At 60.6% G+C, this 57,671-nt stretch carries 47 protein-coding genes, 4 tRNA genes and 1 pseudogene (1 of these 52 running past the window's edge); 21 read left to right on the top strand and 31 right to left on the bottom strand.

The window, feature by feature from the left end; genetic code table 11:
• Positions 1 to 86, bottom strand: partial view of a hypothetical protein gene (locus tag E4O98_RS10540; RefSeq protein WP_228308598.1) — the start only. It extends 1,201 nt beyond the left edge of the window; only the first 86 of its 1,287 coding nucleotides appear in the window; it begins with the start codon at positions 84 to 86; its stop codon lies off the left edge, out of view.
• Positions 79 to 1,686, bottom strand: coding sequence for an amino acid adenylation domain-containing protein (locus E4O98_RS10535; protein WP_248134929.1), 1,608 nt, complete (start codon positions 1,684 to 1,686; stop codon positions 79 to 81). The genes E4O98_RS10540 and E4O98_RS10535 overlap by 8 nt, the downstream gene beginning before the upstream one ends.
• A 197-nt stretch (positions 1,687 to 1,883) precedes the next feature.
• On the opposite strand from E4O98_RS10535, the gene E4O98_RS10530 reads away from it, so the two are divergent.
• On the top strand, positions 1,884 to 2,390 hold the full coding sequence (locus tag E4O98_RS10530; protein WP_032880556.1) for a sigma-70 family RNA polymerase sigma factor: 507 nt from the start codon (positions 1,884 to 1,886) through the stop codon (positions 2,388 to 2,390).
• Positions 2,387 to 3,124: an anti-sigma factor gene (locus tag E4O98_RS10525; RefSeq protein ID WP_032880555.1), complete on the top strand. Its 738-nt coding sequence runs from the start codon at positions 2,387 to 2,389 to the stop codon at positions 3,122 to 3,124. Before E4O98_RS10530 ends, E4O98_RS10525 begins: the two co-directional genes overlap by 4 nt.
• On the opposite strand, the gene E4O98_RS10520 is transcribed toward E4O98_RS10525, so the two are convergent.
• The 7 genes from E4O98_RS10520 to E4O98_RS10490 form a co-directional block, all read right to left on the bottom strand.
• Positions 3,121 to 4,041, bottom strand: coding sequence for a spore coat U domain-containing protein (locus E4O98_RS10520; protein ID WP_032881298.1), 921 nt, complete (start codon positions 4,039 to 4,041; stop codon positions 3,121 to 3,123). The two genes, E4O98_RS10525 and E4O98_RS10520, sit on opposite strands and share 4 nt — an antisense overlap.
• Positions 4,042 to 4,118: 77 nt before the next feature.
• Positions 4,119 to 6,467: a fimbria/pilus outer membrane usher protein gene (locus E4O98_RS10515; RefSeq protein ID WP_248135023.1), complete on the bottom strand. Its 2,349-nt coding sequence runs from the start codon at positions 6,465 to 6,467 to the stop codon at positions 4,119 to 4,121.
• A gap of 72 nt (positions 6,468 to 6,539) precedes the next feature.
• Positions 6,540 to 7,328: a molecular chaperone gene (locus E4O98_RS10510; protein ID WP_032880553.1), complete on the bottom strand. Its 789-nt coding sequence runs from the start codon at positions 7,326 to 7,328 to the stop codon at positions 6,540 to 6,542.
• A 26-nt stretch (positions 7,329 to 7,354) separates the two neighbouring features.
• Positions 7,355 to 7,843, bottom strand: a complete 489-nt coding sequence (locus E4O98_RS10505; RefSeq protein WP_032880552.1) for a spore coat U domain-containing protein — start codon at positions 7,841 to 7,843, stop codon at positions 7,355 to 7,357.
• Positions 7,844 to 7,845: 2 nt separating this feature from the next.
• Positions 7,846 to 8,388: a spore coat protein U domain-containing protein gene (locus E4O98_RS10500; protein ID WP_032881297.1), complete on the bottom strand. Its 543-nt coding sequence runs from the start codon at positions 8,386 to 8,388 to the stop codon at positions 7,846 to 7,848.
• An 18-nt stretch (positions 8,389 to 8,406) separates the two neighbouring features.
• Positions 8,407 to 8,952 (bottom strand): spore coat protein U domain-containing protein, encoded by a 546-nt coding sequence (locus E4O98_RS10495; RefSeq protein ID WP_228308600.1) that lies wholly within the window; start codon positions 8,950 to 8,952, stop codon positions 8,407 to 8,409.
• On the bottom strand, positions 8,946 to 9,437 hold the full coding sequence (locus tag E4O98_RS10490; protein ID WP_187432786.1) for a spore coat U domain-containing protein: 492 nt from the start codon (positions 9,435 to 9,437) through the stop codon (positions 8,946 to 8,948). The genes E4O98_RS10495 and E4O98_RS10490 overlap by 7 nt, the downstream gene beginning before the upstream one ends.
• Before the next feature lie 190 nt (positions 9,438 to 9,627).
• On the opposite strand from E4O98_RS10490, the gene zapE reads away from it, so the two are divergent.
• Together zapE and E4O98_RS10480 are read left to right on the top strand one after the other, a co-directional pair.
• Positions 9,628 to 10,722 carry a cell division protein ZapE gene (zapE, locus tag E4O98_RS10485; protein ID WP_148853537.1) on the top strand — a complete coding sequence of 365 codons (1,095 nt, stop codon included), beginning with the start codon at positions 9,628 to 9,630 and terminating at the stop codon, positions 10,720 to 10,722.
• Between the two features lie 37 nt (positions 10,723 to 10,759).
• Positions 10,760 to 12,052 (top strand): protein kinase, encoded by a 1,293-nt coding sequence (locus E4O98_RS10480; RefSeq protein ID WP_248134927.1) that lies wholly within the window; start codon positions 10,760 to 10,762, stop codon positions 12,050 to 12,052.
• Between the two features lie 54 nt (positions 12,053 to 12,106).
• Here the strand turns inward: E4O98_RS10480 and E4O98_RS10475 are convergent, their stop codons facing one another.
• The gene (locus tag E4O98_RS10475) at positions 12,107 to 12,814 is read right to left on the bottom strand and encodes a YebC/PmpR family DNA-binding transcriptional regulator (protein ID WP_005789254.1); all 708 of its coding nucleotides are present in this window, start codon (positions 12,812 to 12,814) and stop codon (positions 12,107 to 12,109) included.
• Between the two features lie 109 nt (positions 12,815 to 12,923).
• Complete coding sequence (locus E4O98_RS10470; protein WP_103734460.1) at positions 12,924 to 14,249, bottom strand: MFS transporter; 1,326 nt, start codon at positions 14,247 to 14,249, stop codon at positions 12,924 to 12,926.
• A 258-nt stretch (positions 14,250 to 14,507) separates the two neighbouring features.
• On the opposite strand from E4O98_RS10470, the gene E4O98_RS10465 reads away from it, so the two are divergent.
• Positions 14,508 to 15,398: a LysR substrate-binding domain-containing protein gene (locus E4O98_RS10465; RefSeq protein ID WP_248134925.1), complete on the top strand. Its 891-nt coding sequence runs from the start codon at positions 14,508 to 14,510 to the stop codon at positions 15,396 to 15,398.
• On the opposite strand, the gene E4O98_RS10460 is transcribed toward E4O98_RS10465, so the two are convergent.
• A complete protein-coding gene (locus E4O98_RS10460; protein WP_078821709.1) occupies positions 15,374 to 16,228 on the bottom strand; it encodes a LysR substrate-binding domain-containing protein in 855 nt (284 codons plus the stop codon). The genes E4O98_RS10465 and E4O98_RS10460 overlap by 25 nt on opposite strands.
• 111 nt (positions 16,229 to 16,339) lie before the next feature.
• Between E4O98_RS10460 and E4O98_RS10455 the strand changes: the two genes are divergently transcribed.
• From E4O98_RS10455 to E4O98_RS10445, 3 genes are all read left to right on the top strand, one after another.
• Entirely contained in the window at positions 16,340 to 17,449 is a 1,110-nt protein-coding gene (locus E4O98_RS10455; RefSeq protein WP_078821710.1) for a 2-aminoethylphosphonate--pyruvate transaminase, read from the top strand.
• 29 nt (positions 17,450 to 17,478) lie between these two features.
• The gene (phnX, locus tag E4O98_RS10450; protein WP_248090082.1) at positions 17,479 to 18,306 is read left to right on the top strand and encodes a phosphonoacetaldehyde hydrolase; all 828 of its coding nucleotides are present in this window, start codon (positions 17,479 to 17,481) and stop codon (positions 18,304 to 18,306) included.
• 114 nt (positions 18,307 to 18,420) lie between these two features.
• A complete protein-coding gene (locus tag E4O98_RS10445) occupies positions 18,421 to 18,981 on the top strand; it encodes a cytochrome b (protein WP_248134924.1) in 561 nt (186 codons plus the stop codon).
• A 3-nt stretch (positions 18,982 to 18,984) separates the two neighbouring features.
• Here E4O98_RS10445 and E4O98_RS10440 read toward each other — a convergent pair whose 3' ends face one another.
• On the bottom strand, positions 18,985 to 19,872 hold the full coding sequence (locus E4O98_RS10440) for a pyridoxal-phosphate dependent enzyme (RefSeq protein WP_248134923.1): 888 nt from the start codon (positions 19,870 to 19,872) through the stop codon (positions 18,985 to 18,987).
• Positions 19,873 to 19,929: 57 nt separating this feature from the next.
• Positions 19,930 to 21,969, bottom strand: a complete 2,040-nt coding sequence (locus E4O98_RS10435) for an NADPH-dependent 2,4-dienoyl-CoA reductase (protein WP_032880539.1) — start codon at positions 21,967 to 21,969, stop codon at positions 19,930 to 19,932.
• 211 nt (positions 21,970 to 22,180) lie between these two features.
• Between E4O98_RS10435 and E4O98_RS10430 the strand changes: the two genes are divergently transcribed.
• A complete protein-coding gene (locus E4O98_RS10430) occupies positions 22,181 to 23,311 on the top strand; it encodes a carbon-nitrogen hydrolase family protein (RefSeq protein ID WP_032880538.1) in 1,131 nt (376 codons plus the stop codon).
• A 3-nt stretch (positions 23,312 to 23,314) separates the two neighbouring features.
• Positions 23,315 to 24,349 carry an AraC family transcriptional regulator gene (locus E4O98_RS10425; RefSeq protein ID WP_032880536.1) on the top strand — a complete coding sequence of 345 codons (1,035 nt, stop codon included), beginning with the start codon at positions 23,315 to 23,317 and terminating at the stop codon, positions 24,347 to 24,349.
• Positions 24,350 to 24,697: 348 nt separating this feature from the next.
• On the opposite strand, the gene E4O98_RS10420 is transcribed toward E4O98_RS10425, so the two are convergent.
• Complete coding sequence (locus E4O98_RS10420; RefSeq protein ID WP_248134921.1) at positions 24,698 to 25,165, bottom strand: MarR family transcriptional regulator; 468 nt, start codon at positions 25,163 to 25,165, stop codon at positions 24,698 to 24,700.
• 145 nt (positions 25,166 to 25,310) lie between these two features.
• On the opposite strand from E4O98_RS10420, the gene aceE reads away from it, so the two are divergent.
• Positions 25,311 to 27,971, top strand: a complete 2,661-nt coding sequence (gene aceE / locus E4O98_RS10415) for a pyruvate dehydrogenase (acetyl-transferring), homodimeric type (protein WP_032880532.1) — start codon at positions 25,311 to 25,313, stop codon at positions 27,969 to 27,971.
• 1 nt (position 27,972) lies between these two features.
• Here aceE and E4O98_RS10410 read toward each other — a convergent pair whose 3' ends face one another.
• Together E4O98_RS10410 and E4O98_RS10405 are read right to left on the bottom strand one after the other, a co-directional pair.
• Positions 27,973 to 28,797 (bottom strand): DUF2242 domain-containing protein, encoded by an 825-nt coding sequence (locus tag E4O98_RS10410; RefSeq protein WP_248134919.1) that lies wholly within the window; start codon positions 28,795 to 28,797, stop codon positions 27,973 to 27,975.
• Positions 28,798 to 28,880: 83 nt separating this feature from the next.
• Entirely contained in the window at positions 28,881 to 29,786 is a 906-nt protein-coding gene (locus E4O98_RS10405) for a LysR family transcriptional regulator (protein ID WP_032880528.1), read from the bottom strand.
• Positions 29,787 to 29,901: 115 nt separating this feature from the next.
• Here E4O98_RS10405 and E4O98_RS10400 point away from each other — a divergent pair, with 115 nt between their 5' ends.
• Positions 29,902 to 31,080 (top strand): MFS transporter, encoded by a 1,179-nt coding sequence (locus E4O98_RS10400; protein WP_248134917.1) that lies wholly within the window; start codon positions 29,902 to 29,904, stop codon positions 31,078 to 31,080.
• Positions 31,081 to 31,198: 118 nt separating this feature from the next.
• Positions 31,199 to 32,542 carry a Na+/H+ antiporter NhaA gene (nhaA, locus tag E4O98_RS10395; protein WP_032880524.1) on the top strand — a complete coding sequence of 448 codons (1,344 nt, stop codon included), beginning with the start codon at positions 31,199 to 31,201 and terminating at the stop codon, positions 32,540 to 32,542.
• Between the two features lie 82 nt (positions 32,543 to 32,624).
• On the opposite strand, the gene E4O98_RS10390 is transcribed toward nhaA, so the two are convergent.
• The 10 genes from E4O98_RS10390 to E4O98_RS10345 all read right to left on the bottom strand — a co-directional run bounded on the left by E4O98_RS10390 (position 32,625) and on the right by E4O98_RS10345 (position 42,043).
• Positions 32,625 to 34,499, bottom strand: coding sequence for a SurA N-terminal domain-containing protein (locus E4O98_RS10390; protein WP_248134915.1), 1,875 nt, complete (start codon positions 34,497 to 34,499; stop codon positions 32,625 to 32,627).
• Positions 34,500 to 34,729: 230 nt separating this feature from the next.
• The gene (locus E4O98_RS10385; RefSeq protein WP_003174819.1) at positions 34,730 to 35,002 is read right to left on the bottom strand and encodes an HU family DNA-binding protein; all 273 of its coding nucleotides are present in this window, start codon (positions 35,000 to 35,002) and stop codon (positions 34,730 to 34,732) included.
• A 148-nt stretch (positions 35,003 to 35,150) separates the two neighbouring features.
• The gene (gene lon, locus E4O98_RS10380) at positions 35,151 to 37,547 is read right to left on the bottom strand and encodes an endopeptidase La (RefSeq protein WP_032880520.1); all 2,397 of its coding nucleotides are present in this window, start codon (positions 37,545 to 37,547) and stop codon (positions 35,151 to 35,153) included.
• Positions 37,548 to 37,735: 188 nt separating this feature from the next.
• Positions 37,736 to 39,019, bottom strand: coding sequence for an ATP-dependent Clp protease ATP-binding subunit ClpX (clpX, locus tag E4O98_RS10375; protein WP_003238279.1), 1,284 nt, complete (start codon positions 39,017 to 39,019; stop codon positions 37,736 to 37,738).
• Between the two features lie 112 nt (positions 39,020 to 39,131).
• The gene (gene clpP / locus E4O98_RS10370) at positions 39,132 to 39,767 is read right to left on the bottom strand and encodes an ATP-dependent Clp endopeptidase proteolytic subunit ClpP (protein WP_005789297.1); all 636 of its coding nucleotides are present in this window, start codon (positions 39,765 to 39,767) and stop codon (positions 39,132 to 39,134) included.
• Positions 39,768 to 39,858: 91 nt separating this feature from the next.
• Positions 39,859 to 41,169, bottom strand: coding sequence for a trigger factor (gene tig / locus E4O98_RS10365; protein WP_248134913.1), 1,311 nt, complete (start codon positions 41,167 to 41,169; stop codon positions 39,859 to 39,861).
• 395 nt (positions 41,170 to 41,564) lie between these two features.
• A tRNA-His gene (locus E4O98_RS10360) sits at positions 41,565 to 41,640 on the bottom strand.
• A 77-nt stretch (positions 41,641 to 41,717) separates the two neighbouring features.
• A tRNA-Leu gene (locus E4O98_RS10355) sits at positions 41,718 to 41,802 on the bottom strand.
• A gap of 56 nt (positions 41,803 to 41,858) precedes the next feature.
• A tRNA-His gene (locus tag E4O98_RS10350) sits at positions 41,859 to 41,934 on the bottom strand.
• 32 nt (positions 41,935 to 41,966) lie between these two features.
• Positions 41,967 to 42,043: transfer RNA gene (locus E4O98_RS10345), tRNA-Arg, on the bottom strand.
• Between the two features lie 274 nt (positions 42,044 to 42,317).
• Here E4O98_RS10345 and folD point away from each other — a divergent pair.
• Both folD and pbpG read left to right on the top strand, forming a co-directional pair.
• The gene (gene folD / locus E4O98_RS10340) at positions 42,318 to 43,172 is read left to right on the top strand and encodes a bifunctional methylenetetrahydrofolate dehydrogenase/methenyltetrahydrofolate cyclohydrolase FolD (protein WP_005789300.1); all 855 of its coding nucleotides are present in this window, start codon (positions 42,318 to 42,320) and stop codon (positions 43,170 to 43,172) included.
• 207 nt (positions 43,173 to 43,379) lie between these two features.
• Positions 43,380 to 44,303 (top strand): D-alanyl-D-alanine endopeptidase, encoded by a 924-nt coding sequence (gene pbpG / locus E4O98_RS10335; RefSeq protein WP_005789301.1) that lies wholly within the window; start codon positions 43,380 to 43,382, stop codon positions 44,301 to 44,303.
• Between the two features lie 126 nt (positions 44,304 to 44,429).
• Here pbpG and E4O98_RS10330 read toward each other — a convergent pair whose 3' ends face one another.
• Complete coding sequence (locus E4O98_RS10330) at positions 44,430 to 45,092, bottom strand: peptidase C39 family protein (RefSeq protein ID WP_032880515.1); 663 nt, start codon at positions 45,090 to 45,092, stop codon at positions 44,430 to 44,432.
• Positions 45,093 to 45,302: 210 nt separating this feature from the next.
• On the opposite strand from E4O98_RS10330, the gene E4O98_RS10325 reads away from it, so the two are divergent.
• On the top strand, positions 45,303 to 45,464 hold the full coding sequence (locus E4O98_RS10325) for a hypothetical protein (RefSeq protein WP_005789305.1): 162 nt from the start codon (positions 45,303 to 45,305) through the stop codon (positions 45,462 to 45,464).
• Here the strand turns inward: E4O98_RS10325 and E4O98_RS10320 are convergent.
• Positions 45,461 to 45,871: a hypothetical protein gene (locus E4O98_RS10320; RefSeq protein ID WP_005789306.1), complete on the bottom strand. Its 411-nt coding sequence runs from the start codon at positions 45,869 to 45,871 to the stop codon at positions 45,461 to 45,463. The genes E4O98_RS10325 and E4O98_RS10320 overlap by 4 nt on opposite strands.
• 203 nt (positions 45,872 to 46,074) lie before the next feature.
• On the opposite strand from E4O98_RS10320, the gene E4O98_RS10315 reads away from it, so the two are divergent.
• From E4O98_RS10315 to E4O98_RS10305, 3 genes are read left to right on the top strand one after another with little or no spacing between them, the layout of a single operon-like run.
• A complete protein-coding gene (locus E4O98_RS10315) occupies positions 46,075 to 49,296 on the top strand; it encodes an efflux RND transporter permease subunit (protein ID WP_148853548.1) in 3,222 nt (1,073 codons plus the stop codon).
• On the top strand, positions 49,286 to 50,455 hold the full coding sequence (locus tag E4O98_RS10310; RefSeq protein WP_248134911.1) for an efflux RND transporter periplasmic adaptor subunit: 1,170 nt from the start codon (positions 49,286 to 49,288) through the stop codon (positions 50,453 to 50,455). Before E4O98_RS10315 ends, E4O98_RS10310 begins: the two co-directional genes overlap by 11 nt.
• On the top strand, positions 50,439 to 51,857 hold the full coding sequence (locus tag E4O98_RS10305) for an efflux transporter outer membrane subunit (protein WP_248134909.1): 1,419 nt from the start codon (positions 50,439 to 50,441) through the stop codon (positions 51,855 to 51,857). Before E4O98_RS10310 ends, E4O98_RS10305 begins: the two co-directional genes overlap by 17 nt.
• A 243-nt stretch (positions 51,858 to 52,100) precedes the next feature.
• Here the strand turns inward: E4O98_RS10305 and E4O98_RS10300 are convergent, their stop codons facing one another.
• On the bottom strand, positions 52,101 to 53,372 hold the full coding sequence (locus tag E4O98_RS10300) for a Zn-dependent hydrolase (RefSeq protein ID WP_248134907.1): 1,272 nt from the start codon (positions 53,370 to 53,372) through the stop codon (positions 52,101 to 52,103).
• A 154-nt stretch (positions 53,373 to 53,526) separates the two neighbouring features.
• Positions 53,527 to 55,014: an NCS1 family nucleobase:cation symporter-1 gene (locus tag E4O98_RS10295; protein ID WP_216091753.1), complete on the bottom strand. Its 1,488-nt coding sequence runs from the start codon at positions 55,012 to 55,014 to the stop codon at positions 53,527 to 53,529.
• 594 nt (positions 55,015 to 55,608) lie between these two features.
• Here E4O98_RS10295 and hydA point away from each other — a divergent pair.
• Both hydA and E4O98_RS10285 read left to right on the top strand, forming a co-directional pair.
• The gene (gene hydA, locus E4O98_RS10290; RefSeq protein ID WP_005789316.1) at positions 55,609 to 57,048 is read left to right on the top strand and encodes a dihydropyrimidinase; all 1,440 of its coding nucleotides are present in this window, start codon (positions 55,609 to 55,611) and stop codon (positions 57,046 to 57,048) included.
• 158 nt (positions 57,049 to 57,206) lie between these two features.
• Positions 57,207 to 57,671 (top strand): annotated as a pseudogene (locus E4O98_RS10285) (dihydropyrimidine dehydrogenase); the annotation flags it as partial.

The following is a 57,671-nucleotide window of genomic DNA, read 5'->3' as shown; positions in this document are numbered from 1 at the left end:
TAACAGGAAAACATCGGCAGTGACGTCCAGCGACGCCAAAGCGCCGGCTTGGGCGGTACAACGGTACGGATCAGCGTATCAATCATGGCCGGGCTCCCCGGTCGCGAACGCCAGCACCGCCAACTGATTCTCCCGGGCCGTTTGCAGTAACAATGCCTTATCGATCTTGCCCCTCGCTGTCAGTGGAAAATGCTCCACTGCGTAGATCGACTGAGGCACGCAGTAATAGGCCAGGCGTTGTTGGCACGCGGTTTGGCAAGCCTCGATGTCAGTGCTGGCAGGCGAAACAAAGGCCACCAACGTGCGGCTGTCCAGCTTCAAAGTGACGGCGCGCATGCATCCAGCGCCGGCCTCCAGAGCCGCCGACACCGCATCCAGTTCCACGCGAAAGCCGCGGACTTTCACTTGGTCATCCACGCGCCCTAAGTGTTCGAGCTGGCCGTCTCCCACCCAGCGCCCCAAATCTCGTGTGCGGAACATCATGGCGTCGCCACCGAGAAAGGGATCCGGACGGTATCGCTGCTGGGTCAATGCCGTATTGTTCAGGTAGCCTGCTGTCACACCCGCACCACCGGCCCACATCTCTCCCGTTTCACCCAAGGCACAGGCACGCCCCTGCTCATCGAGCACATAGACAGTGTTATTGGGTGTTGGCCGGCCAATAGTCAGTGGCGTGCCTGGTACATGCCGGTGCAGCGTGTTGACGATGGTCGTCTCGGTAGGACCGCAGCCGTTGTAGAACGTACAGTGCTCGGCCCACCGATCCGCCAGGGCCTGGGAGCAGGCTTCTCCAGCCACCGCAACGACGTTGAGGTGGGGACACTGTCGAGGCTCAAGGGTGGCCAGTATCGAAGGCGTTGCGATCAACACATTGCACTGTGCGGCCGTCTGCGCGATGTCTTTGCCGCGAATCAGCAAGGTCGCACCATGAGCCAGGCAACCGAGTATTTCCCAAGCCGCCATGTCAAAGCCGATATTGAGAATCTGCCCTACGGTACGACCCGGTGCCATACCCATCCGCCCAGGTTCAGTGAGCAGAATATTGCATACGTTACGGTGGCTGACACACACGCCGTTAGGGCGCCCTGTGGTTCCAGATGTAAACAGTACAAAGCACAGATCATCCGGGCCAGCACCGACACGCACGCAATCATTGTCTTCAGCCAGCCATGGCGTTTGAGCAATGAACGTATCCAAATTGAGGCAGCGGTGGGACGCGTCTGCCGGAATGCGCTCCACCAGGCTCGATAAGGTCAGAATCACCGGGCTGGTCAATGATTCGAGGACCATGCCCAATTGCAGGGTGGGTACGATTCTGGCGTCCTGAGGGACATACGCGGCGCCAATCTTTAACACCGCCAGGAGCCCGACCAGCATGGGAATCGAGCGTTCGACGAACAATCCCACCGTGTCCCCACGCTTAACACCCTGCCCAAGCAGATGCTCAGCCAATCGATTGGCTTGTCGGTTGAGTTGTTCATAGCTGATACGTTGGCCCGCGCATACCGCAGCGGTCGCCTGGGGTGCCAGCCTCGCTTGCGCTTCGAAGGCTTGGTGCACGTTGGCGTAGGTGGCTCGGGTTGAAAGGCCACAACCCCATCGCTCAAATAAAACCCGCTGCGCGGCAGGCAAATGAGCCAGCGAGATGCAGGAAAAAAACTGTTTATCACTCGGCAAACACGTCATAAGCACCCTCTCACTATTCAACTGCCGGCTGAATGCCGACAGATGCAAGGGTGGATAGAGGGCTGCGCACGAGATTACAGACTCTCAAGGTATACAGACGCTTCCCACGTATTAGCCGGGAAGTTTCTTTGCGCAAAGCGTGGAATAACCTACAGGGACCAACGTCTACTTCAACACACGTGAGTAGACTCATCCCCATGCATGAACTCGACGAACAGTTACACGAACTCATCCCCAGGTTGCGGCGTTTTGCCGTGTCGCTGACGCGCAACAGCAGCAGTGCCGATGACCTGGTGCAGGCGACCCTGGAGCGGGCGATCATCGCCTGGGCTGATAAGCGTGTCGAAGGCGACCTGCGCGCCTGGCTGTTCGCGATCCTCTATCGGCAGTTCCTCGACGCCCATCGCCGCAGCCGACGCTATGCACGTATGCTCGAATTCTTCACCGGGCGCGATGATGCGCAACCGTCGGTGGAGCGCACAGTGATGGCCCAATCCACCCTGCAAGCCTTCGACCAACTCAGCACCGAACAACGCGCGCTTTTGCTGTGGGTGTCCGTGGAGGGTTTGAGCTACAAGGAAGTCGCCGAGATCCTTCAGGTACCCATCGGCACCGTGATGTCGCGCCTGTCCCGTGCGCGCCAAGCGTTGCGTCAGCTCAGCGATGGCGAAATTACCGGCCCTGCCCTGCGGAGACTCAAATGATCAGCCTGCCCCCCAGCGAACGCGATTTGCATGCCTACGTCGATCACCAACTGCCGGACAGTGACCGCCGCGTGCTTGAAACCTGGCTGGCCAACCACCCCGAAGCGGCCGCCCAGGTCCACGCCTGGCAACAGGACGCGCAATTATTGCGGGCATCCTTGAGCGGTACCCTGCAGCAGCCGAGTAATCCGGCACTGGACCCGGCGTTGATCCGTCAGCGTATCAAGCGTCAGTCCCGCCGCCACTTCGCCAGCGCGGCGGTGTTGCTGATTGCCGTGAGCCTTGGCGGGCTTGGCGGCTGGCACGCCCGCGAAGCCACCCAACCCCAGCCGCTGCCGATGACCGATGCCATGCAGGCTTACCGTCTGTTTGCCCAGGACGGCGTCATGCCCGCCGACTACAACGACGACGGCAGCGGCACTATGCAAGCCTGGCTCGACCGCTATTTCGATCAAGCCCATCGCCTGCCCGACCTGAGCCAGGCAGGCTTCAAGCCGGTCAGCGGGCGCCTGCTCACTACCGATCAGGGTGCAGCCGCCATGGTGCTGTACCAAGACCCCCAAGGCCGACGCATCAGCTTTTATATCCGCCCGCCGGGACCGAACAACGGCTTCCTGCCTCGTGGCAGCCGCAGCGCCGATGGTTTGCAGGCCGAGTACTGGTCGGGCGGCGGCTATAACTACGCAATGGTCAGCCCGGCAGACCAGCCCACCCCGGCGCTGATGAAGTTCTAGAAACCCACGTCCAGCACCACGTTGTCCAGGTAGGTGCCGCCGGGGGGTGTGGGCTGGTCGGTGTAGATGCGAGCGTTGTAGTTAAATACCTGGCTGCCTGTGCCCAACCCATTGCCGGGGTTGACCTCCGCTGTGGAACTGGCCCGCCGCGCCGCGCCGACGCTGCCCCAACGCGTGGTGCCGGCGCTTTTGAAGAGGTCATAGGCCAGGTAGTTGCTGCCGGAAACCATGCGTCGGCGCCCGCCGACACTGATCGGGTTCTGGCCGTCGCTCAAGCCCACGGTGTAGGCACTGCCCTTGGTGCAGGCGATATTGATGGTCTGGCCGGTCACTGCGGTAAACCCACTGACCACCGGCGCGCTGCCAAAGCTGATATCCGGCGCGGTGATCTGGCAGTCATTGGTTACGGTCATGCTGACGGTCAGGCTTGCCGTGCCGCTGCCCGTGTCACGCCCCAGGCAAATGCCGCCAACGCCGATTCCCGAGCAATAATTCCACACCCAGGCGATGTTCAATGTCTCGGTGTACAGCCCCGCTGCGATATTGCTGCCGGTAATGCTGCTCAGGTACAACGGCACGGTTTTCGCCCCGGGCCCGGCGATCAGGCCAATGCTCTGGGCAATGCCGCCCGCGCCCCCAAAATCGAATTGAGTGCCGCGGGTGATGGGATAACTGGTGCTGTTGTTGCCATAAATCGTGTAGCCAATCACATCACCGGTCGGCCCGACCATGCCGGCGGTGGACGAGGTGATCGTGGCGTAGAAGTGGTCGGTGGACACCAGCAGCGAAATCAACGCCTGGGTGCAACTCAATCCGGAGTTGGTGGTAGAGCTGGTTTGCGCGGCAGTGCGCACCGTCATCGAGCTGATCGAACCGAAACTGGCCGGCACCGTGGAAACCACCGAACACACCGCCATAACCTGCCCGGAAAACAACAGCCCTGCCCCATACACCCATGCCTTGCCCCTCACCCGCAGTCTCCTTGCTCAACCACTCACTGGCACACCAACGGCCCGATCAGGGGCACGTCCTGTTGTTGCTCATCGATGTCGAATGTCGCCTGACAGGTGCGCCCCTCACCGAGGGAGACCTGCAAGGTATTGTGGGCGCTGAGGTTTTCCAGATAGACCAGCCCATCCCACCCCACCACCGCCTGGGTGTTGCTTTGCTCGTGCACCACCAGGCTGCCCAGCGGTAGCTCCTGATGCTGGCGATCCACCAGGGTGATACTGGCGGCGAGCACCCGGCGCAGCGGGAACTCCAACAGATAGCCGCTGCCCCGGCGTACCGACACGCGCTGCTCCACATTGGGGCTCTGCACGTTCGCCGGCAGGTTCAACGGGTCAATTTCATATTTGCCGCGGTAATACGCGCTGCTCCATGGCACCAGCAAATGACCGTTGCGGTCGGTCTGGCCCACCAGCTGGTTTTCGTAGCGCACTGGAATCCCGGCGAACCCCTGGGTACTCACCACCACAAACGCGTCATTGATACGGTTGGCAGCAAAGGTTTCGCCGCCCATCCACACCAGCGAGCCGCTGGCATCCGCCCAGCGCGTTTGGGCGTCACTGCTGCCGTACACGCCGGCCTGCAACTGCACTGACTGCAAGCGCCAGGTCAGGTCGGCCTGCCGATAGCTTGGCGCATCGCCCTGGGCATAGCCGAGGTTGTAGCCCACGCCGCCTTCGCTGGGCACCGCGCGGCTGTAGTTGATGCGCTGGCGACTGGTGCCGTCCTTGCTGCGCTCGGTGCTCAAGGCCAGGCTGCCGTTGAGGTCGAACGGGATCACCAGTTGCGCCTGCATGGCCCAGTTGCTGTCGCCGATTTCGCGGTTGGCCGACAGGTAGAAGCTGGTGTTGCGCCACAGCGGTTTGCTCCAGCTGAGGTTGAGCAGGCGCGTGCGCGAATCGTCTGCCGCCTGCACGTCGAAATACCCCAGGCCCAGGCTGCCGAAACGTTGAAGGTTGAGGCTCAGCGTCACCTGCTCGCTGCGCTTGCTGAGGCTGGCGTAAGGGGTGTCGACCAGGGTCAGGTCGGCGTAGTCGTCGCGCCGTTCAACGCGCTGGTACATCAGGCTGTAGCGCGTGCTGTTGTACTGGTAGCCAAGGCTGAGTTGCTGGCCGCTGCGGCTGTCGAACTGGCTCTGGCTGAGGGCGGTATTGAGCACGCCGAAGTTGCCCAGGCGCAGGTTGGCGCCAAGCCCGCCGAGGGTCAGGTCGCTGGATGCTTCGGCATGGCTTTCCAGGGTCAGGCTGTCGGAATAGCCATAGCGAAAGGTGCCACTGGTTATGCCCGGCCCGTAACCGAAATCGCGCAGGGTGTAGTCACGGCGCAAGGTACCGGCAGCCACGGAAAAATCCGTCAGGCCTTGTTGCAGCAAGGTGCTGGTGACGTAGAACGGCACCGTAGTCGACACCTGGCGCCCGAGGGCGTCGGTGGTCACCACGACAGCCTCCCCGGCGCCGTTGATAAATGGCACGTTGGTCAGGGTATAAGGCCCGGGTTGCAGCTGCGCGGTGTCGGATTTATAGCCGTTGATAAACAGGTCCACCGACGAGGGCACCGCCGCCTCACCGGCGAACTGCGGCAAAGGGTAAGTGACCAGGTCCGGGCGCACGGCAAAGTCCCGGGACACTTGCACCCCGCCCAGACGCACCGAGCTGCTCCAGGGCAGCGAGCCGCTGATCACGTCGCCCGCCTCGTAGGTGAGCAGGCGCTCATCATCGGAAAATCGCCAGGTGGTGTCGTAGCGCCGGTAACCGTTGCCGAGGGTACTGTCGGTGATGCCATCAGCCAGGGTCTGGCGCACCTGCCCGGTGTTGGACAAGGTGCCCCAGGTGTCGAACAGCCGCACTTCGTTCCAGGCGGCGAGGTAGCTGCCGCCGTCATCGGTGTCGTTGAAATACACGTCATAGTTGAGCAAGGCGCCGAAGCTGCTCATGGCCTGGGTGCGCGGATAGGTATTGCGATTGCCGATAAACTGCGCCTGCAACCAGGATGGCGGTACATCCAGCAACAGGCGCTGGCCGTTGCTGTCGTAGTCGCTGTGCAGCCCAGGCACCTGGTCCAGGGCCACGCTGCCGACAGGCTCGCCGGGCAATTTCATACCCACGTCCTGCAGCGCGCTGGCGGGCACAAACAGCTGGCCGGCGCGCTGGTCGACCGCAATGACGCGGCCGGTGTCCATCTGGTTGACCACCAGTTCCAGAAACAGCTGTGCATCGGCGACTGCCTCCATGCTGCCCGGCGGCGGCGGCAAGTCGCCTGCCATCGCAGCGCCCCACAACCCGCTTGCCACTGCCACCGATGGCCATAAACCCCGAGCCCAACCACGACTCACCATGGCGTTGTGTCCTTCAATGGACATCTCCATCCTGTTAAAACCCGGGCGTATGCCCGTAGCGCTACCTGACGGTTATCGCTTGGGCGCCAGGCTTTCCAATTGCGGCGCACCGTTGACCCTGACCTGCAACGGCTGGTCGGCCGATACGGCATCCGGCACCGGCCAGCGCATACTCGCGCCCGGCAGCACATAGCCGAGCAAACCTTCTACCAGCGGCCGGGCCTGCCCGCCTTGTTTGAACGACGCATCGGTGAGCCGCGCATGCACGGCGCCCTGGTTGCGCACCTCGATGTAACTGCGCCCGCCTACGTTGACCTTTTGCCAGCTCAAGTCCGGCTTGCCGGCACCCTTGGGGTCGCGTTGACGTGTGGCGTCGTCCTTGCTCCACAACCCGGCGCCGTAGGCAAACAAGGGCACCGAATAGCGCATCTGGAAGCGAATCGCTGCCGCTGTGTTCTTACCTTCCGGCGGCGCCGGCACCTGCAGCGCCGAGGGGATTTCATCGATGATGATGCGATAGGCCAGCTCCTGTCCCGGCGGTACTTCGCGGGTTCGGGTCAGGCGCACCAGTTGCTTCTGGCCGGGCTCGATTTTGGCCACCGGCGGGCTGCCGATCACGTCGCGCTGGTTTTGGTACTGCTCGTCGAAACCGTTCTGGCTCCAGGCAAATACGCGGATCTGCAGGTTGGCCGTTTCCGTGCCACGGTTCTCCAACCACAGCGCGCTGGCCTGTTGATCGGCCTCCAGCACCGGGTCGATGGGCCAGATCAGCACCGAACTGGCCGCCTGCACCAGCCCTGCGCCACACAAAAGCCCCAAGGCAATACCCGCGGCCCACCACCGCCGGGAAGTTGAATGCATAAATCCACTCCTCAATACCGTTAGCCCTACCACGACAGCTGCACCTGCAGCGTGTCGCTGTACGTCCCCCCAGGCTGATTGCCGGGTAATACCACCCGCCCGTAAATCGGCAGGCTGATGTTGTTGGCATCGCTGTAAGTCACGCTGACGCTCTGGCTGACGCCCAGGCTCTGGCTGAACGCCGCATCGCGAAACAGTTGATAGGCCACCCGCGCGCTGCCGCTGTTGAGCTGCAAATTGCGCCCAGCGCTGTTGTAAAGGCCGCCATCCACACTCATGGTCAGCGCCACCCCCGGAGTGCATTGCAAGGTGACACCGCCAGTAAGGGCTGCCGTGACCGTACCGGTGGCCAATGCCGAATAGCTGCCATAGGCCAACGCGCCGTAGTTGGAGCCGCCGCCCACGATCAGGCAACCGGGAGTAATGGTCGCGCTGACCTGGAAGCTCTGGCTGGTCGCTGCCGACAACGGCAACGGCAGCGCCAATCCACAGGCCACCCCCAGCCTGAGCCACAAGGTCAGAACGTCAGCTCCACGGCCACGGTATCGGTGTAAGTACCTGCCGGCAGGCCCGCCTTGCCCACCGCGCGACCGTAGAGGTTGACGGTTTGTGCCACGCCGGTACTGGTGGCGAGCGTCACCACGCCATCGATCGCCAACAGCGCGGAACGCCCGCTGTCAGTGTAGAAATCGTAAGGCACGAAGTTACCCGCCCCATCGGCCAGCGCACGGGTGCCCCCCGGCGAGGCGCCATCATGGGCGCCGGCACGCACCGTCACCGTTGGCGTGGTACCGGCTGAACACAGAATCGACAGCGCCCCGCCGGTGCCGGTGCCGCCCAGCAACTGGGCGTCGGCATTGGTAAACAGGCTGTTGGTGGTGCCGAAGTTCAAGCTACCGAAATTCAGCCCGGTAGCCGCCCCGGAGCCGTTGACCTGGCAACTGGCGATCAAGGTCAGGCTCGAACTGATCTGCCCGGTAACCGTGGTCGCCGCATTCAGGCTGGAGGCCAGCGCCAGGCCCAGGGCACACACGCCCATTCGCGATACGAGTACATGCATGATATCCATCCTCATGGTTTACCAATCCAGAGTCACCGTCAGGGTGTCTGTGTAGATGCCGGCCGGTAGGGCCCTGGTATTCGCCACCACGGAGCCGAATACCGGAATGGGTACCTGCGCGCCCTGGGTCACGACGAAATTGCGTTGCTGGCCGATGCGGTAGGCACTCTGGCCCAACGCATCGGCCGATAGCCGATAGGGAATGGTCTGGCGCCCGTTGCTCAAGCGGCGCGTGGTGCCGTCGCCATGGGCGCCACCGTCGATGGTCACGGTAAAACTGCTGACCAACGACGGGTTGCAGGACACCGACAGCGGCGCTTTATCGCCATCGGAAATGGTCGCGCCCAAGGTGTCGTTCCAGGTCGGTCCCTGGCTGCCGAAATCCAACAGCGCAGTGCCACCGTCCGGCGTCACTGGCGCGCGTTCCACGCCTTTGCTGACTTCGCAACTGGCGGTAATCACCAACCGCGCGTGAATCTGCCCGTTGACCACAGCCGCCTGCGCGTCCTCGGCCAGCAACAGCAGGCTGCCCAAGGCCGCGATGGCCAGATAGCGGCTTACCATGTGACCGTGACCTTGAGCAGGTCGGAATAACGCCCCACCGCAGGGATGTCTTTGAGCGGTTCAATGCGGCCATACAACGGCAGATCAACCGAGCCGGTGTCCGGTACGCGGCCGCTGACCGGCACGTCCACGGGCAAGGGGATCAACCGGGCTGCGTCGGCATAAATGCGATAAGGAATGGGCTTGCTTGAGGGCATCGCATTACTGAGGTAACGCACTTCGCCCACGCCACCGTGCAGGCCGCCGTCAACGCGCATTTGGTAAGGCGTGTCGGGGTTGCACTCCAGGCGCGGCTGGCGCTGGCTGATCAGGGCCGCACTCAGGGGGCCGGCCGGGTCATCCAGACGCGGGCCGCTGCCGAAATCCAATACGCCAAGTTGCTCAATGCCCGCATTGCGAGTGGTGCCCACCAACTGGCAACCCCGCTGCACGTCGATACGCACCTCCACCTGGAGTTGCGCAGCAGAAGCCGTGTTGCAGAGCATCGCGCCCATGAAAGCCAATACCGCCGGTCCCTTCACTGCCCCAATTCCTTATACAGGGGTAACAACCTTGTATGAGGTTAGCCAGTTAACGCGAAAGTGCCAGTTTGCAAGGCTCGGCGCCCTTCACTGTTGGTCAAATGGCATCAAGCGTCCTACAGTAAGCGACCACCGCAATACAGAGTGATTATTCTTGGCCGTGCTTGCCCTGTTCCAGCGCCTGCTGGGTAAAAAAACCGACGTCTGGGGTGCCTCGCCCATTCCTGCCTACTTTCAGAAAAAGGCCGAACAACAGGGCTACACCCTCAGTGACGGCCAAATCCGGGCGATTACCGCCCTGAATCGGGAGGCACAGCACCTGCTTAATGGCCAGGCCACGCGCAGCCTGTACCTGCACGGCCCGGTAGGTCGCGGCAAGAGCTGGCTGCTGGACGGGTTTTTCCAGGCGCTGCCCATCGCCGAGAAGCAACGCGTGCATTTCCACGACTTCTTTGCCCGGCTGCACCAGGGCATGTTTGTGCACCGCGAGCATGAGGATGCCTTGGGCGTCACTCTGGATCAGTTGCTCGCTGATTGCCGCGTGCTGTGTTTTGACGAGTTCCATGTGCACGATATCGGCGATGCAATGCTCATCAGCCGCTTGTTCAAGGCCCTGTTCCAACGCGGCGTGCTGGTATTGGTAACGTCCAACTACCCGCCCGAAGGGTTGCTGCCCAACCCGCTGTATCACGAACGATTCAAACCGGTGATCGACCTGATCGCCGCACGCATGGACGTGCTGGAAGTCAGCGCGCCCCAGGACTTTCGCAGCCTGCCCCAGGCCCACGCTCAACAACGTTTCACCCGCGGCCACTATGTGTGGCCGGGTACACCGGCACAGCGGGAAAGCCTGGGTGTGCCTGCCACCAATGGCCCGGCGCAAACCCTGACGGTTGGCAATCGGCAGTTGCTGTGCCGAGACCATCAGGCGCGGACCATCCTGTTCACCTTCAACGACCTGTGTGAACAGCTCACCGCCGTGATGGATTACCTGCTGCTGTGCCAGGATTTCGACCACTGGATCATCGACGGCCTGCCGCAGTTGGCCGAATGCCCTATCGCCGTGCAACAGCGTTTTATCAACCTGGTGGACGTGCTCTACGATCAGGACAAACACCTGACCCTCATGGGTCACCAGCCGCTGGATAAAGCCCTGGAAGGCCAGGCCATCGACCTCGCCCGCACCGCCAGCCGCTTGCAGCAGTTGCACATGCTCTGCCCGCAAACCGCACCCGAGCCGCTATCATGAGCGCCTTTTACGCCCCCTTCCGAGTGCCGCGCTGTTCATGAATACCCTCGCCCAACTCAAGGCCGGCCAATTGGCCGGCGCCAAGCGCCTGGACCTGGCCTGCGGGCTGACCGAGTTCCCCCGGGAAATCTTCGACCTGGCCGACTCCCTGGAAATCCTCAATCTCACCGGCAATGCCTTGAGTAGCCTGCCCGAGGACCTGCACCGCCTGACGCACCTGCGTGTGCTGTTTTGTTCGGACAACGCGTTTACCGAGCTGCCGACGTGCCTGGGGCAGTGCGCGAAGTTGAGCATGATCGGCTTCAAGGCCAACCAGATCGGCCATGTGCCCGCCGCCGCCCTGCCGCCGAAGTTGCGCTGGCTGATCCTCACCGACAACTGCATCAGCCAATTGCCCGATGAACTGGGTCAGCGCCCGTTGCTGCAAAAGTTGATGCTGGCCGGTAACCAACTGACGCAATTGCCGCAAAGCCTGGCCCACTGCCAAAACCTGGAACTGATCCGCATCGCCTCCAACCGCTTGACCCACCTGCCGCAGTGGCTGCTGACCTTGCCAAGCCTGACCTGGCTGGCCTACGCCGGCAATCCGGTGGAAATGGCCATGACAGTGACGGGCGAAGATGGAACACCGAACATTCCCTGGTCTGAACTGGAACTGGGAGAAGTATTGGGCGAAGGCGCTTCCGGGATCATTCACAAAGCAATCTGGAAACCCCAGGCGCTGCCGGTCGCGGTCAAGCTATACAAAGGCACCATCACCAGCGACGGGTCACCGCTGCATGAAATGCAAGCCTGCATTGCCGCCGGGCTGCATCCCAACCTGATCAAGGTGCAAGGCCGTGTCATCGGGCACCCGCAACATCAGGCAGCATTGGTCATGAGCCTGATCGACCCGAGCTACCGCAACCTCGCGGCGCTGCCTAGCCTGGCGTCCTGCACCCGGGACATCTACGAAGCCGATACCCGTTTCAGCCTCGACGTGGCGCTGCGCATGGCACGAGGCATCGCTTCGGTGGCGGCGCACTTGCACCGTCAGGGGATTACCCACGGTGACCTGTATGGCCACAACATCCTGTGGAATGTGACGGGTGATTGTTTGCTCGGAGACTTCGGCGCGGCGTCATTCCATGCCACGGCCGACACCTTGGAAACCAGGGCGTTGCAGCGTATTGAAGTGCGCGCGTTCGGGGTGTTGCTGGGGGAGTTGTTGGATCGGGGTGAAGGGGCAGTAAATGAGGATCTGGTTGAACTGCAAAAAAGCTGTTGCCAGCCCGATGTGTTGGCGCGGCCAAGCTTTGAAGAAATCGACGGCGTACTGAGCGCTATCTAACACCGCTGGAACAATGTGGGAGGGGGCAAGCCCCCTCCCACTATGCAGTGATGACTAGCCAGCCAGGCCGACAAACATATCCTGCACATCATCATGGTTATCCAGGCCTTCCAGGAACGCCTCGACTTCGGCCATCTGCTCATCGGTCAAACCACTGACCGGGTTCTTCGACAGGTAACCCAGCTTGGCCGACAGCACGGTGAAACCCTGCTCTGGCAAAGCTTTCTGCACGGCATCCAGGTCGGTGGTTTCGGTGATGAACAGGGTGGTGCCCTCTTCTTCACCGTCTTCAAAATCCTGGGCGCCAGCTTCGATGGCGGCCATTTCCGGATCAGCATCAGGGGTGTCCGGCGATGCTTCAATCAGGCCGACGTGGTTGAAATCCCACGCCACCGAACCGGAAGCGCCCAATTGGCCCTTGCGGAACGCCACGCGGATTTCCGCCACGGTGCGGTTGATGTTGTCGGTTACGCATTCGACGATCAGGGGCACCTGGTGCGGGGCAAACCCTTCGTAGGTCACGCGGTGGTATTGCACGGTTTCACCGAGCAGACCGGCGCCCTTCTTGATCGCACGATCCAGGGTTTCCTTGGGCATCGAGGCTTTCTTGGCCTGCTCGACCACCAGGCGCAGGTGCGCGTTGGTCGCGGTATCGGCGCCGTTGCGGGCGGCGATGGTGATCTCTTTCACCAGCTTGCCGAAAATCTTGCCCTTGGCATTGGCTGCCGCTTCTTTATGTTTGACTTTCCACTGTGCGCCCATGACTCACTCTCTACTTTCCATGGCGCCGAAACGTCTACTGGCCGGCGCTTTGGGGGCAGAGTTTATAGCGCAAGAACACGCTAATCCACCAAAAAACCGGCCAGGTGCCTCAGGTGCGCAGGGGTTTGATGGTGGCACTGCGATCCGGTATGAAGTCCCCCACCTGCGCCAGAACAGCCGGCCTGGCGTTCCAGTAGGGCATCAATACCAGTGAAGAAAACAGCGCCGCGCCGGCAAACACGATAAACACCGTGACGGTATCGAAGTAGCCCGGCAGCAAGCCGCCGAGGATCGCGCCCACCGAACCGCAACCATTCACAAACCCTGCCGCCGTGGCGCCGGCTTTGGCAGTGCCGAAGTCAATGGCAGCGGTGCTGCTGATCATCGAGTCCGGACCGTACAGAGTCAGGCCCATGACAAACAGCAAGGCCATCACCAGCACCACACTGCCGGTGTGCAGCGCGCCCATGAACAACGCCAGGGCCACGGTCAACGCCAGCAGGCTCAGCACACAGGCCGGCATACGCCGGGCGCCGAACAGTTTGTCGGAAGCCAGGCCGATCAGTACCGGCCCGAGCAAACCGGCCAGCTCAAACGCGGTGGGCACGATGGCCGCGCCGACCTTGCCCACCGACGGCATCTGTTCGTAGACGATTACCGGGCCCCACAGCAAAATCGCGTAGCGCGCCGGCTTGAGCAGGAAGTACGCCAGCCCCAGCGTCAACACCGTGCGGTTGCGCAAGATAGCGCGCAACGGTTCAAGCACACTGATGCGCTGTTCGGCGGCCCTGTTCTCGGCACTCATGAGCGGCTCGGGCTCCACCGCTGGCAAACCCACATCCTGGGGGGTATTGCGCTGGAAAATAAAGAACAGCACGGCCACCACCGCCACCACCGCAGCACTGGAGATAAACGCCGCGTGCCAACTACCGATCAGGGTGTAGGCCCACCAGCCGGCGAACGGTGAAGCCACCAAGCCGCCAAAGGCATAGCACGAACTCCACAGCCCCAACACCCGCCCACGCTGCTGGGCCGGGAAGAAACTACCGAGGTTCTTGCACAACCCCGACCAGCCGGTGGACTGCGCCAACCCCTGGATCAACATGCAGGTGACAAAGATCGGCAAGGTCGCAAACGTGCCCATCACCAGCGCGGCGGCGGCGGAAACCAGCAAGCCGCCAAGCACCACCACCCGTGGCCCGAAGCGGTCGGCGAGCATGCCCCAGGTGAACTGGCCCACGGCGTACGCGGCGAGATACAAGCCATCGAGGTTGGCCATCATCATTTTATCGAGGGGGAAGCTGGGGTCGTCGCCGATCCCCAGTTTTGCCACCGAGAAGGCTTTGCGGGTGAAATAGAACGCGGCGTACGCCAGCCAGGTGATGGCGAAAATCTGCACGCGCCAACGCTTGATGCTACCCATAGGGATATTCATGGTGGTTCTGACCTCAGGTGTGAGTGTGCCGGCAGAATCGAAAGAAAACGCCTGTTTTTTTTATGGTTGAGCACTGCAATGCCGGGCCTTGGAGCGCGCGGTATTGGTCAGATGAACGCGGTGTGCCTGCGCCCATGGCCGTCGAGGTTGTAGGACTCAACCTACGGCGGCTGAGGTGCATCAAAGCAATGGCTGACTAATAGGTAAAATCGATTTATCGTATTTCAAATATAAGCTCAGCTTGTAAGAGGACGTGCCATGTCGGTTTCCCATGCCCAACTCAAATCCTTCCATGCGGTGGCCGTGCACGGCAGTTTTACCGGCGCCGCCGAGCGCCTGTTCCTGACCCAGCCCGCGATTTCCGACCAGGTGCGCAAACTCGAAGAGCGCTTCGGCGTGTTGCTGTTTCACCGCAACAAACGTTCGGTACGCCTGACCGACCTGGGCGAACGCCTGCTGGGCATTACTCAGCGCCTGTTTGTGATCGAGGCGCAAGCCGAAGAATTGCTGCAAGACTCCCGCGCCCTGCTCACTGGCACCCTCACCCTGGCGGTGGATGCGCCCGTACATGTACTGCCACAGATTGCGCACTTCTGCCGGCTGTACCCGGGAATCAGCGTGAAGATCGAAACCGGCAACACCGATGAGTCGTTGTTGCGCCTGTACAACTACCAGGCCGACCTGGCGCTGTTGGGTCGCGATGTCGACGATGCGCGCCTGCTGTCGCTGCCATTGCCCGACGATCAACTGCTGGCGTTTGTCGCCTGCAACCATCCCTGGGCCGGGCGCGAATCCATCTGCCTGGCCGACCTGGATGACACGCCCTTGGTGCTGCGGGAAATCGGCTCAGTGACCCGTCAGACCCTGGAGCAGGAAATGCGCCAGGCCGGCCTGCGCATTCGCCCGGCGATTCAAGTTGAAGGCCGCGAAGCCGCGCGTGAAGCAGTGGTGGTGGGCATTGGCGTGGGCGTGGTATCGGCGGCAGAGTTCGGCGCCGACGCTCGGGTGTACGCCATGCCGATCCGCGACTGCACTCAGCGCATGAAGGAAACCCTCGTCTGCCTGAAAGAACAGAGCTCACGTCGCGTGGTGGCGAGCTTTTTGGAGATCGTGCGTGACAGCCTTCACGCCAACTCGAAAAAAGCCTGAATCAAGCGCAGCGAACGGCGCCGCTCCATGCAGCCGAGCGTATGTCGGTTCAGCAGGCCATCGCCCAGGATCGGCACAGCGTGTACCCGCGGGTCCGGGCTGACCTCCATCGACGACACCACCCCTACCCCCAGTTCGGCCGCGACGGCTTCGGTCACGGCTTCACGGCTGTCCAGTTCCAGCAGCACCTTGGGCTGCACATTCGCCGCCATGCACGCGTCGTCGAACGTGCGCCGGGTAATGGAACTGGGTTCACGCAGCACCATGATCACCTCATGCAGCTGCGCCAGTTCAATCCCGTCGGGCTGCTTTGCCCACGGATGCGCTTTCGGCACCAGGGCGCAAATCCGTGACTCGTCCAGAGGTTGCAGGTGCAAGCCATTGCGCGGCTCCACCTCGGTGAGCACTGCCACATCGGCATGTTCGGACAGCAGCGCCGCCAGGGTTTCCTGGGCATTGCCCAGGCGCAGGTTCACGGTAATGCCCGGGTAGCGCGAGCGCAGGCTGGCGATCATCGGCATCACCAGGTGCGGACCATCCGCCGCCACCTCCAGACGCCCAGTGAGCAACTGACGGTTGGCCTCCAGCATGGTCTGCGCCTCATCCACCAAACCGAAGATTGCCCGGGTGATGGCCGCCAGGCGTGCGCCCTCTTCGGTCAACTCCACCCGGCGGGCGGTACGGCGCAACAGCGCAATCTGGTAATGCTCTTCAAGCGCCTTGATATGCCCGGTTACCGCCGGCTGGCTGATGAACAGCCGCGCCGCAGCCCGGGTAAAACTGCCCTCGCGGGCCACGGCATCGAATGCACGCAGTTGGAACAGGTTCATAGCTATCGGCCTCACTGATAGCTCGCATAACAACAAACAATTTGATTGATAACAAGCCAAACTGCAATTTAGGCGCCGTAGCTTCAACCCCGACCCTTGCGAGGATTTGAGATGACCACTGCCGCGCCGATCCTGTTGACCCCTGGCCCCCTGACCACTTCGACCCGCACCCGTCAGGCGATGATGGTGGATTGGGGGTCGTGGGACGATCGCTTCAACCAGCTCACCGCCAGCGTCTGCACGCAGCTGCTGGCGATCCTCAATGCTGCCGACAGCCACCATTGCGTGCCGTTGCAGGGCAGCGGCACCTTCGCCGTCGAAGCCGCCATCGGCACGCTGGTCCCGCGCAATGGCAAGGTATTGGTGCTGATCAACGGCGCCTACGGCAAGCGCCTGGCGAAGATTTGCGAAGTGCTCGGTCGCTCGTTCAGCACCTTTGAAACCGCTGAGGACGAGCCCACCACCGCTGCCGATGTAGATCGCCTACTGCAGGCTGACGCGGCCATCACCCACGTCGCGTTGATCCATTGCGAAACCAGTACCGGCATTCTCAACCCGCTGGCGGAGATCGCCCAGGTCGTCAAACGCCACGACAAGCGCCTGATCATCGATGCCATGAGTTCTTTCGGCGCGCTGCCGATCGATGCTCGCGAAGTGCCGTTCGAGGCGCTGATCGCCGCCTCGGGCAAATGCCTGGAAGGCGTACCGGGCATGGGCTTTGTCTTTGCCGAAAAAGCTGCGCTGGCCGCCTCCCAGGGCAACTGCCATTCCCTGGCAATGGACCTGTTCGACCAGCACACCTATATGGCCAAGACCGGACAATGGCGTTTCACCCCACCGACCCACGTCGTCGCGGCCCTGCATGAAGCGTTGCTGCAATACGCCGAAGAAGGCGGCCTGCCCGCCCGTCATCAACGCTACGCCGACAACTGTCAGGCACTGCTGGACGGCATGGCTGCGCTGGGCCTGCGCAGTTTCCTGCCGGCGGCGATCCAGGCGCCGATCATCGTCACCTTCCACGCACCAAAAGACCCGCGCTACCAGTTCAAGGACTTCTACGAACGGGTCAAGGCCAAGGGTTTCATCCTTTACCCCGGCAAGCTGACCCAGGTGGAAACCTTTCGCGTGGGCTGCATCGGCCATGTCGATGCGGCCGGTATGCAGGCGGCGGTCAAGGCTATCGCCGACGTGCTGCAAGAAATGGAAGTGCTGGACATTTGACTGCCCCCATTACCCACAGGACCTGAACCATGAACTATCAAAACCCCAACACCCTCCAGGCCGTTATCCTCGACTGGGCCGGCACCGTGGTCGACTTCGGCTCCTTTGCCCCCACGCAGATCTTTGTCGAGGCGTTTGCCGAGTTCGACGTGCAAGTCTCTATCGAAGAAGCCCGTGGCCCGATGGGCATGGGCAAGTGGGACCATATCCGCACTCTCTGCGACCAGCCGCAAGTTGCCGAGCGCTACCGCAAGGCCTTCGGCCGCACACCGACCGATGATGACGTGACCGCCATCTACCAGCGTTTCATGCCGCTGCAAATCGAGAAGATCGCCGAACACTCAGCCCTGATCCCCGGCGCCCTCGACACCCTGGCCGGCGTGCGCGCCCAAGGGATCAAGATCGGCTCCTGCTCCGGCTATCCCAAGCAGGTGATGGACAAGGTCGTCGCCCTGGCCGCCACCAACGGCTATGTCGCCGACCACGTGGTCGCGACCGATGAAGTCCCCAACGGCCGCCCTTGGCCGGCCCAGGCCCTGGCCAACGTGATCGCCCTGGGCATTGATGATGTGGCCGCGTGCGTGAAGGTCGACGACACCGTGCCGGGTATTCTCGAAGGCCGTCGTGCCGGGATGTGGACCGTAGCGCTGACCTGTTCGGGCAATGCCCTGGGCCTGACCTACGAGCAATTTCGCGCCCTGGACAGCGCCACACTGGCCAGCGAGCGTCAGCGTATCGAAGCGATGTTCCAAGCCTCGCGCCCGCACTACCTGATCGACACTATCAACGACTTGCCGAATGTCATCGCCGACATCAACGCACGCCTGGCACGCGGGGAAATGCCGCAAAGTTACTGACCAGGATCAAGGCAACGGCATTGGCAACGAGCGAAGCGCTCAAAACGGGCATACAGTTAACGTACTCCGTCGCTAAAGAACGGAGGTATGCCCTGATGAGTGAGGAAAAAAGCAATGCCGTGGAAAAACTCCGATACGCGCTACAGCACCATGTCGATTGCGTTGCACTGGTTGATGGTAGTGCTGCTGGCGGTGGTCTACGCCTGCATTGAGTTACGCGGGCAATTCCCCAAAGGCAGCGGTGCGCGCACGCTGATTGTCGAAATGCACTTTATGTTCGGACTCACCGTGTTTGTGCTGGTGTGGCTGCGCCTGTTCGCACGCAGCCTGGGGGTGGCGCCGAAGATCGTGCCGGCACCGCCGCAATGGCAGAACCTGCTGGCGAAGCTGATGCATGGTGCGCTGTATGCGTTGATGATCGGGTTGCCGATTGCCGGCTGGTTGATCGTCAGTGCCAAGGGGCATTCGGTGATGTTCTATGGGATGGAGTTACCGCCGCTGATTGCAGAAAACAAGGCGTTGGCCGAGGAGATTGAAGGCTGGCACGTGCTGTTCGCCCAGATCGGTTACTGGCTGATCGGGCTGCATGCGCTGGCGGGGATCTTTCACCATTATGTGATGCGCGATAACACTGCCTTGCGAATGATGCCGGGCGGGCACAATCCCACCCGTTGACACCTACAGGAAACCTCGGCGGCCTTGCAGGCCGCCAGTGTGGATGAAGATCAGCCGCGCGCCGGGGGCAAAGCGTCCGGCCTTGATCTGTTGCTTCAATGCCAGCAGCGCCTTGCCGGTGTAGAGCGGCTCCAGTGGCACACCGCAGGCCCGTTCGGTGCGCTCGATAAAGTCGAGCAGCAGCGGATCGACCTTGGCAAAGCCGCCACGGCAGGCGTCCAGCAACTCATAACCGGTCTGCACAATCGCACTCACATTCTGCGCCACGCCATGATCATCCGGCACAGCCATTGCGCCGTACACCGGATGCGCGCCGGCCTCCGCCAGCACCAACCCGGCCAGAGTAGTACCGGTGCCCGCCGCCAGCCACCATGCGTCGTAATCCGTCCAACCGAGGTGGCTCAACTGCACCCGCGCCTGCTCCACCAACACCCCACAGCCCAGCGCGCCGTCCAGACCACCACCGCCTTCGGGTATCGGATAAAGGTCGGGATACTGCTCGCGCCAGGGCAGCCAGAAACCCGGCTCATGCCGCGCCCGATAACCGCCGTAGCCCAGCCAATGCAGTTGCATCCCGAAGGTCTTGAGGTCGAGCACCGTGGGAGTGTCTTGGGGATGGCCGCGCAACAGGCCGACCGTGGGAAAATCAAAGCGCTTGCCCGCCGCTGCCAGTGCGTGCAGATGGTTGGAGTGAGCCCCGCCAAGGCTGATAACCCCTTTGGCGCCGGTAGCGCGGGCCTGAGCCAAGTGTTCGGTAAGTTTGAACCACTTGTTGCCGCTGATCAGCGGGTCGATGCGGTCCAGGCGCAGCACGGCCAACTCGATGCCGTTCAGCCAATCAAGCTGCACAGGTTCAAGGGGCGCATAAGGCAGCCAATCGAAAGGGCCCATCGGCAGGTATCTGAATGAGAAAGGGGCGGCAAGTCTAACACCGCCCCTGTTGTCGCCTTACAACTCGGCCGCCAGGCGCGAGCCCTGATTGATGGCGCGCTTGGCGTCCAGCTCGGCCGCCACATCGGCGCCACCGATCAGGTGCACGTTCTGGCCGGCAGCGACCAGGCCGTCATGCAGTTCGCGCAGCGGGTCCTGGCCGGCGCAGATGACAATGTTGTCCACCGCCAGCACCTGCGGTTCACCCTCGGCGCCGATGCGGATATGCAAGCCTGCGTCATCGATCTTCAAGTACTCGACGCTGTTGAGCATCTGCACCTGTTTGTTCTTCAAGCCGGTACGGTGGATCCAGCCGGTGGTCTTGCCCAGGCCGTCGCCAACCTTGGAAGCCTTGCGTTGCAGCAGGAACACCTCGCGGGCCGGCGCATGGCGCTCGGGCTTGATCCCGGCCACCCCGCCACGTGCTTCCAGTTGGGTATCGATGCCCCATTCTTTCCAGAACGCCTCGCGATCCAGGCTGGTAGACACGCCTTGGTGTACGAGGAATTCCGATACATCGAAACCGATGCCGCCGGCGCCGATCACCGCCACACGCTTGCCCACCGGCTTGCGCTCCAGGATCACATCCAGGTAACTCAACACCTTGGCGTTCTCGACTCCCGGGATCGCCGGGGTGCGCGGCGCGATACCGGTGGCCAGGATCACCTCGTCATAACCACCTGCCACCAGCTGCTCGACGCCCACACGAGTGTTGAGGCACAGCTCTACGTGAGTGGTCTGCAATTTGCGTTTGAAGTAACGCAGGGTTTCGAAAAACTCTTCCTTACCCGGCACACGCTTGGCGATATTGAACTGGCCGCCAATCTCGCTGGCGGAATCGAACAAGGTCACCTGATGCCCACGCTCAGCGGCAACAGTGGCAGCGGCCAGACCGGCAGGGCCGGCGCCGACCACCGCGATTTTCTTGATCTGCTTGACGGGCAGGTAATTGAGTTCGGTTTCATAGCAGGCGCGCGGGTTGACCAAACAGGTGGTCAGCTTGCCGCCGAAGGTGTGGTCCAGGCACGCCTGGTTGCAGCCGATGCAGGTGTTGATTTCATCGGCGCGCCCAGCGGCGGCCTTGTTGACGAACTCCGGGTCGGCCAGAAACGGGCGCGCCATCGAGACCATGTCGGCATCGCCCTCGGCCAGGATCTGCTCGGCGATTTCCGGGGTGTTGATGCGGTTGGTGGTGATCAGCGGAATCTGCACCGCACCGCGCAATTTGGCGGTGACTTTGCTGAAGGCGCCACGCGGGACCTTGGTGGCAATGGTAGGGATACGCGCTTCGTGCCAGCCGATACCGGTGTTGATGATCGTCGCGCCAGCCTGCTCGATAGCCTTGGCCAACTGCACGATTTCCTTCCAGACGCTGCCGCCTTCCACCAGATCAAGCATCGACAGGCGGAAGATAATGATGAAGTTCGGGCCGACGGCCTCGCGCACGCGACGCACGATCTCCACCGCCAGGCGCATACGGTTTTCAAAGCTGCCGCCCCAACGGTCGGTGCGATGGTTGGTCTGGGCGGCGAGGAACTGGTTAATGAAGTAGCCCTCCGAACCCATGATTTCCACACCGTCGTATTCGGCGGCCTGGGCCAGCAAAGAGCAGGTGACGAAATCCTGAATCTGCTTCTCGATGCCCTCCTCATCCAATTCCTTGGGCTTGAACGGGTTGATCGGCGCCTGGATCGCACTCGGCGCCACCTGCTTGGGGCTGTAGGCATAACGCCCGGCGTGAAGGATCTGCATGCAGATCTTGCCGCCCGCCTCGTGCACCGCCTGGGTGACGATCTTGTGCTTGCGCGCCTCTTCTTCAGTGGTCAGCTTGGCTGCCCCGGCGTATACACCGCCTTCATCATTCGGACCAATGCCGCCGGTGACCATCAGGCCCACGCCACCACGGGCGCGCTCGGCAAAGTAGGCTGCCATGCGCTCGAAACCGCCGGGCTTTTCTTCCAGGCCGGTGTGCATCGAGCCCATCAGGGTACGGTTGCGCAAGGTGGTAAAACCCAGGTCCAACGGGGCCAGCAGGTGCGGGTAGGCAGCAGCGGTCATGGTACAGCTCCACAACGGATCATCACGGGACGTGGCGCACTCGAACGGTGTGCCATCGGTTTATGTCCCACAGACTAAGAGGCGGTGGACCACGGCTCAATGACTGAAACTGACAAGTTATTGATCCAAATGCACAGCGCCCCTTGGCAAGCCGCGCCATGGGCCCTACCCTAGTCGCGAACCCTGCACCTGGTCTGTTGTCTGTTGCCCCATGCGTAAACTTCTAGCGTTCACCGTCACCATGGCCCTGGTTGCCGCCCTCGCCGCGTATCTGGTCTGGACCCAGGAGCGCCCCGTGGCGCATTACCTGTCGGACCTGCGTATCACCCTCGCCGTCAATGAGGGCGAACCAGCCGACCGTGGCAACCTGCTCGGCATTCAGCCAGAGCTGTTCCCTGCCGACTATCAAAGCCTGGAACGCCTGCATCTGAAGCTGTCGAGCTACCTGCAAAAAGCGCGCGACCAAGGCCTGATCAACGCCAAGACCATCGTGGTGCTGCCCGAACATATCGGCACCTGGCTGATGCTCAAGGGCGAAAAAAACGAGCTGTACCAGGCCACGCATTTGAAGGATGCGATGAACTGGCTGTCGATCAGCAACCCACTGCAGTTTGCGAAAGCCTGGATCAGCGCCACCGGCGACAACCGCATGGATGACGCCTACCTGCGCATGAAGGCCCCTGCCATGGCGCGCGACTATCAAGTGGTGTTCGGCGGGCTGGCAAAAGAATTTGGCGTAACCCTGGTGGCAGGCTCCATCGCCCTGCCCAACCCGAGCGTGATCCAGGGGCAGTTGGAAGTCGGCCATGGCGCGCTGTACAACGCCAGCGTGGTGTTTGCCGCCGACGGTTTGCCACTGGGCCAACCGCAGCGTCAGCTCTACCCGATCTACGATGAGCGTGGCTTTATCGAGCCAGGCGATGAGAATGTCGTCAGCGTGGTGGATACGCCTGCCGGGCGCCTGGGCACCCTGGTCGGCAGCGACAGCTGGTACCCGGACAACTATCGCAAGCTCAACGAGCAAGGTGCGCAACTGATCGCAGTACCGGCCTTCGTCACTGGCCGCGACACCTGGGACCGTCCATGGCGCGGCTTCAAGAGCGTGTCGACGCCTTCCGAGGTCAGCCTCAAACCCGAAGAAACCAGCGAAGGCGCCGCCTGGCGCCGCCTCACGCTGATCAGCCAGCAGCCTGTCAGCCAGGCCATGGCGGGCATGAGCGTGTTTTTACGTGGGCAGTTCTGGGACCTGGGCAGCGCCGGCCAGAGTTTTCTGAGCAGCAACGGGCAAGTGTTCGCCGACGGCGAGGCCCGTGGCGCGCGCCTGCTGAATATCTGGCTGTAGCCCTTGAAGCCGGTGCGCCTGGGGGATCTGTCGGTGGGCTTCGTGCACACCCTGGCCGATGCCATCCAGAGCCACGGCCTGGACCCGCAACCGCTGTTGCTGCAATACGGCCTGGACCCTGCACGCCTGGCTGAAGCCGGCGCACGCCTGTCGATCCCGCGCTATATGCGCCTGGGCCACGCGGCCATCCAACTGACCGGCGACCCGGGCCTGGGCCTGCGCATGGGCCAACTCAGCCGCTTGAGCCAGGCCGGCCTGGCCGGTGTCACCGCCGCCCAGGCCCCCAATGTGCGCGAAGCGGCGCGCACGCTCACACGCTTTGAAGCGCTGTACGGCTCCAACTATCGCGGGCAATCGAGCTTTCATGAAGATGCCGAAGGCGCCTGGCTGCGGTTCTACTCCATCAGCCCCTACAACGCCTATAACCGCTTTGTGGTGGACTCGATCATCGCCGGTTGGCTGCAACAATTATCCAGCCTGGCGCAACAGCCGGTGCAGGCACAACGGATAGAAATCGAATTCGACGCGCCGGACTATCACGAACACTACAACAGGCTGGGAAGCGGCCTGGTGCACTTCGGCGCCGATGCCAATCAACTGCGTCTGAGCCAACCCACCTTGGCGCTGCGCAACCCACAGCACTGCCCAAGTACCTGGCACCTGTTGCTGCAGCTGTGTGAAAGGGAGTTGGAGCAGCTGACTCGCACCCGCAGCCTGCGCGAGCGCATCACGCGGTTGCTCGGGCCTATGCTCAATGGCGGCCGGGAACCCGACCTGGAAGAGGTGGCGGCACGCTTGAAACTGCCGACCTGGACTTTACGGCGCAAACTGACCGAGGAAGGCACACAGTTTCGCGCAATTCTCAACGACACCCGCCGCGACCTGGCCATGACCTATATTCGCGATACCGAGCTGGCATTTGGCGAAATCGCCTACTTGCTTGGTTTTGCTTCAGCCCAAGCCTTCCAGCGGGCCTTCAGACGCTGGAATAACCAGACCCCAGGGGAATTTCGCCGCAGTCAGCGGCATTCCGCCTGAAGTCAGCGTTACAGCTCGGTGGCATCGTCGACCGGATCCAGCGGGTCCAACTCGAATGCCTGATACTCCAGCAGTTCTTCCTGGTAATCGTCCATGGTGGACTCCTTCTTCAAATGAAAGCGGTGGCAGGTAAATGACCTGCGAACCCAGCCTAAAGTGCCGTCATGACGAAAAAATGTCGACGTTGTGACATTCCTGCGCTTGAAAAGTTAAACGCGACAGGCGCCGGATAATTTAATCCCATGACTTGAAGTGCGATTGCAATCATTGCAAATGCAATCATATTTCCAGTAGGGTACGAGTATCCGTTGGAAGGAGCTTGGACCCATGCCTGCCTCTATCGCGCATTCATTTACGTCGGCTGCGCACTTGCACACCCGCATCCATCGCCAAGCCCGCCGTGCGCTCCAGGGCATCGGCAAATGCCTGGCGCTGCTCGGGTTCGATTTGTGAAATGAACAGCTCGTCCACGGTGCTTTCGTAGATTTTCCACATGCTCTTGCGCAGCGCTCGACCCGTGTCCGTGATCGAGGCAAACGCCGCACGACCGTCGCCATCGGAGCGGGAACGCACTACCAGGCCGTCCTTTTCCAGGCGGTCCACCAGGCGCGTGAGGTTATAGCGCTCAATGGCCAGCACATCGGCCAGTTCGTGCATACGCCGGGTGCCGCCGGGCCCGCTTTCCAGGCCCCACAACGCATCGTACCAGGCGTACGGCGGCAGGCCCGCCGCAGCCAGGCGCCGCTCGATTTCACGGATGACCGTCCTGTGAGCCCTGACAAAACGGAACCATACATCCGGCTCTTTCGACGACATGCAACACCATCCGGGGAATTTCAAGAAGGTTGCAATAGTAGCTCATCCCGCGCTAGATTCTGGCATGTCGTTGCAATTGCAACTACATTTTGCATCACTCCCGCGAGGAGCTCGCTGCTTGAATCCGCCTACCCTGGAGCCTCACATGACCCCGAATGACCCAGTAAGACTCGACGATGATCCGCAGGAAACCCGCGAATGGCTGGACTCCATCGAATCGGTGCTGTCCACCGAGGGCCGTCCCCGCGCTCATTACCTGATCGATCAGTTGCTGGATTTCGACGTTGCACGGCATGGCGACTTCTACGGGCGGGTGACCACCCCCTACGTCAATACCATCCCGGTTGAGCGCCAGTTGCCCTACCCCGGTAACCAGGCCATCGAGCGGCGCACCAATGCGTTCATCCGCTGGAATGCCATGGCGATGGTATTGCGCGCAGGCAAACACTCAGGCGTGGGTGGGCATATCGCCACCTATGCGTCAGCCGCCGTGCTGTATGACGTAGGCTTCGATCATTTTTTCCGTGGCCGAACCGACACATTCGACGGCGACCTGGTGTACATCCAGGGCCATTCCTCACCAGGCATTTATGGCCGTGCCTACCTGGAGGGCCGTATCAGCGAAGCGCAGCTGGATAACTTTCGGCGCGAGGCCGGTGGCGAGGGTTTGTCTTCCTACCCTCACCCACGCTTGATGCCGGACTTCTGGCAATTCCCTACGGTCTCCATGGGCCTGGGGCCGATCACCGCCGCGTACCAGGCGCGTTTTATGCGGTACCTGGAGTTTCGAGACCTCAAGCAGCATCAGGGCCGCAAGGTTTGGGCATTCCTCGGCGATGGCGAAATGGACCAGCCCGAATCCCTGGCGGCCATCTCCCTGGCGGGCCGCGAAAAACTCGACAACCTGATCTTCGTGGTCAACTGCAACCTGCAACGCCTGGATGGTCCGGTGCGCGGCAATGCCAAGGTGATCCAGGAGTTCGAGAGCCTGTACCGTGCCGCCGGCTGGAATGTGATCAAGGTGATCTGGGGCGGCGGCTGGGACGCGCTGCTGGAAAAGGACCAGAGCGGCCTGCTGCGCCAACGCATGATGGAATGCGTGGATGGCGACTACCAGAATTACAAATCCCAGAATGGCGCTTATGTGCGTGAACACTTCTTTGGCAAATACCCGCAGTTGCTGGCGCTGGTTGCGGACATGTCCGACGACGACATCTGGAAACTCTCACGGGGCGGGCATGACCCGGACAAGGTCTACAACGCCTACGCCGCCGCCGTGCGCCACAAGGGCCAGCCCACGGTGATACTGGCCAAGACGGTCAAGGGCTTCGGCATGGGTGAAGCTGGCGAAGGCCAAAACATCAACCATCAGCTGAAGAAGATGGGGGCCGAAGCGGTAAAAGCTTTCCGCGACCGCTTCGGCCTGGAGGTCGACGATGACCGGCTCGAAGAAATCCCCTACCTCAAACCCGCCGTCGACAGCGAAGAGGCCCACTACTTTGCCGCACGACGGCAGGCGCTGGGAGGCTATGTGCCAGCGCGCCACACTAGCGCTGCGCCGCTGCAAATCCCCGAGCTGAGCGCCTTCGCCACCCAACTCAAAGACACCGGTGAGCGCGCCATCTCCACCACCATGGCCTTTGTGCGCATCCTCGGCACGCTGCTCAAGGACACGCATTTGGGCAAGCTGATCGTGCCTATTGTGCCGGATGAGTCGCGCACCTTTGGCATGGAAAGCCTGTTCCGCCAGATCGGTATCCACTCAGCCGTCGGCCAGCTCTATACCCCACAGGACGCCGGGCAATTGAGCTACTACAAAGAGAGCAAAGACGGACAGATCATGCAGGAAGGGCTGAATGAATCCGGCGCCATTTCTTCCTGGATCGCGGCAAGTACCTCCTATAGCAACCATGGCCTGATGACCGTGCCGTTCTATATTTTCTACTCGATGTTCGGCTTCCAGCGCGTCGGCGACCTGGCCTGGGCGGCGGGCGATGCGCGAGCACGGGGCTTCCTGCTGGGCGCCACGGCCGGGCGCACCACGCTGATGGGTGAAGGCTTGCAGCACGACGACGGGCACAGCCATATCCTGGCGTCGGTGATTCCCTGCTGCGTGGCCTATGACCCGACTTTTGCCTACGAACTGGCAGTGATTATTCGCGAGGGTATGCGGCGCATGTATGTCGAACAGGAGGACATCTATTACTACATCACCCTGCTCAACGAAAACTATCCGCACCCGGCGATGCCGGAAGGCGTTGAAGAAGGCATTCTCAAGGGCATGTATCCGCTGAGCAGCCACCCGCAGGCAAAGGTGCAGCTCATGGGCAGCGGTTCAATCTTGCGCGAAGTGATCGCCGCAGCCGAGTTGCTCGCCAAGGATTTCGCCGTGCATAGCGATGTCTGGAGCGTCACCAGCCTGACCGAATTGCGCCGTGATGGGCACGCCGCCGAACGCTGGAACCTCCTGCACCCGCAAAGCGAGCCGCGCCAAAGCTACGTCGAAACCTGCCTTGCCGGGAGAACCGGCGCTGTGGTGGTGGCCACGGACTACATGAAGTTGTTCGCCGACCAGATTCGCCCCTTCGTGCATAACCGCCGTTTTGTCGCACTGGGTACCGACGGTTTCGGGCAATCGGACACCCGCGAGACATTGCGCGAGTTCTTCGAGGTAGACCGGCACTTTATCGCTTTAGCAGCCTTGAAGGCGTTGGCTGATGACGGTGTGATTGGTCGTGACAACGTCGCCCTGGCCATCAGCCGCTACGGGATCAACGTCGACAAGGCCGATCCCGTAGCCATCTGAGTTACTGCGCAGGCGCTGGCAAGGGCGGTATTGCCTCTGTCGGCGCAGGCAGGCTGGGATTGGTCGGCGCCGGCGCGGGCTCGGTTGCTGGCGCCGAGGCAGGCGCAGGTTCCGGGGTCGGTGCGATCGGCGCAGCCTCAGGTGGCGGTGCCAGGGGTTGCGAAGCGGCAGGCGCTACAGGTGCCTCCTTCGGCGCCTCGACCTTCTCGGCTACTGGAGCGGCTACCGGAGCGGCCTTGGGTTCAGGCACACCCAGGTCAGCCTTGGGCTGCTCGGGTATATGCTCGGCCTGCTTGACCTCCTGCGGCAGGAACACATCCACCAGCGCAAAGTAACGCTCGTAGAACTTCGGCGCCGAGACGGTCTCGCTCGCGACTTTCACCATCGAGTCGTCAGTGGAGCCGATCGGCATCGACACCGAACCCAGCACACCCACGCCGAGGCTGGCGGAGTTGTTGACCTTCTTCAGCGCATAGCGATCCTGCAAGGCGTTGGCAAACATCGTCGAGTGATTGATGCCTTTGCCATCAGCAGCGCACACCACGTTGAAACTGATCTGCAGATGGGTCTCGCCGGTCTGCTGAAAACTCTTGTTGCCCGCCACCAGCTTTGGATCGCTGCTGGTAATGATGTAACCCTGGCTCAGCAGGGCACGACGCGCCGCTTCACACGCCGCTACATCGCTGACCGGGTAATCGCGGGAAAACGTACCGGAATCGTCGAAATTCTCATGTTCATAGATAGCGGTCTTGGGTGAGGAGCAGCCCGCGGCGCCCGCCAGCACCAGCGCCAACCCGAGGCTACGCAAGTGAAATGATGTCGACATCGAAAATCCTGTGGAAAACGGTCCGGACGGTATTGTGCAACAGAACGCGGCCTTGAAGCGCGCATTCCTGTCGGTTAAACATCTCAGCCTTGTGAAGCCGCGTCAGTAGGAAAAAGCCCGGCACACATATGGTCGATAAACACGCGCAATTTGGCCGAGGCATGGCGACTGGCCGGCCACAGCAACCAGAAACTGCCACGGTGTTCGAGGTGTTCATCCAGCACGCGCTGCAAAGCCCCTTGCGCAACCGCCTCGTTGACCATGTAGTCCGGCAGACACGCAATACCGAGACCTTCCTGAGCCACATGCTTGAGAGACTCAATGGTGCTGCTGACCAGCGGCGCACGCAAGCTCGGCTCCGCCGCGCCCGGCACCAGTCGCAGCGGCCAGGGCTCGAGTTTGCCGGAGGCGCAGAATTTATGCCGAAGGCAGGCGTGATGACTCAAGTCCAGGGGCAGGAGTGGCGTGCCGTATTGGTCGAAATAGCCGGGCGTACCGACAAGTACCAATTGGTAATGCCCCAGATGGCGCGCCATCAAGCGCGAGTCTTCCGGCTTGCCGGTGCGGATCACCGCGTCGAAGCCTTCATCGATGACATCCACCATACGGTCGGAAAAATCCACGTCCAACTCGATATCCGGATAGGCACGCATAAAGCCACTGATCACCGGCATCAACAACCCGCGCACTTGGGGCACGCTGATACGCAGTTTGCCCCGCGGGGTGGCACTGGCCTCGCTCAACTCCAGCTCAGCCGCTTCCACTTCCGCCAGGATACGCCGCGAGCGTTCCAGCAACAGCGCGCCCTCACTGGTCAGGGTGATACTGCGGGTACTTCGATGAAACAGCCTGACGCCCAGGCGCTCCTCCATGCGTGCGATGCTTTTGCCTACCGCTGAGGATGACACGCCCAATACCCGCCCGGCGGTGGTGAAGCTACGGGTTTGCGCGACCTGTACGAATACCGAGAGCCCGCTCAGACTGTCCATGCTGATGCCTTGGTCGATTGCGGACAAAAATGTCCGATAAGTTCGGCACCTTAGCCTGTTTTTCCGCGCATCGCAGCCCCCTACCCTGCCTCCTTGCCCCTTCAAGGAGACTCCCATGAACAACACTTCAGTGACCGCTACGGCGCCCGTGCATGAACCCTTGCCATTGGCAGGGTTGCTGGCCCTGGCCTCGGCCGGCTTTATCACCATCCTCACCGAGGCCATGCCCGCCGGGCTGCTGCCGCAAATGAGCGCCGGGCTGGAAGTGTCACAGGCGCTGGTGGGGCAGTTGGTGACGCTCTACGCCCTGGGCTCATTGCTCGCGGCCATCCCGCTGACCTTGCTGACCCGTGGCTGGCGTCGCAGGCCTCTGCTGTTGATCGCCATAGGCGGCTTTGCCTTGGTCAACAGTGTCACCGCGTTTTCCAACCACTACGGCGTGACCTTGATCGCTCGCTTCTTTGCGGGTGTATTCGCCGGGCTGCTGTGGGCGCTGTTGGCAGGCTACGCCAGCCGCATGGTTGCCCCTCATCTGCAGGGCCGGGCGATCGCCGTGGCCATGCTCGGTGCGCCGCTGGCCTTGTCCCTCGGCGTACCTGCTGGCACCCTGCTTGGCACGCTGGTCGGTTGGCGCAGCAGCTTTGCCATCATGACCGGCCTGACCCTGTTACTGCTGGTGTGGGCGCGCTGGCAATTGCCGGATTTTGCCGGCGAAGCAGCCAGCAAACGTCTGGGCCTGAATCGCGTGCTGGCCCTGCCGGGAATCCGCCCAGTGCTGTGGGTGACCTTCACCTATGTGTTGGCTCATAACATCCTCTACACCTACATCGCTCCCTTGCTGGTGCCCGCCGGCATCGGCAGCGAGATCGACCAGGTATTACTGGTGTTCGGCTTGATGGCGTTGGTAAGCATCTGGTTGGTGGGCATATGGATTGATCAACACCTGCGGTTGCTGACCCTCATCAGTTGCGCGACGTTCGCCGCAGCTGCCCTGCTCCTGGGTTTCTGGACCAGCTCTGCGATCTGCATCTACATCAGCGTGGCGGCCTGGGGCCTGGCTTTCGGAGGCCTGCCGGCCCTGCTGCAAACCGCACTCGCGAAGTCGGCCGGCAACTCGGCCGATGCCGCGCAATCCATGCTGGTCACCGCATGGAACCTTGGCATTGCCGGGGGTGGGCTGGCTGGCGGCTTGATGCTCCAACACTGGGGCGTCATCGCATTTCCATGGGCCGTGCTGGGGTTGATAGCGCTGGCGCTGGGTGCAATGACGGGCAAGGCCTGGCACGGCCGATGACAAGTTTGTTTACAACTTATTCCTCAACTTCCTATCATCGCCTCTGGGTGCGTTGCTGCATAAGGCACGGCGCAGGTTAAAAGCCAAGCATTGGTCGGGCCGCCAATGGAGATTTGTCGTGCCTGATAAACACCCTGCCATCCCCCGCCCTCAGCGCCTGACTGAGGGCGCGCTGTCTGCCCTTGAGCGTTTTTCCCATATCGAAGCCGTGAGCGGTATCGTCCTGCTGTTGGCAGCGATCGTGGCGCTGATCTGGGCCAACAGCCCCGCCGCAGCGACCTACGAACACTTCTGGAATACGCCTGTTACCCTGGGACTTGGCGATTACAGCGTGTCGCGCTCCCTGCACTTTCTGGTCAATGACGGGCTGATGACCATCTTCTTTCTGGTAGTCGGCGCCGAGATCCGTCAGGAAATCAAAGATGGCGCCCTGGCCAACCTGAAACTGGCCACGCTGCCCTTGGGCGCTGCGCTGGGCGGTGTGCTGATGCCTGCACTCATCTACACCCTGCTCAACCACGGCACCGTCGCCGCCAGTGGCTGGGCGGTACCCACCGCGACCGACATCGCGTTTGCTGTGGGCGTGCTGGCGCTGCTGGGCAAGTCGATTCCCAGTGGCGTGCGTATCCTGTTGCTGGCCCTGGCGATCATCGATGACATCGTGGCGATCCTGATCATCGCGATCTTCTTCACTGCCAGTCTCGATTACATGGGCTTGGTGATTGCCGCAGGCGGGCTGGCGCTGGTGCTGGTGTTCCAACGCATGGGCATCGGCAAGGCCGCGATCTATCTGTTACCTGGCGCGATTGTATGGTTCGGGCTGCTCAAGACCGGCGTGCACCCGACCCTCGCCGGGGTGATCCTGGGCTTGATGACGCCGGTCAACTCCAAGCCCACCACGGAGCGCCCGCTGGAGACCATTGAACGCACGTTCAACGAGCTGATGGAGCGCTTCTCGCATTCGGCAGAAGGCCCCCAACAGGTCGCCCAGCCCCTCAAGCAACTGCGCCAAGCCCAGCGGGAGATATTGCCGCCGGTGCAACGGGTGCAATCGGCACTGCATCCGTGGGTGGCATTCGGCGTGATGCCGCTTTTCGCCCTGGCCAATGCTGGCGTGAGCCTGCACGGCTTCAACCTGGATGATCCGATGGCTCACGGGGTGTTCATGGGGGTCATCTTTGCGCTGGTACTTGGCAAACCCCTGGGCGTGATGCTGGCGAGCCTGATGCTGGTCAAGCTCAACATCTGCAAGCTGCCGGACGGTGTGACCTGGACAGGCGTCGGCCTGGTTGGCCTGCTGGCCGGGATCGGGTTCACCATGTCGATCTTTATCTCCTCTCTGGCCTTCTCGGACCCTGCCTTGCTCTCGGCCGCCAAGCTCAGTGTATTGGCCGCTTCGACCCTGGCAGCGGTGATCGGCCTGACCTGGGGCAAGCTCAAGTTTTCAGGCAAGCACCCATAAGGCGAGTTAAGCACCCACTTTATCAAGGGCAAAAAAAGACCCCGGCCTTTTCAGGACGGGGTCTTTTTTATTCAAGCCGGCATCAGTACTTCTTGATGTCTGCCTGGGTTTCCAGCTGCTTGCGGAACGCCGCGAAGTCCTGCTGGCCGATACGGGAAGCGAGGAAGCGGCGGTATTGCGCCTTTTCTTCGTCCGTAGGGGCTGCCGCTTCGTTGACGCCGTTCAAGCGCACAATCACCAGGCTGCCATCACGCAGCGTCACCGTGGTGAAAGTAGGCTTGTCCTTGGCCGCAGGCTTGGGCATGCGGAACAGGGCTTGAAGCACCGCTGGATCGATGGATTCCTGACCGCGGGTCGCCGCTTCAGTCACCTTCCAGGCCTGACCGTCAATCGGCTGGTCCAGCGCGGTTTTGCCGTCACGCAGGCTGGCGATCAACTCGTCGGCATGGGCTTTGGCGGCAGCGCTCGCACGCTCCTTGGTCATCTGGGTGCGAATCGCCGCAGCAACGCTCTCAAGCGGCAGTTGAGCCGGCTTGAGATGCTCTTTGGCACGCAACACGATGATGGTTTCCGGGTCCAGCTCGATGGCGCTGCTGTTGGCACCTTCATCCAGCACTTCCGGGCTGAATGCCGCAGTCACCACAGCACGGTTGGCTGCAATGCCCTCGCCACCTTCACGGCCAAACGGCGCCGAGGTGTGGACGGTCAGTTTCAGGTCAGATGCCGGCTGAGCCAAGTCGGACGCTTCGAATGCCGCATCTTCCAATTGCTTGGTCGCTTCGACAAACCGCTGTTCAACCTGTTGGGTCTTGAGCTCGCGGGTCAGCTTGTCTTTCAGGCTGGCAAACGATGGCACCTCAGGTGCTTCAACGCCCAGCAACTTGATCAAGTGCCAACCGAAGGCACTGCGCACCGGCGCCGATACCTGGTCTTGCTTCAAGCCGTACAGGGCCGTTTCGAAGTCCGGATCGTAGACGCCAGGGCCGGCAAAGCCCAGGTCACCGCCATTGTTGGCCGAACCTGGATCCTGGGAGAACTCCTTGGCCAGGGCTTCAAACTTCTCGCCTTTGGCCAGGCGTGCCTGGACTTCTTCGATCTTGGCCTTGGCTTGCGCCTCGGTGACCTTATCGTTGACTTCGATCAGGATGTGCGCGGCACGACGCTGTTCAGCGAGGTTGGCGGTTTCCTTCTCGTAGGCAGCCTGCAGTTCATCGTCCTTGACGGTGACCTGGTCGAAGAAGGAGGACTTCTTCAATTCCAGATAGTCGATGACCACCTGGTCCGGGGTCATGAACTCTTTGGCGTGCTGATCGTAGTAAGCCTTGACCTCATCATCGGTGAGCTTCACCGCTGCCGGGTCTGCCTTGATGTTGACGGTGGCGAAATCGCGGGTCTGTTTTTCCAGACGGGCGAATGCCAGCACCTCGGCATCGGTGACGAAACCGCTGCCGGCGATACCTGCGCGAACCTGGCCGATCAGCATTTCCTGGGTCAGCATCTGACGGAATTGCATACGGCTATAGCCCAGTTGACGGATCACCTGGTCAAAACGTTCGGCATTGAACTTGCCATCCACCTGGAATTCCGGCGTCTGCAGGATCACCTGGTCCAAAGCGGCTTCCGAGAAACCGAACTTGGCATCAGCAGCGCCTTGCAGCAGCAGCTTGCGGTCGATCAGGCCCTTGAGGGCCGCGTCGCGCAACAGTTTTTCGTCCAGCAGCGAAGCATCGAAATCCTTGCCCAGCTGTTGCATCAGCTGGCGACGTTGCATGTCGACAGCCTGGCTCAGTTCGGTCTGGGTGATCTGTTCACCGTTGACCTTGGCCACGTCCTGCGCGTTATTACCCGAAGCCTGGAAAATGGCTTCGATACCGGTGAACGCCATCAATGCGACGATGATCCCGATAATGGTCTTGGCAATCCAGCCTTGTGAATTGTCCCTGATATTTTGCAGCATGCGTCCCCCAGAAACGGTTGAACTTCAAAAATAGGCAACCGTGGAGCGTGGGTAGAGTCCGGATAGAAGAAAGGCGCATCCGAGGATGCGCCTTCTCGTAACTGGCGGAGCGGACGGGGGTTTGAACTCTCACCCCCGGCGTGGCGACCCGATGGATACGTGGGTCGCTACCGCTCCGCTGCCAGGTCGGACGTGCGTCCGACCCGGGTAAGCAAAGGCTTGATCGAAGCTTAGTTAACGGCTTCTTTCAGGGCTTTACCGGCTTTGAAACCTGGTTTCTTGGCAGCAGCGATTTGCAGTGCTTTGCCAGTCTGTGGGTTACGGCCAGTGCGAGCTGGGCGGTCAGTCACAGAGAAAGTACCGAAGCCTACCAGTACCACGGAGTCGCCGGCCTTCAGAGCGCCAGTGACGGATTCGATTACTGCGTCCAGCGCACGGCCAGCAGCAGCTTTCGGGATATCAGCGGATGCGGCGATAGCATCAATCAGTTCCGACTTGTTCACTCTAAGTCCCCTTATATATCTATTGAGTATGATTCTAAGTTTTTTGGTAAAAGCAAAAACCAGTGCTGGGTGGCCTACAGACACTTAAGAGCCGCTTTATAACAAGGGCTCTAAAAAGCTGTCAAGGAAGCCCCCAGGCTTTAACACATTAATGCGTGCTAATTCTTTCCTTGGAATCTGACTCGCGTTTTTCGTCCTTCGCGACTATCTCCGGAGCTACATCCGGCAAGGGTTCCGGCGCGTATTGCAGCGCAATTTGCAGGACCTCGTCAATCCATTTAACCGGTTTAATCTGAAGATCCTGCTTGATGTTGTCAGGAATTTCCTTCAAGTCGCGAACATTCTCTTCCGGAATGATCACCGTCTTGATTCCGCCCCGGTGAGCCGCCAGCAATTTCTCTTTCAGACCACCGATGGCCAATACCTGACCACGCAGGGTAATTTCCCCGGTCATTGCGACGTCAGCGCGCACAGGGATGCCAGTCAATGCCGACACCAGGGCCGTGCACATGCCTACGCCCGCGCTAGGGCCGTCTTTCGGGGTCGCCCCTTCCGGCATATGGATATGGGTGTCGTGCTTCTCATGGAAGTCCAGCGGGATGCCCAGGCTGCGGGCGCGACTGCGCACCACGGTCTGCGCGGCCGTGATGGATTCGACCATCACGTCACCCAGGGAGCCGGTCTTGATCAACTGGCCTTTGCCGGGAATCACCGCAGCTTCAATGGTGAGTAATTCGCCACCCACCTGAGTCCACGCCAGGCCAGTCACCTGCCCGACCTGGTCCTGCTGCTCGGCCAGGCCGTAGCGGAATTTCTTCACGCCCAGGAAGTGTTCCAGGGAGTCGGCAACTACCTTCACAGAGAAACGTTTTTCCAGTGCGTGTTCTTTCACCGCCTTGCGGCAGATCTTCGCGATCTGGCGCTCAAGGCCCCGTACACCGGCCTCGCGGGTGTAGTAACGCACGATGTCGCGGATCGCCTCGACCTCAAACTCGATCTCGCCCTTCTTCAGGCCGTTGGCCGAAATCTGCTTGGGTGCGAGGTATTTGACGGCGATATTGATCTTCTCGTCTTCGGTGTAACCCGGCAGACGAATCACCTCCATCCGGTCCAGCAAGGCTGGCGGAATGTTCATGGAGTTGGAGGTGCACAGGAACATTACGTCAGACAAGTCGTAGTCGACTTCCAGGTAATGGTCGTTGAAGTTGTGATTCTGCTCCGGATCGAGCACCTCAAGCAGCGCGGAGGCAGGATCGCCACGCATATCGCTGCCCATTTTGTCGATTTCATCGAGCAGGAACAGCGGGTTGCGCACGCCCACTTTTGTCATCTTTTGAATCAATCTTCCTGGCATCGAACCGATGTAGGTACGGCGATGACCACGGATTTCCGCCTCGTCACGCACACCGCCCAGGGCCATGCGCACAAACTTGCGGTTGGTGGCACTGGCAATCGACTCGGCCAGGGAGGTTTTACCCACACCCGGAGGGCCGACCAGGCACAACACCGGACCACGAATCTTTTTCACGCGCTTTTGCACGGCAAGGTATTCGAGGATGCGCTCTTTGACTTCCTCAAGACCATAATGGTCGGCATCGAGGATTTCTTCGGCGCGAGCCAGATCCAGGCGCACCTTGGTCTGGGCCTTCCACGGCACCTGCACCAGCCAATCGATGTAGGAACGCACCACGGTGGCTTCGGCCGACATTGGCGACATCTGCTTGAGCTTGTTCAGCTCGGCGGTAGCCTTGGTCAAGGCATCTTTGGGCAGGCCAGCGGCATCAATGCGCTTTTTCAGCTCTTCGATTTCGTTGTGGCCTTCCTCGCCGTCGCCGAGTTCCTTCTGAATGGCCTTCATCTGCTCATTCAGATAGTACTCGCGCTGGCTGCGCTCCATTTGCTTCTTCACCCGACCGCGGATGCGTTTTTCTACCTGCAACAGGTCGATTTCGCCGTCCAGCAGCGCCAACACGTGCTCGACACGGGCCGACAGGTCGATGATTTCGAGGATGTCCTGCTTCTGCTCGATTTTCAGCGCCATGTGCGCGGCCATGGTATCAACCAGGCGGCTTGGTTCATCAATGCTGCTGAGGGAAGACAGCACTTCAGCGGGGACTTTCTTGCCCAACTGCACATACTGCTCGAACTGCGAGAGCAGGCTGCGCACAAACACTTCGGATTCGCGCTCTGCAGCTTCGACTTCTTCGATCAGTGCCACTTCGGCGCGCAGGTGCCCGTCCACTTCCATGAAACGCTCTACGGCACCGCGCTGCTCGCCTTCCACCAGCACCTTGACGGTGCCATCAGGCAGCTTGAGCAATTGCAGCACAGTGGCAATGGTGCCGACGCGATACAGGGCATCTTCACCCGGATCATCATCAGCAGGATTCTTCTGGGCCAACAGCAGGATCTGCTTGTCGCCCGTCATCGCAGCCTCGAGGGCTTCGATAGACTTCTCGCGCCCCACGAACAGCGGGATAACCATGTGCGGATAGACGACGACATCACGCAACGGCAGGAGAGGCAATTCGATGGTTGTCTTCATGATTTCGCCTCTATGACAGTTGATAAGTAAGCATGAAACCAAGATGGGGGTTACATGCAAAAAAAACAAGCTCAATGCCAGTAGTTAAACGCATGAATACACGCGAATTTAACCACCGCACCAAGAAAACGCCCCAAAAAACAAGGGGCCCCTAGAGGCCCCTTGCTTGTACCGCAACTGCTGAACGCTTACGCGTCTGGCGCAGCCTTGGCCGTCGGCTCACTGTTTTCGTAGATATACAGTGGCTTGGACTTGCCTTCGATAACGCTTTCGTCGATCACCACTTTGCTCACCTCAGACTGCGAGGGGATTTCGTACATGGTGTCGAGCAACACGCCTTCGAGGATCGAACGCAGGCCACGTGCACCGGTCTTGCGCTCCAGTGCCCGCTTGGCCACCGATTTGAGCGCGTCGGTACGGAACTCGAGGTCCACGCCTTCCATCTCGAACAACTTGGCGTATTGCTTGGTCAGGGCGTTCTTAGGCTCGGTGAGGATCTGAATCAAAGCCGCCTCATCCAATTCGTCCAATGTCGCCAGGACCGGCAAGCGGCCAACGAATTCCGGGATCAGACCAAACTTGACCAGATCGTCAGGCTCGACTTCACGCAGGGACTCGCCCACCTTCTTGCCTTCTTCCTTGCTGCGCACTTCCGCACTGAAACCAATGCCGCCACGGGTGGAGCGCTGCTGGATAACCTTCTCCAGGCCGGAGAATGCGCCACCACAAATGAACAGGATGTTGCGCGTATCAACCTGAAGGAATTCCTGCTGCGGGTGCTTGCGGCCGCCTTGTGGCGGTACGGAAGCAACCGTGCCTTCGATCAGTTTCAACAGTGCCTGCTGCACGCCTTCACCGGAAACGTCCCGAGTGATCGACGGGTTGTCGGACTTGCGCGAAATCTTGTCGATTTCATCGATGTAGACAATACCCATCTGGGCCTTCTCTACGTCGTAGTCGCACTTCTGCAGCAGTTTCTGAATGATGTTCTCGACATCTTCGCCCACATAGCCAGCCTCGGTGAGGGTGGTGGCGTCGGCAATGGTGAACGGAACGTTCAGCAGGCGAGCGAGGGTTTCCGCAAGCAAGGTTTTACCCGAGCCTGTAGGACCGATCAGCAGGATGTTGCTCTTGCCGAGTTCGACCTCGTCGCCTTTCTTGTCACGCTGGTTCAGGCGCTTGTAGTGGTTGTACACCGCTACGGCCAGAACCTTCTTTGCACGCTCCTGGCCAATAACGTATTGGTCAAGGATGCCGCTGATTTCTTTAGGCGATGGGAGTTTGTGCGCACTGCTCTCGGCCTGGGCTTCCTGCACCTCCTCGCGGATGATGTCATTGCACAGGTCGACGCATTCGTCGCAGATAAACACCGAGGGGCCGGCAATCAATTTGCGTACTTCATGCTGGCTTTTGCCACAGAAGGAGCAATAGAGCAGCTTGCCGTTGTCCTCGCCGTTGCGGGTGTCAGTCATTCGTTCGATCCAAATCCGATAGGCTTGCAACACAAGATGAAGGCTTATGCGGGCTTTTTCAAGCCCGCCAGTGGTCGGACATGCCGACCAGCCCTATTTTGAGCGGCTTATATTAAGCGGGGCGCTTTTCGATCACTGCGTCGATCAACCCGTATTCACGGGCGGCTTCTGCGCTCATGAAATTGTCACGGTTGGTATCGCGCTCGATTTCTTCAAGTGTGTGCCCGCTGTGCTTGGCCATCAGCGTGTTCAGACGCTCACGAATGAAAAGGATTTCCTTGGCATGGATTTCAATGTCCGATGCCTGGCCCTGGAAACCGCCCAGTGGCTGGTGAATCATCACACGTGAGTTCGGCAGGCAGAAACGCTTGCCTTCGGCACCCGCCGTCAGCAGGAACGCGCCCATGCTGCAAGCCTGGCCGATGCAGGTAGTCGACACGTTTGGCTTGATGAATTGCATGGTGTCGTAGATCGACATCCCTGCGGTCACCGAACCACCTGGCGAGTTGATGTAGAGATGGATGTCCTTGTCCGGGTTTTCCGCTTCAAGGAACAGCAATTGCGCACAGATCAGGTTAGCCATGTAGTCCTCTACCGGGCCAACCAGAAAGATCACTCGCTCCTTGAGCAGGCGCGAGTAGATGTCGTAGGCGCGTTCGCCACGAGCGGACTGCTCGACAACCATCGGGACCAGGCCGCCGGCGGCCTGGATATCAGAGTTCTGCTGAATATAGGAATTACGGAACATGCTCTGCAGTTACTCCCAAATAGTCATGTCTTGAAAACGCATAAGCCAGCGCGAGGCTGGCTTATGGTTGAATTTCCAACGAGTTGGACAATCAGTCGGCTTGTGCTGCTTCCGCCGGTTTGACTGCTTCTTCGTAAGAGACCGCTTTATCGGTCACCTTAGCCTTCTGCAGAACAGTATCCACAACTTGTTCTTCAAGCACAACCGAACGTACTTCGTTCAGCTGCTGGTCATTCTTGTAGTACCAAGCCACGACCTGCTCAGGCTCCTGGTAGGCCGAAGCCATTTCCTGGATCATTTCGCGAACGCGGTCTTCGTCAGGCTTGAGGTCGAACTGCTTGACCACTTCAGCCACGATCAGGCCCAGCACAACGCGGCGCTTGGCTTGCTCTTCGAACAGCTCGGCTGGCAGTTGGTCAGGCTTGATGTTGCCACCAAACTGCTGAACAGCTTGTACGCGCAGGCGATCCACTTCGTTGGACAGCAGGGCCTTTGGCACTTCGATCGGGTTGGCGGCCAGCAGACCGTCCATGACCTGGTTCTTGACCTTGGACTTGATGGCCTGGCGCAGTTCACGCTCCATGTTCTTGCGAACTTCGGTGCGGAAACCTTCGATGCCGGTTTCCTTGATACCGAATTGAGCGAAGAACTCTTCGTTCAGCTCTGGCAGCTTAGGCTCGGAAACGCTGTTGACGGTAACGGTGAACTCGGCAGCTTTGCCGGCCAGGTCCAGGTTCTGGTAGTCCGCTGGAAATTCCAGGTTCAGAACGCGCTCTTCGCCGGCTTTGGCGCCAACCAGACCGTCTTCGAAGCCAGGGATCATGCGGTTGGAACCCAGCACCAGCTGAGTGCCCTTGGCGGAGCCGCCAGCGAACACTTCGCCGTCAACCTTGCCAACGAAATCGATGTTCAACTGGTCTTCGTTCTGGGCAGCACGCTCGGCCACTTCAAAACGGGTGTTCTGCTTGCGCAGGATTTCCAGCATGTTGTCCAGGTCCGAATGAGCCACTTCGGCGCTCAGACGCTCGATTTCGATACCTTCGAAACCAGCCACTTCGAATTCCGGGAACACTTCGAATACGGCAACGTATTCCAGGTCCTTGCCAGCTTCCAGGGACTTGGGTTCGATCGAAGGCGAGCCAGCCGGGTTCAGCTTTTGCTCGACAACGGCTTCGTAGAAGGAAGCCTGGATCACGTCACCTACAGCTTCCTGGCGCGCATCGGCACCAAAACGACGCTTGATTTCGCTCATCGGCACTTTGCCTGGACGGAAACCAGCGATCTTGGCCTTCTGGGCAGTCTGCTGCAGACGCTTGTTGACCGCAGTCTCGATACGCTCTGCCGGCACGGTGATGCTCAGGCGGCGCTCGAGAGCAGTAGTATTTTCAACAGAAACTTGCATGGATATTCCTCGTTGCACAGACGTTAGCCGGCCATTTCCGACCCCAATCAAGGGCATGCATTCTAGTGGGTCAAACTCAAGAAGTCACCCTACTGAAAATACAGCGGAAAACAGCCGGCAATTTATCGGTACGAAGGCACGGATGCACCTCGCCCCGGTGACAAATACAGCCAACTGCGCCAAGGCTCTGCGCCGCCTCTTCTATATAGAAGAAACCAGTCATTTCCCTGACGCCCGACCCCGCGCACAGGGCCTGCGGGCAGCGCGGCATCATCGAGACACACAAATACGATGAAACACCCCACCCTTTCGACCTTGCACCTGCAGCTGCCGGATATACGAACCGCTAAAACCAAAAAAGGCGCCAGACTGTTAAATCTGGCGCCTTTCGAATATGGGGTGGACGAAGGGGATCGAACCCTCGACAACGGGAGTCACAATCCCGTGCTCTACCAACTGAGCTACGCCCACCATATTGCGTTAACAAAGAAACCAAACTACTTCTTTGTTGAGCCCTGCCCCGCCTGACGGCACAGCAAAGCTTTAATTGGTGCGGATGAAGAGACTCGAACTCTTACGCCTCGCGGCGCTGGAACCTAAATCCAGTGTGTCTACCAATTCCACCACATCCGCGCTTGAAGCTCTTAAAGCAAAGGCGCCAGACGATTAATCTGGCGCCTTTCAAAATATGGGGTGGACGAAGGGGATCGAACCCTCGACAACGGGAGTCACAATCCCGTGCTCTACCAACTGAGCTACGCCCACCATATAGCGCTACTTGTGCCAAAGCTGCCTAATGGCGCACCCGGCAGGACTCGAACCTGCGACCATCCGCTTAGAAGGCGGATGCTCTATCCAGCTGAGCTACGGGCGCCTGATTAATCTGTACTCTTGGAGGATTACAAACTAAGTGTTTCCAGCCTTGCAGGACAACAATTCTGCTCGACCTTCTAACCAGTGCTAGGCTGTGCCCGACAAGTGCGACGAATAGTATAGAGCGTCCTGATACCCGTCAAATCTTTTTTGAAAAAAACTGATTTTATTTAAGGGCTTAGGGCAATTTGCAGACCAAGCGCCTTTGCCCTCGCGCCCTGGCGTGCGAGAATGCGCGCACTTTTCTTCCCCCTCTCGATGGTTAATCACGCGTAATGACTGCACAACTTATCGACGGCAAATCAATCGCCGCCAGCCTGCGCCAGCAGATCGCCAAACGCGTCACCGAGCGTCGCCAGCAAGGCCTGCGCACGCCTGGCCTCGCGGTGATCCTGGTCGGCAGCGATCCTGCCTCTCAGGTTTATGTCTCGCACAAGCGTAAAGACTGTGAAGAGGTCGGCTTTATTTCCAAAGCCTACGACTTGCCTTCTGACACCACTCAACAGGCCCTGACCGACCTGATTGACCGCCTCAACGATGATCCGGAAATGGACGGCATCCTGCTGCAGCTGCCGCTGCCCGAGCACCTGGACGCCTCCAAGTTGCTGGAACGCATCCGCCCGGACAAAGACGTCGACGGTTTCCACCCTTATAACGTCGGCCGCCTGGCCCAACGTATCCCGCTGCTGCGCCCATGCACACCCAAAGGCATCATGACCTTGCTGGAAAGCACCGGGGTCGATCTCTATGGTCTGGACGCAGTCGTGGTAGGCGCATCCAATATCGTCGGTCGCCCGATGGCCATGGAGCTGCTGCTGGCCGGCTGCACCGTGACCGTCACCCACCGCTTCACCAAGGACCTGGCTGGCCACGTTGGCCGCGCCGACCTGGTGGTGGTCGCTGCTGGCAAGCCGGGGTTGGTCAAAGGTGAATGGATCAAGGAAGGCGCCATCGTCATCGACGTGGGCATCAACCGCCAGGATGACGGCAAGCTGGTCGGCGACGTCGTCTACGACACTGCCCTGCCCCGCGCCGGCTGGATCACGCCAGTGCCAGGTGGTGTCGGACCGATGACCCGCGCCTGCCTGTTGGAAAATACCTTGTACGCAGCAGAAACCCTGCACGGTTAATAACCAAGCGTAATGAAAAAGCCCTGCCTTAGCGCGGGGCTTTTTATTGCCTGAGAAAAAACTGTTTTTTCTTAGTTTTTAAGCACTTTCATCCGGTTCTGGAAGAACATTCGACAGTTTCTGATCCATACTCCTAGAATGTAACGTCATTTTTCATAAAGCCCGTTCCCGAACGGTATTTCCTTACTTTTTAGCGAGTTCATCCGCGTGAAAATTCGTCTCTCTATTGTCGGCCTGTTTTTCGCTTTGACAGGCACCTTCGCCCACGCCGCCGAATCCACCCTGGCCCCGCGTGACGCCTCCAAACTGCAAATCGCCTCCGGCAGCGCCATGCTGGTGGACTTGCAAACCAACAAAGTCATTTATTCCAGCAATCCCGACGTGGTGGTCCCCATCGCTTCAGTGAGCAAACTGATGACCGGCCTGATCGTGCTGGAAGCCAAGCAGAACATGGATGAGTACATCGACATCAACATCACCGACACGCCAGAGATGAAAGGCGTGTTCTCCCGGGTAAAAATCGGCAGCCAGATGCCGCGCAAGGAAATGCTGCTGATTGCGCTGATGTCCTCGGAAAACCGCGCCGCGGCGAGCCTGGCCCACCACTATCCGGGTGGCTATGCGGCATTCATTGCGGCGATGAACGCCAAGGCCAAGTCCCTGGGGATGACCAGCACCCACTATGTGGAGCCTACCGGCCTGTCGATCCATAACGTCTCGACCGCTCGCGACCTGAGCAAGCTGCTGGCGTACGCGCGTAAATTCCCGATGCTGAGCCAGTTGAGCACCACCAAGGAAAAGACCGTGGCGTTCCGCAAGCCCAACTACACCCTGGGTTTCTCCAACACCGACCACCTGATCAACCGCGCCAACTGGGACATTAAGCTGACCAAGACCGGCTTTACCAACCAGGCCGGCCATTGCCTGGTATTGGTGACCAGCATGGGCAACCGCCCGGTGTCGCTGGTGATCCTGGATGCCTTTGGCAAATTCACCCATTTTGCCGACGCCAGCCGGATTCGCAGCTGGGTCGAGACCGGCAAGGGCGGCCCGGTGCCGGATGTGGCGTTGCGCTACAAGGCTGACAAGAATCTGAAGAATCGGGGGAATGCGGTAGAAGTTCGCCGCTAACTAACCACCATCTTATTGAAATAAGCAGGCCCAATGTGGGAGGGGGCTTGCTCCCGATGGCGGTGTGCCAGGCTATAAAACTTATCCTGATCAACCGCTATCGGGAGCAAGCCCCCTCCCACATTTTTATTTGCGTTCTGCCAACACTTTGAGCGCTTGGGCCGCTGCCCCTTCCTGCCCCGCCTGGCCTGTTGCATTCGCCGCATCACGCCAGCGCTGCGCATCCACATTGGCCGGTAATTGGCTCGGCCGCTGGGTGAGGATAGCCCAGTGCCCCGCGCTCTTCCACGCCGACTCGAAGTCGCTGAATTCCATAATCAATCGGCGCTCGTTTCCAGAGCGCAACAACACCGTGCTCTTCTGCTGGTTGAACCCCACCACCACGACATAACGCGCTCCGGACCAGAAGCTGGAATTGATTCGCGCCATCACCGGGTAACCCGCCGCCACCTGCGCCAGCACCGCGGTCAGCTTGGCGTCCAGTGGGTACACCATCAGCCCGTATTCGCGCGCCAGCACCTGCATGTTGCGTTCGAGGTTCGCCTCAGCACCCGGCAGGCGCAGCGGCTTGTCCAGCAACCCCGGTGTCATGACAATGCCTTGTTGCGACAGCATACTGGCAAGTGCCGTAGGACCGCTCTGATAAGCCTCGCTGCGAAAGGTCGGCACGCCGTTGAGTTCAACGCGCTCCGGCAGGCCGGACAGCTTCGACGGTTGGCTGGAACAAGCCGTTAACCCCAGGGCACAAGCCAGCAAGATGGATGTTTTAAGGTTCGAGCGTAAGCGCAATGTTTTACTCTCTTGATCAACGGGCGGTGAGGGCCCTGATCATAGGATGCTCTTGAGCGCGGGTATAGCCTGGCACATCAGTAAAGCACCCGCGATAGAGCAAACAAGTTGGACAGACACGACCATTGGTCAATAGCAGGCAACCGCCAGGTAGCTAGACTGTCCATTGAGAAGACTGTGTGTGCCCCAAGTGGGCGAAAGGAGGCCCGAATGAGCCTTGCGACGACAATTTTTCTGTTGATCTGTGGTTGGTTGGCAGTGGCCGCGGCCATGTTGTGGGGGGTCATGCGCGTGACTCGCCGGCATCATCACCCCCACGTCAAACCTGCCGCGCCCGCCAAGCCTCCCAAGGCGACGGCCCATCACGCCTAGCCAGGCATGCAATTGAAGTCTTGGGTGGCGGCGATTTCCTTGCCGTGCCCGTCCTTGAGGGATGCACGCACGGTGGTGCCCAGGCTCGACTCTTCCAGTGTGTAATGCTCACCCGCCTTGAAGTGTTTGTATTCCACCCGGCCCTGGCAGTCTTGCTGGTTGTCGTCGCCGGGTTCGTCTTCAAACAAGGTCACGTCCAGCCGATGGTCACCGGGGCTGACTTCAAAGTAGCGCCCGTCATCGACGCGTTTACCGTCCACCCGCTCGGCCATCAGGTCATTTGGCGCTTCCTCTTTCAGGCCGATCCAGGCTTGGCTCGGGTCGGCCTTGGGCAGCGGGCCGGCGCAGGCCGAGAGCAACACAACTACGCTCAGCATAGGTATCAACAACAGGGTTTTCAGTGACATGGCAGGGCTCCAAAGAACATCAAAAAAGACGTATCCGATGGCTGGCAAGCTTGAAGAGCCGGCGTTTGCAGAACAAATGAATACCAATGAAACGATCTTCAGCCATTACCTAAATCTTCCTTCACCTGGCTGAAAGGTGCGTGTTAGGTGGGTCGGGCAAGACTGCCGGGGTTTGCAATCCTGCTCTTCTCGGAGACTCACGCATGCTCGGGCTGGTAAAGACCGCACTGCAAAAGCCGTACACGTTTATCGTGTTGGCCATATTCATCTGCATCATCGGGCCCATGGCGGCCCTGCGTACGCCCACTGATGTGTTTCCCGATATCGGCATACCCGTGGTCGCGGTGGTCTGGCAGTACAACGGCCTGTCCCCGGACGCCATGGCCGGGCGGGTGATCTACACCTATGAACGCTCCTTGAGCACCACCGTCAACGACATCGAACATATCGAATCGCAATCACTGCCCGGCATGGGTATCGTCAAGATCTTCTTCCAGCCCGGCGTCGATATCCGCACCGCCAACGCCCAGGTCACAGCGGTGTCGCAAACCGTGCTCAAGCAGATGCCACCGGGCATCACGCCGCCGCTGATCCTCAACTACAGCGCCTCCACGGTGCCGATCCTGCAAATGGCGTTCTCCAGCCCGAGCCTTTCGGAAGCCAGGATCCGCGACCTGGTGCAGAACAACATCCGCCTGCCCCTGAGCGCGCTGCCCGGCCTGGCCATGCCCACGCCGATGGGCGGCAAGCAGCGTCAGATCACCCTCGACCTCGACCCCCAGGCCCTGGCTGCCAAGGGCTTGTCGGCCCAGGACGTCGGCAATGCCCTGGCTTTGCAGAACCAGATCATCCCGGTGGGCACCGCCAAGCTGGGTTCCGACGAATACACGATCCTGCTCAACAACAGCCCCAAGGCCATCGATGAACTCAATGACCTGCCGATCAAAACAGTCGACGGCGCAATCATCACCATCGGCCAGGTCGCCCATGTGCGCGACGGTTCGCCGCCACAAACCAACATCGTGCGCGTCGACGGCCATCGCGCGGTGCTGATGCCGGCGTTGAAGAACGGCAGCATCTCTACCCTGTCGATCATCGACGGCATCCGCCAGATGCTGCCACGCATCAACGAAACCCTGCCGCCTTCACTGAAAACCTCACTGCTGGGTGATGCCTCGGTGTTCGTCAAGCAATCGGTGGGCAGCGTAGCCCAGGAAGGCATCATTGCCGCGCTGCTCACCAGTGCGATGATCCTGTTGTTTCTCGGCAGTTGGCGCTCGACCTTGATCATCGCCGCGTCGATTCCGCTGGCGGTGCTCTCGGCCATCGCGCTGCTGGCGGTCAGCGGGCAAACCCTCAACGTGATGACTCTCGGCGGGCTGGCGTTGGCGGTGGGGATTCTGGTGGACGACGCCACAGTGACCATCGAAAACATCAACTGGCACCTGGAACAAGGCAAGGCGGTGAACACTGCGATCCTCGACGGTGCCGCGCAAATCGTCGGCCCGGCGTTTGTCTCGCTGCTGTGCATCTGCATCGTGTTTGTGCCGATGTTTTTGCTGCAAGGCATCGCCGGTTATCTGTTCCGGCCAATGGCGCTGGCGGTGATCTTTGCCATGGCTAGTTCGTTCATCCTCTCGCGCACCCTGGTGCCGACGCTGGCGATGTTCCTGCTCAAGCCGCATACGCCGGAGCAAGGCGTGGGGCATCATCCCGAAGATCAATTCATCAACCATCATGAGGGTGAGCAACACGCGAAACCGCGCAATGCGTTGCTGCAATCGGTGCTGAATTTCCAACAGGGCTTTGAGCGTCACTTCTCCAATATCCGTGACACTTACCATGGCTTGCTGACGTTGGCGCTGGGGGCGCGAAAGCGCTTCATTGTCGGCTTCCTGGCCTGCGTAATCGCCTCATTCGCGTTGCTGCCGAGCCTGGGCCAGGACTTTTTCCCGGCCACCGATGCCGGTGCCCTCGCGCTGCATGTGCGCTTGCCGCTGGGCACGCGAATCGAGGAAAGCGCCGCTGCGTTCGATCGCATCGAAGCACGCATTCGCGAGGTCATCCCCGCCGACGAACTCGACACCATCGTCGACAATATCGGCATCCCGCTCAGCGGTATCGACATGGCCTACAGCAGCAGCGGCACCATCGGCCCTCAGGATGGCGATATCCAGGTCACCCTGAATAAGCACCACGCCCCCACCGCCGACTACGTGAAAAAACTGCGTGAAGCCCTGCCGCAAAGTTTCCCCGGCAGCCACTTTGCGTTCCTGCCGGCAGACATCAGCAGCCAGATTCTCAACTTCGGCGCGCCGGCCCCGCTGGATGTGAAAATCTCCGGGCGCAGCGATGCAGAAAACCGCGCTTACGCCGTAGAACTCGAACGACGCTTGCAACACGTACCAGGCATTGCAGACCTGCATATCCAGCAGTCCACCGGTTACCCCTCCTTGCAGGTCAATGTCGACCGCCTGCGCGCCAACGGCTTGGGCATTACCGAAAAAGACGTCACCAACAGCATGGTCGCCTCCCTGGCCGGCAGCTCCCAGGTGGCACCGACCTTCTGGCTCAACCCGGCCAATGGCGTGTCCTATTCCATCGTCGCCGCCACCCCGCAGTACCGTCTCGACAGCCTGCCATCACTGGAGGCCCTACCGGTGACCGGTGCCAATGGCCAATCGCAAATCCTCGGGGGCGTGGCGACCATCTCCCGCGTACAAAGCCCGGCGGTGGTCACCCACTACAACATCGAACCGACCCTGGACCTGTATGCCAACGTACAAGGTCGCGACCTGGGCGGCGTGGCCCGTGATGTGCAAAAAGTGCTGGACGACACTGCATCCATGCGTCCCAAAGGCGCGACCATCAGCCTGCACGGGCAAATCGATGCGCTGCATGAGGCGTTCAGTGGTTTGAGCTTGGGGCTGCTCGGCGCCGTGGTGCTGATCTACTTGCTGATCGTGGTCAACTTCCAGTCCTGGGCCGACCCCTTTGTGATCATCACGGCGTTACCGGCCGCACTGGCGGGGATCGTGTGGATGCTGTTCCTCAGCGGCACCTCGTTATCGGTCCCGGCGCTCACCGGCGCCATCCTGTGCATGGGCGTGGCCACCGCCAACTCGATCCTGGTGGTGAGCTTCTGCCGTGAACGCCTGGCCGAACATGGCGACGCGTTGAAAGCCGCCATGGAAGCCGGTTACACGCGCTTTCGCCCAGTGTGCATGACCGCCCTGGCAATGATCATCGGCATGTTGCCCCTGGCGCTGTCCGAGGAGCAAAACGCGCCGCTGGGTCGCGCCGTTATCGGCGGTTTGATCTTCGCCACCATCGCCACTCTGTTGTTTGTACCCGTGGTCTTCAGCCTGGTCCACGGCCGTCACCCTACTCGCGCAATTGCTGGAGAAACGCCCCATGTCGTCTGATCACAAACCCTCGCGCAAGCGTCTGATGCTGATGGGTGTCGGCGGCCTGACCCTCGCTGCCCTGCTGGTCGCCAGCGGCTTGCAAGCCCGCACGCTGCACGAGCGATCTGTCGCTGCCTGGACCGAAACGGCGGCCATTCCCCAAGTGATGGTGTTCCAACCCCAACAGAACACTGCCGGCGATACGCTGCGCTTGCCGGCGCACCTGGAAGCCTGGAGCACAGCGCCGATCCATGCGCGGGTCAGCGGCTATCTGAAAGACTGGAAAGTGGATATGGGCACGCAGGTCAAGGCCGGGCAAATCCTCGCCGAAATCGACAGCCCTGACCTCGACCAGCAACTGGCGCAGACTCACGCACGGCTGATTCAGGAACAGGCCAATGCACGTCTGGCAGCCACCACTGCCACGCGCTGGCAACACCTGTTGGCGAGCCATTCGGTGTCGCGTCAGGAAGCCGATGAAAAAACCTCGAACGCCGCCGCGACCACAGCCAATGCCGAGGCTGGCGCAGCGGACTACGCTCGCTTGTCAGCATTGGAGGGCTACAAAACCCTGCGTGCGCCATTCGCTGGCACCATCACTGCGCGGCATACCGATATCGGTCAGTTGATCAAAGCCGATACCGACAGCGATCTGGCGCTGTTCACCCTGGCCGACACCCACCAACTGCGCCTGTATGTGCCGGTGCCGCAGAACTACGCGGCAGTGATCCATCCGGGCCTGGAAGCCGAGTTGACGGTGCCTGAGCACCCAGGCGAACACTTCAAGGCGCGCCTGATCGGTGACTCCACCGCCATCGACCGCCGCTCCGGCACCCTGCTCGCCCAGTTCGTCGTCGACAACCCCAGCGGTGAATTGCTACCGGGCGACTACGCCGAAGCCAGCCTGCCGATTCCGGCCGATACTCACGGCGTGAGCATCCCGGCCAGCGCCTTGATCTTCCGCGCCCAGGGTACGCAAGTGGCGGTGTTGGATGGGCAGAATCATGTGCACCTGCAAGACATCCACATCGGTCTGGACCTGGGCGAGCGCCTGGTGATCGACCAGGGTTTGAAAGCCACCGACCACATCATCGACAACCCGCCCGATGCCCTGCGCGAAGGCGACCCGGTGCAACTGGCCGACGCCGCCGGAGGTGCCCATGCGCCCAAGGCTTAAACCGCTCGCGGCGTTGATGCTGCTGGCGTTGCAGGGTTGCTCGATGGCACCGACCTATACCGCGCCATCGATTGACCTGCCCGCCCACTACCGCGAACAGACCAGCGACGGCCCATGGCACAGCGCGCAACCGTCCGATCAGTTGGTGACCCAGTGGTGGCAACTCTATAACGATCCAACGTTGAACAAGCTGCAGCAGCAATTGCTCAACAGCAACCCGGACCTGGCCGCGGCACTGGCGCACTTCGATGCCTCCCAGGCGTATGCCAGCCAGTTGCACGCCGGGCTGTTCCCGCAAATCAGCGCCAGCGCACAGCCGCAGCGCCAACGGCAATCGGACGCGAGACCGTTGCGCGGCACAACGCAGCCGTCGGTGTACAACAGCAACATTGCCGGGTTTTCGTTGAGCTACGACCTGGACCTGTGGGGCAAGATCCGCAATCAGGTCGCGGCCGGCGACGCTCAGGCGCAAGCGTCAGGCGATGACTTGGCGGTGGCTCGCCTGAGCCTGCAACGGCAGTTGACGACGTTATATGTGCAACTCAATGGCCTGGATGCACAGAGCCGAATACTCGACAGCTCGCTGGAGGATTTCAGCCAGGCGCTGCAACTGACGCGCAGTCGCTACGAAGGCCAGATTGCCTCGGAACTGGACCTGACCCGCGCGCAAAATCAACTGGCCGAGGCCAAGGCGCAACTGGATGAAGTGCGTGGGCAACGCAACCTGACCGAGCATGCAATCGGCGAGTTGGTGGGCGTGGCGGCCAGTGATTTTTCATTGCCGCCCAGCCCGCAGTTGATGGCCTTGCCAAGGATTCCATCGCAGTTGCCAAGCCACTTGCTGCAACGTCGCCCGGACATTGCCGCGGCTGAACGCCGCGTGTTTGCGGCCAACGCAAATATCGGCGTAGCCAAGGCGGCGTGGTATCCGGATTTCAGCCTGACCGGGTTGATAGGCGGGCAGACGCAAGGCGTCGGGAATCTGCTGTCAGCTGGCAATCGATATTGGGCGTTGGGGCCGTTGGTGAGCCTGCCGATCTTTGATGGCGGGCGGTTGAGTGCCAATGAGCGCCAGGCCAAGGCCGAGTTTGAAGAGGCGTCTGCGCAATACCGTAGCCATGTGTTGCAAGCCGTACGAGAGGTAGAGGACAACCTGGGGCAACTGAGGGACTTGCAGCAGCAAGCCCAGGATGAACAGGCGGCGGCGCGGGCGGCGCAACATACCCAGGCGTTGGCGATGAACAGCTATCAGGCGGGGGCGGTGAGTTATCTGGATGTGGTCACCGCACAAACTGCGGCGCTACAGGCGCAGCGCACATTACAGGCCGTACAGACGCGGCAGCTGGTGGCAAGTGTGGGGCTTTTGACCGCACTCGGCGGTGGCTGGCAACCTGGCGCCTGACGTCAATACCGCAATCGGGAGCAAGCCCCCTCCCACACTGGTCCTGCGCCAGACACAACCTGTATGAACATGCCCCCTCTGTGGGAGGAGCTGCCCACCTTCCCACACTGGTTCCGCGCCAGACACACTATGTATGAACACCGCGGCCCCCTGTGGGAGGGGGTTTGCTCCCGATAGCGGCGGGTCAGCGACGGACAAATTGACTGACACACCGTCATCGGGAGCAAGCCCCCTCCCACATTTTCAACCGCTGGCGATAGCTGCTGAAGCTGCCACCATGGCGCGCAACAACACCGCACACCCCGCCGCCAGATCATCCGGCGCGGCATTTTCGATTTCGTTATGGCTGATGCCACCTTCACACGGCACGAAGATCATCCCCGCCGGACCAAGCTCGGCGACGAAGATTGCGTCGTGCCCTGCCCCGCTGACAATGTCCATATTCGACAGGCCCAACCCATTGGCCGCATCGCGCACGGCGTCGACGCAGCCTTTGTCGAAGTACAGCGGCGGGAAGTCGGCGGTGGGTTCCATCTCGTAACTCAGCCCATGTTTGGCACAAGTGTCCTCAATCACCTGGCGCACCTGGGCAATCATCGAGTCCAGCCGTGCTGGCTCTAAATGACGGAAATCCAGGGTCATGCGTACCTCCCCCGGAATCACGTTGCGCGACCCTGGATACGCTTGCAGGCAACCCACCGTGCCACAGGCGTGCGGCTGATGCCCCAGCGCCGCCGCATTCACCGCCGCCACCACCACCGCTGCGCCCACCAGGGCATCCTTGCGCAGGTGCATCGGCGTCGGGCCGGCGTGCGCCTCGACACCGCGCAGTTTGAGGTCGAACCACTTTTGTCCGAGGGCGCCGAGTACAACGCCGATGGTTTTCTTTTCATCCTCAAGAATCGGCCCTTGCTCGATGTGCGCCTCGAAATAGGCGCCAACCTTATGCCCACTCTCGGGGCGGGTCCCGGCATAGCCGATGGCATTCAACGCATCGCCGACGCTGACGCCGTCCGCATCGACCTTGGCCAGGGTATCGGCCAGGCTGAATTTTTCGGCGAACACGCCGGAGCCCATCATGCACGGTGGAAACCGCGAACCTTCCTCGTTGGTCCACACCACCACTTCCAACGGCGCCTCGGTTTCAATCTTGAGGTCGTTAAGGGTGCGCAACACTTCCACCCCCGCCAGTACACCGAAGCAACCGTCGAACTTGCCGCCGGTAGGCTGGGTATCGATATGGCTGCCGGTCATCACCGGCGGCAGGTCCGCGTTGCGCCCTGGACGGCGGGCGAAGATATTGCCGATACCGTCGATGCTTACGGTACAGCCGGCTTCTTCGCACCACTGCACGAAGAGATCGCGGGCCTTGCGGTCAAGGTCGGTAAGGGCCAGGCGACACACCCCGCCCTTGGGGGTGGCGCCGAGCTTGGCCAGGTCCATCAGCGACTGCCACAGGCGGTCGCGGTTGATGTGCTGATGGGTCGATTGCATTACGTCGAGGGCAGCGTTCATGGGGATCTCCTCAGGCTGTATTTCTTATGATTGGAACAGGTGGCACGCAGTCCAATGTGGGAGGGGGCTTGCTCCCGATAGCAGTGGCCGAGTTGATATGTGCATGACTGATACACCGCCATCGGGGGCAAGCCCCCTCCCACATTGACCGCGTTCACAAGGATGATTTGGCTGCGACCGGGTTGATACCGCGCTTGGCATTGAGCCCGTAATACAACACCCCGCCCAACGCCGAACCGGTAAACCAGCCATAGCTGTAAAACCAACTGAACGCATCGCTGCCCAGCGACAACAGGGTCAGCACCACAGGCACGCCAAAGGCGATGAAACCACTCCAGTTCCACGCCGGGTACACGTCATCACGGTAAAGTCCTGCCAGGTCCAGTTGCTGTTTGCGGGTGATGAAGTAGTCCACCACCATGATCCCGGCAATCGGGCCCAGCAGGCTCGAATAGCCGAGCAACCAATTGGAGTAAACGGTCTCCAGGCTGACATCGGAAACGATCAACCCAAGCTTTTTCAGCAGCTCATGGGCCATCAGCGCCAGCCCTACCAGCCCGGTCAGGATCACCGCGGTGGTGCGGTTGATCAGCTTGGGCGCGATGTTCTGGAAGTCGTTGGTGGGCGAAACGATGTTCGCCGCCGTGTTGGTGGACAAGGTGGCGACGATGATCAGCGCCATCGCCACTGCCACCCACACCGGGCTCTGGATATGGCCGATCAGGGTCACCGGGTCGGAGACGCTGACGCCCACCAGTTTCACCGAGGCGGCGGTCATGATCACGCCGAGGGCGGCGAACAGGAACATGGTCAGCGGCAGGCCGAAGATCTGCCCGAGGATCTGGTCTTTCTGGCTCTTGGCGTAGCGGCTGAAGTCGGGAATGTTCAGCGACAAGGTGGCCCAGAAGCCTACCATCGCGGTCAGACCCGCCATGAAATAGCCGGTGAGGCTTGCGCCTTCAGGGCGCTTGGGTGGGATCGCCATCAGCTCGCTGAGGGACACATTCGGCATCGCCCACACCAGCAGGCCGATACCTACCGCCACCAGCAACGGCGCCGACAGGGTTTCCAGGCGCTTGATCGACTCGGCACCGCGCAACACCACCCACAGGTTCAGGCACCAGAAAATCATGAAGCCAATCACTTCACCGGTGCCACCCAGCGACTTCCAACCCTCGAAAATCGAACCGAGAAACAGGTGAATCGCCAACCCGCCAAACATCGTCTGGATCCCGAACCAGCCGCAGGCCACCAACGCGCGAATCAGGCACGGCACGTTGGAACCGAGAATGCCGAATGACGAGCGCAACAACACCGGAAACGGGATGCCGTACTTGGTGCCGGGAAATGCGTTGAGCGTCAGCGGGATCAACACCACGATATTGGCCAGCAGGATCGCTATCAGCGCCTCGCCCACCGACAAGCCGAAATACGCGGTGAGTACCCCGCCCAGGGTGTAGGTCGGCACGCAAATCGACATACCGACCCACAATGCGGTGATGTGCCATTTGTTCCAGGTGCGCTCATGCACCTTGGTGGGTGCCATGTCATGGTTGTAGCGAGGGCTGTCGAGGACGTCGGGGCCGGCGTCGAGTTCGTACAGGCCGTTGCGCTCGATGACTTGCGATCTGTTCTGTTGCATGGCCGCTCCACGGTTTTTTTTAAAGTTATTTTTGCTCACCTGCACGCTGTGTACAGGAGGCCGGAGTACCGCATAAACAACATGACATCTCGGGCCCCGACCAATTGCCTTTGCACTCAATTACCGTGCCGACAACGGCTGCTGAACCCGCACCGCTTATATAACGTGCTGATGTTTATCAGCTTTCCGAGTGAGCCTGGGTTACTTGTCGCGCTATTGGGGCCAGCCATTGCGCAAGTTGTTCGAACCGTCAGGTCTCAATCTGGTGCAACACAATTATTTTTATTTTTCAGTGCCGTCAAGAGGCATATCTCAAGCGTCTGATTTGCAATAAGAAATGTTGATCAAAAACAGAAGCTGTCAAGTGCGTCAAAATGGTGAGCGCTCGCTACATTTTGGTGATTTTGTTATTTTTCTCTTTTAATTCAGCCACTTAATTTAATTATAAGCTTAAGAAAAATCTTCTTGCCCAATCGAAAAACTCGGGCTAGTTTCTATTCCTGTCACCGATGACAGGAATTAATCCTCCATCGACCGGCAGTATTACAACACTTAGAACTGGCATAAGCCGGTCAAGCCTGTGAGGAACTCGACATGTCGCTGTTGATCCGTGGCGCAACCGTTATTACCCATGATGAAAGTTACCGCGCCGATGTGTTATGCGCAGGCGGTCTAATTCGGGCCATTGGCACCGATCTGGATATTCCCGCCGGCACTGAAATACTCGATGGCAGCGGCCAATACTTGATGCCGGGCGGCATCGATCCCCACACCCATATGCAACTGCCCTTCATGGGCACCGTGGCCAGCGAAGACTTTTTCAGTGGTACGGCCGCAGGCTTGGCCGGTGGTACCACGTCGATCATCGACTTTGTGATTCCCAACCCGCAGCAATCGTTGATGGAAGCCTTCCACCAGTGGCGCGGCTGGGCAGAAAAGTCCGCATCCGACTATGGCTTCCATGTAGCGATCACCTGGTGGAGCGAGCAGGTACGCGAGGAAATGGCCGAACTGGTCAGCCATCACGGCATCAACAGCTTCAAGCATTTCATGGCTTACAAGAACGCAATCATGGCCGCTGACGATACCTTGGTCGCCAGCTTCGAACGCTGCCTGGAACTGGGCGCGGTGCCCACCGTTCATGCGGAAAACGGCGAGCTGGTGTATCACCTGCAACGCAAGCTGATGGCCCAGGGCATCACCGGACCGGAAGCCCATCCGCTGTCGCGCCCGTCCCAGGTGGAAGGCGAAGCGGCCAGCCGCGCAATACGAATTGCCGAGACCATCGGCACGCCGCTGTACCTGGTACATGTGTCGACCAAAGAGGCGCTGGATGAAATCACCTACGCTCGGGGCAAGGGCCAGGCGGTGTACGGTGAAGTACTCGCCGGCCACTTGCTGCTGGACGACAGCGTCTACCAGCACCCGGATTGGCAGACCGCCGCCGGCTATGTCATGAGCCCGCCGTTCCGTCCGCGCGGGCATCAGGAGGCCCTGTGGCACGGCCTGCAATCGGGCAACCTGCACACCACCGCGACTGACCACTGCTGCTTCTGCGCCGAGCAAAAAGCCGCCGGGCGTGACGACTTCAGCAAGATCCCCAACGGCACCGCCGGTATCGAAGACCGCATGGCGCTGCTGTGGCACGAAGGCGTCAACACGGGGCGCCTGTCGATGCAGGCGTTCGTTGCGCTGACCTCCACCAACACGGCGAAAATCTTCAACCTCTACCCCCGTAAAGGCGCGATTCGCGTCGGGGCGGATGCCGACCTGGTGCTCTGGGACCCTGAAGGCACGCGAACCATTTCGGCCAAGACCCACCACCAGCAGGTCGACTTCAACATCTTCGAAGGCAAGACCGTGCGCGGCGTGCCGAGCCACACCATCAGCCAGGGCAAGCTGGTCTGGGCCGATGGCGACCTGCGCGCAGAACGGGGTGCCGGGCGCTATGTGGAGCGGCCGGCGTATCCCTCGGTGTTCGAGCAGTTGAGCAAGCGGGCAGCGCTTTCCAAACCAGTGGCTGTGAACCGCTGAACCCGCTATCGGGAGCAAGCCCCCTCCCACAGTGGAACGCATTCCAATGTGGGAGGGGCGGTGCGACGATTCGACTTGCTCCCGATGAGGCCCGAACAATCAACACAAAAACCAATGCCCATCAGAGGCAGCACCTCAATAACCGTGAGGCCAATACCGTGATCCAGACCCTGACCCACCTTCCCCACCCCCGCGATGACGCGGCCACCCTCGCCAGCCAGTTCAGCGACCTGGCACCGCCGCTCAACGCCCGGCAAGCGCATCTGGAAGCCTCGCGCTGCCTGTACTGTTACGACGCACCGTGCGTGAACGCATGCCCCAGCGAGATCGACATCCCGTCGTTCATCCGCAATATCCACACCGAGAACGTGCAAGGCGCTGCGCAGAAAATCCTCTCGGCCAACATCCTCGGCGGCAGTTGCGCTCGGGTTTGCCCCACGGAGATCCTGTGCCAGCAAGCCTGCGTGCGTAACAACGCCGAAGAATGCGCGCCGGTGCTGATCGGTTTGTTACAACGCTACGCCATCGACAACGCGCACTTCAGCGAACACCCGTTCCAGCGCGCCGCGCCCACCGGTAAGCGCATCGCCGTGGTCGGCGCCGGGCCGGCGGGGTTGGCCTGC

The sequence above is a fragment of the Pseudomonas sp. W2Jun17 genome (assembly GCF_023127795.1).
Taxonomy (GTDB): Bacteria; Pseudomonadota; Gammaproteobacteria; order Pseudomonadales; family Pseudomonadaceae; genus Aquipseudomonas; species Aquipseudomonas synxantha_A.
The sequence above is the reverse complement of the archived record's forward strand: the minus strand, read 5'-3'. Positions and strand labels throughout refer to the sequence as shown.

Coding starts and splice junctions, on each gene's coding strand:
- aceE (WP_032880532.1), top strand. CDS start 25,311: ATGACCCCGAATGACCCAGTAAGACTCGACGATGATCCGCAGGAAACC.
- E4O98_RS10490 (WP_187432786.1), bottom strand. CDS start 9,437: ATGCTCTGCAACACGGCTTCTGCTGCGCAACTCCAGGTGGAGGTGCGT.
- E4O98_RS10410 (WP_248134919.1), bottom strand. CDS start 28,797: ATGTCGACATCATTTCACTTGCGTAGCCTCGGGTTGGCGCTGGTGCTG.
- E4O98_RS10455 (WP_078821710.1), top strand. CDS start 16,340: ATGACCACTGCCGCGCCGATCCTGTTGACCCCTGGCCCCCTGACCACT.
- E4O98_RS10295 (WP_216091753.1), bottom strand. CDS start 55,014: ATGCAACAGAACAGATCGCAAGTCATCGAGCGCAACGGCCTGTACGAA.
- E4O98_RS10305 (WP_248134909.1), top strand. CDS start 50,439: ATGCGCCCAAGGCTTAAACCGCTCGCGGCGTTGATGCTGCTGGCGTTG.
- E4O98_RS10405 (WP_032880528.1), bottom strand. CDS start 29,786: ATGGACAGTCTGAGCGGGCTCTCGGTATTCGTACAGGTCGCGCAAACC.
- E4O98_RS10390 (WP_248134915.1), bottom strand. CDS start 34,499: ATGCTGCAAAATATCAGGGACAATTCACAAGGCTGGATTGCCAAGACC.
- E4O98_RS10430 (WP_032880538.1), top strand. CDS start 22,181: ATGCGTAAACTTCTAGCGTTCACCGTCACCATGGCCCTGGTTGCCGCC.
- E4O98_RS10470 (WP_103734460.1), bottom strand. CDS start 14,249: ATGAATATCCCTATGGGTAGCATCAAGCGTTGGCGCGTGCAGATTTTC.
- E4O98_RS10460 (WP_078821709.1), bottom strand. CDS start 16,228: ATGAACCTGTTCCAACTGCGTGCATTCGATGCCGTGGCCCGCGAGGGC.
- E4O98_RS10315 (WP_148853548.1), top strand. CDS start 46,075: ATGCTCGGGCTGGTAAAGACCGCACTGCAAAAGCCGTACACGTTTATC.
- E4O98_RS10310 (WP_248134911.1), top strand. CDS start 49,286: ATGTCGTCTGATCACAAACCCTCGCGCAAGCGTCTGATGCTGATGGGT.
- E4O98_RS10465 (WP_248134925.1), top strand. CDS start 14,508: ATGTCGGTTTCCCATGCCCAACTCAAATCCTTCCATGCGGTGGCCGTG.
- E4O98_RS10325 (WP_005789305.1), top strand. CDS start 45,303: ATGAGCCTTGCGACGACAATTTTTCTGTTGATCTGTGGTTGGTTGGCA.
- clpX (WP_003238279.1), bottom strand. CDS start 39,019: ATGACTGACACCCGCAACGGCGAGGACAACGGCAAGCTGCTCTATTGC.
- E4O98_RS10515 (WP_248135023.1), bottom strand. CDS start 6,467: ATGGTGAGTCGTGGTTGGGCTCGGGGTTTATGGCCATCGGTGGCAGTG.
- folD (WP_005789300.1), top strand. CDS start 42,318: ATGACTGCACAACTTATCGACGGCAAATCAATCGCCGCCAGCCTGCGC.
- lon (WP_032880520.1), bottom strand. CDS start 37,547: ATGAAGACAACCATCGAATTGCCTCTCCTGCCGTTGCGTGATGTCGTC.
- E4O98_RS10300 (WP_248134907.1), bottom strand. CDS start 53,372: ATGAACGCTGCCCTCGACGTAATGCAATCGACCCATCAGCACATCAAC.
- E4O98_RS10500 (WP_032881297.1), bottom strand. CDS start 8,388: ATGCATGTACTCGTATCGCGAATGGGCGTGTGTGCCCTGGGCCTGGCG.
- E4O98_RS10445 (WP_248134924.1), top strand. CDS start 18,421: ATGCCGTGGAAAAACTCCGATACGCGCTACAGCACCATGTCGATTGCG.
- E4O98_RS10400 (WP_248134917.1), top strand. CDS start 29,902: ATGAACAACACTTCAGTGACCGCTACGGCGCCCGTGCATGAACCCTTG.
- E4O98_RS10320 (WP_005789306.1), bottom strand. CDS start 45,871: ATGTCACTGAAAACCCTGTTGTTGATACCTATGCTGAGCGTAGTTGTG.
- phnX (WP_248090082.1), top strand. CDS start 17,479: ATGAACTATCAAAACCCCAACACCCTCCAGGCCGTTATCCTCGACTGG.
- E4O98_RS10420 (WP_248134921.1), bottom strand. CDS start 25,165: ATGTCGTCGAAAGAGCCGGATGTATGGTTCCGTTTTGTCAGGGCTCAC.
- E4O98_RS10535 (WP_248134929.1), bottom strand. CDS start 1,686: ATGACGTGTTTGCCGAGTGATAAACAGTTTTTTTCCTGCATCTCGCTG.
- E4O98_RS10510 (WP_032880553.1), bottom strand. CDS start 7,328: ATGCATTCAACTTCCCGGCGGTGGTGGGCCGCGGGTATTGCCTTGGGG.
- clpP (WP_005789297.1), bottom strand. CDS start 39,767: ATGTTCCGTAATTCCTATATTCAGCAGAACTCTGATATCCAGGCCGCC.
- E4O98_RS10440 (WP_248134923.1), bottom strand. CDS start 19,872: ATGGGCCCTTTCGATTGGCTGCCTTATGCGCCCCTTGAACCTGTGCAG.
- E4O98_RS10435 (WP_032880539.1), bottom strand. CDS start 21,969: ATGACCGCTGCTGCCTACCCGCACCTGCTGGCCCCGTTGGACCTGGGT.
- E4O98_RS10520 (WP_032881298.1), bottom strand. CDS start 4,041: ATGGCGGTGTGTTCGGTGGTTTCCACGGTGCCGGCCAGTTTCGGTTCG.
- hydA (WP_005789316.1), top strand. CDS start 55,609: ATGTCGCTGTTGATCCGTGGCGCAACCGTTATTACCCATGATGAAAGT.
- E4O98_RS10495 (WP_228308600.1), bottom strand. CDS start 8,952: ATGGTAAGCCGCTATCTGGCCATCGCGGCCTTGGGCAGCCTGCTGTTG.
- tig (WP_248134913.1), bottom strand. CDS start 41,169: ATGCAAGTTTCTGTTGAAAATACTACTGCTCTCGAGCGCCGCCTGAGC.
- E4O98_RS10530 (WP_032880556.1), top strand. CDS start 1,884: ATGCATGAACTCGACGAACAGTTACACGAACTCATCCCCAGGTTGCGG.
- E4O98_RS10480 (WP_248134927.1), top strand. CDS start 10,760: ATGAATACCCTCGCCCAACTCAAGGCCGGCCAATTGGCCGGCGCCAAG.
- E4O98_RS10525 (WP_032880555.1), top strand. CDS start 2,387: ATGATCAGCCTGCCCCCCAGCGAACGCGATTTGCATGCCTACGTCGAT.
- E4O98_RS10475 (WP_005789254.1), bottom strand. CDS start 12,814: ATGGGCGCACAGTGGAAAGTCAAACATAAAGAAGCGGCAGCCAATGCC.